The following is a 49,626-nucleotide window of genomic DNA, read 5'->3' on the forward strand; positions in this document are numbered from 1 at the left end:
GATTTGTAAACAATCGATTCAATCATCACAAGCGTTTCAGGTTGTTCTACATTCACAACTCAAATAGACTTGCTATATCTTGACCGATACAATAGTTACCGTCAGCGTGAATTTTCTGCAAAACGGGAGTAATTGAATCTGTTAGCAGGATGCTTTGGGGATGTTCTTGAAAATTTTTCACAAAACTACCGTCGGATTCTGGTAGCTGAGTGTGGTCGGGTCAGCCTGTGGGATTGTTTTCTACATCTAGGGTGAATTTCATAGTTTTATTTAGACTGTAGGAGTTTTTGGTAGGGAGAGCAATGAAGGTTTTAACTGAAATTATAACTATTGATGCCAGATATCAGTTATCACCAATTGTTTGAATTAGGAATTTCTTTAATTCGGTATTTTCTTCCTGTAAAAGCAGTTCCGATCGCCATTCGTTCGGATGGATTTTGCCGTATTTTTCGGGTAAGGTGACGCCGTGATAAGCATAGAGGCTGTATCCGTCAGCAAATTGAATGGCGGGCCCTCCTTCGGCGTGGAGGCGGTGTTCACTGTCGAAGGATAGAATGCGGGGACGATCGCACACAATACAAGTATTTTCAAAAGGATAAATCCACCCACAGTTGGCAACTAGCAACTGAAATGCTCTCCATTTAACTGGATCGCGATCGCCGTTTAATACTGAAATATAGAAATCACTTAACGCGCCGCGAGATATCGATGCGAAAAAAAATTTATTGATGTCATTATGTTGGTGTCTGGCAAACCTATCGAATTTACGCCATCTTTCGTGCCATGTATAAATTTGGGTGATTTGCCAGCGAAAATTGATACAACTTTCTAAACTGCCAAATGCTGACCACAGCAGCAGGTTGAAATAGTCTACCAATTGGTATCTTAGAAATCTAGATGCCTCTGTATTCACCAGAGAAAAAAAAACTCCTCTTTTCTGGTCACTATTTGAGTCAGAATTTTGTAGGTCAGATCATGGCCTAAAACTGCGGTTATTTCTTGTTTGATATTTCTCCCAGATGGAGATTTTTGGCAGGTTTCAAAAATTGGGATAAAGATGCGATCGAAAGCTGCACGGGGGCTATCACATATTATTATCTGCGGCTCTTTATAGCCGAGGGCTGCATAGGCAAATCTTACGGATTTTTTTGCTGCTGCTTCGCGCTCGATCGGCTCAGTAGAGAGTGCAATTTTTCGCCAGTTTTCTCGATAAACTGGAATCAGGGCTTGTTGTTGCGGGGTTAGTTGTTCGATCATCATTTTCCTCTAAGTCTGCAAACAATATTTCTCAAGAAGTAATTCTGTCTGCACCAACGCGCGATCGTACTTTAATACTTTGCATAACTCTGACCTCGTTAAGTTTGTACTGAAATTCAATCTTGTCAGGAATTACTCATCTATGCCAAACAAACCGGGTTTTTTACCGAATTTATGGGCGAGTCCGAAAGATTTTCGTCAAAAAACCCAGTTTGTGACCACCCGTGCGTCATTCTACCTTTATATTTAGGATTGGTGTATCTGATTAATTTCGCACACGCACCCGAGTTAATCCAAAACCAATTAATCGCGCGGGAATATTTCGCAAAATTGGTAACTGCAACAAAAGTGGCGGTGTAAACGGTCGATTTGTATCTAATGCCCCCTTAATAATTCGCTCCTGTACAAAGGATTGAAATGCTTGAATTACCCGCGTGGGCAACTCCCGCTGTCGCTGCACCTCTGCCAAATCCCACAGATGCAAGTGATTATTTTGCAGGGGGGTGCTGAGTACATTAGCCGCAACGACAGCATCTTGAATAGCATAGTTAATTCCCACACCGCCTACGGGCGACATGACGTGAGCGGCATCCCCAATTAAGAGTAAACCGGGATGATACCAGCGGGGAAGGCGACTCGATTCAACCGACAGAAAAGAAATTTGCGACCAATCTTTCAGTTGCTCAACCCTATCTGCAAATTCTGGTGCTAATTCAGCAACAGCTTTTTGCAAAGCTTCTATTCCTGATTCGCGCAATTTCTGATAGCTGCCTTTCAGAATAATGTAACCGAGTTGCCAATAATCCAAGCGGTCAATCATGGCTAATAAATGACCTCCAACAGCTCGACCTCCCACGCCGAAATTTTGGACATCATGGGGACTGCGCGGCAAACGAAACCAAAGAACATCCATCGGTGGGGAAGTTTTAATCGGTTCAAAACCTGCTAATTGGCGAAGGCGGGAAAAGCGACCATCTGCACCGACGGTGAGGGTCGATCGCACTTCATGCCATCCCCCGCGTCCCCGGTATCGAATTCCGCACACAACCCCATTTTCTACGATCATTTCTTGGACATTAGCTCCCATTACTAGCTGGAAACTGGGGTAGCGCTGCGCTTGGGCAGTGATGAATTCGAGAAACTTGACTTGGGGAAGGATAGTGATGTAAGGATACTTGGTTTTGAGACTGGACAAATCTACGATTGTGGCGGTATTTCCAGCAGCTTGGATAGTGAGTTTACGCATTTTTGTATGGGGCAATCCCAGCAATTTTTCTGCTAAACCCAATTGCTCCATAATTTCCATTACTGACGGATGCAGCGTATCGCCACGAAATTCTCGGTCAAAATCTTTGTGTACTTCTAGCAGCATGACGGGAATGTTTTGCCGCGCTAAAAGTAATGCTAAAACAGCACCTGCAGGCCCACCTCCCACAATGCAGCAGCTTGTTTGCTGCACGTCAACTATCGAGTGTTCTTGAGAGGATTCTGAATTTTGAACAGAGTTGACAGCCATATTTTTATGTTCCTGTTTGCTCAACAATCCTGCTAGCTGTTTTTAGTTTAGCAAAACGCATTAGTTAATCTATTATAAATTTTTTTTTGGCTGTCAAAAGATGGACATACACTGCTTTCCCAAGGTGACACTCCTACTCCTAAAGGCGATCGCCAATCCATCAGCGGATCGATCGCACCCCAGGCTCAGCCGCAGGTGAGGCAATCCCTCCGCAGCCCCCGCTTCTCGACGCGGTACAATAAATGCAATCATACTTAACGCTTATATTGAAAAGGCTACACACAACGCCACAGGAGACAACTGACGCATGGGTAAAGTAGTTGGCATTGACCTCGGAACAACAAACTCAGTAGTAGCCGTCATGGAAGGCGGCAAACCGGTTGTGATTGCCAATGCAGAAGGGATGCGGACAACTCCCTCGGTAGTCGCTTTCACAAAGGAAGGAGAACGCCTGGTGGGACAGATGGCCAGACGCCAGACTGTTCTCAACCCGCAAAACACCTTTTACGGTGTCAAGCGGTACATCGGACGCAAATATACCGAACTGACTCCAGAATCAAAGCGCGTCCCTTACACAACTCGCCGCGACGAAAACGGGAACATCAAAATCAAGTGTCCCCGCCTGAAAAAAGATTTTGCCCCAGAGGAAATTTCGGCGATGGTTTTGCGGAAACTAGCCGATGAAGCCAGTCGCTATCTGGGACAAGAGGTGACGGGGGCTGTAATTACTGTTCCCGCTTATTTCAACGACTCGCAGCGACAGGCGACGCGGGATGCTGGACGAATTGCCGGACTTGATGTCAAGCGGATTTTAAATGAGCCGACAGCGGCTTCTTTGGCTTACGGTTTGGAGAGGCGAGAAAGTCAAACTATTTTAGTGTTTGATTTGGGCGGCGGTACTTTTGATGTGTCGATTTTAGACGTGGGAGACGGAGTATTTGAAGTCAAAGCAACTAGCGGCGATACTCAATTGGGTGGCAATGATTTTGACTCTAAAATTGTTGACTGGTTGGCAGAACAATTCTTAGAAAAAGAAGGAATTGATTTGCGACGCAACCGGCAAGCTTTGCAGCGCTTGATCGAAGCGGCAGAAAAAGCCAAGATTGAGCTGTCTGGCGTCGGGGTCACGGAGATTAATTTGCCGTTTATCGATGCGAATGAAGACGGGCCTTTGCATCTGGAAACGCGGCTGACTCGCGGTCAATTTGAGGGACTGTGCACAGATTTGGTGCAGCGGTTGCGGCGGCCAGTAAAACAAGCTTTAGCTGATGCAAGTTTGAGTCCTTCTCGCATTGATGAAGTTGTGCTAGTCGGCGGTTCGACTCGCATTCCTTTGGTGCAGGAAGTTGTTCGCAGTTTGATCGATCGAGAACCGAATCAAAATGTGAATCCCGATGAAGTTGTGGCGGTGGGTGCGGCAATTCAAGCGGGGATTTTGGGTGGGGATGTCCGCGATGTGCTGCTGTTGGACGTGACGCCGCTGTCACTGGGTTTGGAAACGATCGGCGGGGTGATGAAAAAACTGATTCCTCGGAATACTACTATTCCCGTCAGGCGATCGGACATTTTTTCGACTGCTGAAAACAACCAAACTGTGGTAGAAATTCACGTCATCCAAGGCGAACGGGAATTAGGCCGAGATAATAAGTCTTTGGGACGGTTTAAACTAACTGGAATTCCGCCGGCACCGCGAGGGATTCCGCAGGTGCAAGTAGCTTTTGATATTGATGCTAACGGGATGCTGTTGGTGACTGCTTTGGACAAAACTACCGGCAGGGAACAAAGCATTACTGTGCAAGGTGCTTCGACGCTGAGTCAGCAGGAAGTGAATCAAATGATTCGCGATGCGGAACAGTTTGCTCAAGCTGATAAGTTGCAGCGGGAAAAGGTGGAAAAACGCAATCGCGCTGAAGCTTTAGCTTATCAAGCGGAGCGGCAGTTGCGGGAAGTTGCGCTCGATCGCGGAATGCAGTTTGCTCAAAGAAGCCGCCAGCGAATTGAAACTTTAATTCGGGAATTGCGAGACAGTTTGGAACGCAATGATGAACGGGGAGTTGACCAGATTGGTTCGGATTTGCAAGATGCTCTTTACGATTTGAGCCGAGAAGTTTCAGCTTTTGCTGATGATGACGATGATGACGATTTCTTTGAGTCTGTGAAGCGGACTTTTACGGGCGACGGTACGAAGCGGCGCAGCGATGACAGCAGCTATTATACCAATGCTAAGCCTTACAGGCGATCGACTGTCGATCCAATTCCCGATCGCCCATACGATCGACCCTATGATCGCACCGGTGATCGTATGGGCGATCGTATGAACGATCGTTCATACGATCGTAGAAGCAGTGCTAATCGCCCCACTCGCCCTTATCAAAATCAAAGCGACGATTGGGATGATGACGACGATTGGCTGTAATTAGTGGTTAGTCATTAGTCCCTAGTCATTAGTCCCTAGTTTGAAGCAGGGAAGCAGGATGACTAATGACTAATGACTAATAATAATTAATGACTAATGACTAATAACTAATGACTAACTATGCAGAATTTTCGCAATTACTATCTAATTTTGGGAGTGCCCAAAGATGCCACGGCTGATGAGATAAAAAAAGCCTATCGACGGCTAGCAAGACAGTTGCACCCTGACGTAAATCCAGGTGATAAATCTGCTGAAGATAGGTTTAAGGATATTAATGAAGCTTATGATATTCTTTCCGACCTCGACAAGCGCGCTCAATACGATCAGTTTAGTAAATTCTGGAAACAAAAAGGATTTCAAGGAAAGCAAGGGGTGCGACTTCCCAATTTCAAAACTTGGGGAAACAGTAAAACTACCCGCAAAAAACCGGCCGAAGAGGTAGATTTTAGCGATTACTCGGATTTTAATAAATTTCTCGACCAAGTGCTCGGAAGGCGGCGGGAAGTGAGGATGGCGACAGCGAATGATGCAGCGGGAGTAGCCTCCTCTGAACCGTGGAGTACGGCTTCTAAGAAAACGAGTTATGTTGCTAATTCTCGTCCACCTAGAAGGGATTTTGACGATCGCGAAATGCGACGAGAAACAGACGATCGCGAAATGCGACGAGAAACAGACGATCGCGAAATGCGACGGGAAATTAGGGAAACAGTCGATCGCGAACCCAGAAGAGACATTGAGGCCAGGCTAACTCTGCCTTTGGAAAGGGCTTATTCGGGTGGTACTGAGCGAATTCGTCTGGAAGACGGGAGAGCGATCGAGGTAACTCTGCCTCCTGCTATGGTATCAGGTCAGCGGATTCGCTTGCGAAATCAAGGTATGGGCGGCGGAGATTTATATTTGAAAATCACAGTTTCTCCCCATCCCTTTTTTCGCTTGGAAATGTCAGATATTTGCTGCGAATTGCCACTGACTCCCAGCGAAGCGGTGTTAGGCGGAGATATTGAAGTACCGACGCTGGACGGCCTGGTAAAGATGAAATTGCCACCGGGAGTAACCTCTGGAAAGCGGTTGCGGCTGGCTAACAAGGGCTATCCGACAGGAAATGGCGATCGGGGCGATCAATTGGTAGAAATTCAGGTGTTAATTCCCAAAGAAATTAGTGAGGAGGAACGGGAATTATACGAAAAGTTGCGGCAGGTTGAGTCTTTTAAACCGCGTCAGGATTTATCGATTTAATGTAGACTACGCAATGCGCCAGTTTAATTTTGTAGGGGCGCAATAATGCGCGCCTTACTACTAATGGTGTACGAAAAATTAGGAGAGGCTTGGCTAAATTTTACTGACATATCAGATTTAGCCACTTGCCTGTAAATAGATAATAACAAATCCGTTGGTATCGGAATTATTCATCTCTCTCTTCTCTTCCTCCGCACCCTCTGCGGTCTCTGCGGTTTAATAACTCCGAAACAACCGTAAACAATATGATTTGTCGCCAGAATAGCCGTTAGCGGAGCCCTCGAAGAGGATCGCACTTTCAGCAATCCTGGAGCGCATAAGTAAAACTAATGTTGTGATTATTCCTGAACTAGCAGAGAATTAACAATAAGGTAATTTTCCCACAATCAGGAGCAGTCTGCCGCGATGACTCAAATGCCCCCTCAATGCAACAATCTGCAAGAGCAAGTTGACTCCTTACTGCAACTGCTGCGTCAGGAATCGTCTTTGCGACAACAAGATATCACGGCAGTAGAAGCTTCTCTGAAAAAGGCAATTTCTCCTGAGTTTGAAATTGTGTTTGCTGGCGCTTTCAGTGCGGGAAAATCGATGCTGATTAATGCTTTGCTGGAGCGGGAATTGCTCTACAGTGCGGTCGGACACGCGACAGGTACGGAATGTTATATCGCCTTTGCTGAGCCGGAAAAAGAGCGCGTGGTTCTCACTTTTTTGAGCGAGTTTGAGATTAGCCAGCAAGCTTCTGTGCTTTGTCATCAGTTAGGTTTAGCTACTGAAGTTAATATTAATCAAACAGATGTAGTGTCGCTGTTGTCTCAGGGATGTAACATAATTATTGAAAGGGAAGGCGGCGAAAATAAATCGGAATTAGCCAAAAAAGCTAAGGCTTTGATGCTGCTGTTAGAAGGTTTTGAGGCAAATCGCGATCGCATCCAAACTCTCGAAAACGCTACCTACTCGATGGAACAGTTTAACTTTTCCAATCTCAAGGAAGCTGCTAGTTATGCCCGTCGCGGTAGTAACAGTGCTGTACTCAAGCGAGTTGAATATTACTGTTATCATCCGCTGCTACAAGATGGCAATATTATTATCGATACGCCGGGAATTGATGCGCCGGTGCAGCGGGATGCAGAATTGACTTATGATAAGATTGAAAGCCCGGATACTTCGGCGGTTGTCTGCGTTTTAAAAGCGGCTTCGTCTGGGGAAATGACGACAGAAGAAACCGAGTTGATGGAAAAAACACGGGGAAATCCGGGAATTCGCGATCGACTGTTTTACATTTTCAACCGCATCGACGAAACTTGGTACAACACGCAACTGCGACAGCGCTTAGAAAATCTGATTAATTCCGACTTTCGCGATACTGCGAGAGTTTACAAAACTAGCGGGTTGTTGGGATTTTACGGGAGTTTGATTCGAGGGACAACAGGGCGCGATCGCTTTGGTTTAAATACAATCTTTGCCACCAGTCAAGGGCGAGCTTCTGGAGATGATAAATTAGATTCTGAATTGCTCGGTAATAGTGAAGAAACTCCGCAATTTGTTAGTGAATTTAATCGCTACTGTGCGAATTCTGGCAAGTTATCTCCTAGCAAATTTCGGATTTCAGTGAACAGCTACGAAACACCCAATGAAAACTACGTGCGAATTCTTGCAGAGCAAGGACAACCATTAATTTCTCAATTAATTCAAGATAGCGGTATCGAAGATTTTCGCACAGCCATCACCCGCTACCTCACAGAAGAAAAACGCCCGCAACTGTTCAAAAATCTCGCTGACGACTTAGAAGACTTGTGCATTCAACTGCGGAAACATTACCAAACAATTCAGCGGAATTTGGACAGCCAGCCCCGCGAAATTGAAGCGATGAAAGCACAGGAACTTTTGCGACTAAATCAGGAATTGCAGCAAGTCGGACAGGATTTCCGGGAACATATCGCCGAAGAAGTCAATGAAATGATTATGAACAGATGCGATATTTTCGATATAGACTTTCGGCAATTGCAATCTCGGATGATCCGCCGCTTGGATGAATTGTTAGACGGATTTTCTGTTGAGGCGGCTTACGGACGCACTTTGCGGAATCATCCCCGCAATGCCACAGCACCTTTAATTGCTGTTTTAGTTGAAGCGCTTTATTATTTAGCGAATCAGTTGGAAGATATTTTAGTAGAGGCTACTAAGTCACTGGTTGATAATTATTTCCAGTATTTGAAAGATAGCGTTCGCAAGTCGGAATACTATCGATTACTTTATCGGTTGTTGGGGAACGACGGGGGAATTGAACAGCAGTTAGAGGAGTTATCAAAGCGGGTTTCTGATGCTTTGGTAAATGCGGCGGGCGTTGAGTGCGATCGCTACGTGCGAGAAAGTCCGCGTTTTTACGACGAAGGCACATTTTCAATTTATCAATTCCGGGAAACATTGCAGCAAACTTCTCAAGGTTTCGACTGCGAAAACATGGTGGACGCCCAACCGGCAATTCGACAATTATTGCGGCTAGATTTCGAGCCGAAAGTATCTAGAACTATTCGGCAAACTTTCCGCCAAACTGTCAATCAAACTCTGAAAGAGCATTTGTTGCCGCTGGCCCAAAAGCAAGCTGATGATATTTTGCAGAAATACAGTCAAGCCCGCGATTATTTAGAGCAAACTTTGGCACAGGAGGCGGAGGAAAAGATTGCTGGGAATCTGCGGCGGCAAGCTGAGAATGAGCAAAAGATTCAAGAGTACGATCGGGCGGTTTCTGGGATTAATAGTTGTTTGCAGGCGATGAAGCTGCACGAGCATTTGTTGCCTGTAATTGGGCAAAATGATAGTGGTTCTGTGGATGGTGAATGATTGGAATGGGAATGGGCGTAATTGGAAATCCGGCGATTGGAAATCGCGGCTACACAGACAAAACCCGCCTGCGCGGGTTGAAAACATTCTTAGTCCGCGCAGGCGGACATTGTTTGTGTAGACGCGAATTCTATTCGCCCGGTATCTTTATTGTGTTTATTGTGCTATAATAGCCAACAAAGAGCGACTTTAATCCTATGAACATTCGCCAAAAACTTTTAACACTAATCGAACAACTTCCAGAGGATAAGTTAGCAACACTTCTGAACCTAGCCCTCTTCTTGAAAAGTGGAAAAGAACCTATTCAGCCGATGCTTGTATCCCAAGCTTATCAAGATTGGCTGAGTGCGGAAAATGACATTTATGACGAAATATTTGCCGATGAACTTACGACGCGGTGATGTAGTGTTGGCTCAAGTGCCAATGCCATCTACTCAGCTAACACAGTTTAAACTGCGTCCGGCTGTGATAATTTCGGCAGATAATCTCAACCAAATTCTTGACGATGTGATGCTTGTACCTTGTACTTCTAAGACAACTCGCCCTTTGACTACCACTCAATATTTGATAACAGGAGATGAAATTGTATTAGCTGGTATTAGAGTTGAGTCTGTAGTTAGGTGCGAGTCCATTTTTACCCTCAACAAGTCAATGATTGCCCGGAAACTGGGTTCCCTTTCAAATGAGGCTATAAACCACGTTAATCGCGGTTTGATTGTAGCTTTGGAATTAGAAATAGTAGATTAAATAGGACTAACACGAGGCGCGCAAGAATATGGAAGATAAATTTGATTTTCACAACTGCGGTAATGAGGATGCTTTATCTTTCGGTAACGCAATGCTTAAAGTAGAAAAACTCAAGGAAACAGTAAATCGAGCTTGGCCTGAATATGTGTTAGGAGAGAGACTTAGTGAGACGTTAAGGCAACAGAATCTAAATATTGATATAGGTTTAACTACTAACCAACTACGTACTGCTTATGAGAACTGGTTTGGTGAAGGTATAGATTGTGAAATTCTCAGAGTGGGTGCTCAGGGCTGGAAGAAAGGAAAGATTAAAATCAAACTCAATGTCACTATAGAGTTTTGCCCCGACGAACCAGACGTTGAAGAAACACCAGAAAACAACGAATCAGAAACTAGCAAACCAGAATCTCCCCTTGACGATTTGCGTCGCCAACTTCTCAATCAAGAAAACTCACCCAGCTAATCCATCAAACATCCGCGTTAATTCGCGTTCATCTGCGGTTAAAAATCATCATGACTAAAACCCCTAGAATCCCCATTCCCCCAGAAGTCAGAAAATACGTATTTACTCGCAATAAATACCAGTGCCAAAGCTGCGGCCAAACCAAACTAGAAACCCAACTGACGATCGATCATATCATCCCCCTAGCGCGCGGTGGCACCAACGACATCAGCAACTTGCAAACCCTCTGCGGCACCTGCAACCAAAAGAAAACCGACAAACTAGACCCGCGCTTCCGCCGTCACTTTGACCTTTGATATTTAACAGTATAATAAAATCAGCAATTTAAGCTTGAAATTGCTAACCTCTGTTCGATCGCACTTTTAATCCCTAGCTTGGATAACTGCAATGCTGACAAATTGCACCATTGTCAAGAACAGGCAAGATGCCTGTTCCACAAGAAAATGTATCTCTTGTGGAACAGGCCGAAAAGCCTGTTCCTAAGCAAATAATTGAGAATGGTGGAACATCTCAGTTACATCCGTTACATCCGCTACAAAATCCGCTGCCGAACTTCCTACCATCGATAATACCTATAAGGATCGTCTCCCTTCTCAAAATCCGTTCTGTAATCCCAGTGATAAAACTCCCCACTCGAACCGTTAAACACAGAACCATCCGCCTTAAAACTCGCCCCTAAATTAGCCAAAATCTGAGCATTTGCCCTGGTTTGCCGCCAGCGAGTAAAACGCAAATAAGTCTTAGTATCAGCATTCAAACTGTCCGGTTCAATCTGAGAAAAAATCGCCACGCCCTTGCCAACTTTTACCCGACTTAACAAACCCTCAGCACCGATTTCTCCCCCAGACTTAATCAACCAAGTATCATAAAAAGAGCGCGATCGCAAATCCGAAGCGCTAACCCCCTTCACCTCATCCCAACTCGGAACCGCCAGCGAACCCCCGAAATCCTGCGCTTGCTGCAAACCCACGCCCAAACCCGCAACAGGCACTTGACGCGGCAAGAAAAACGCCTTCCCGCCAGCATTCAAATAACCGCGCAAATCAGCCTCTTTCAGATTCGCTTCTCTCCCCACAATGACCAAACCAACATCATTAGAAAGCGAACTAGCGCGCTGATAAATTACCCCCAAACTGTCCAACTTTTGGGCATCTCCATCTCCCCCAATTAAAACCACTTTATCCGGCTTTCCAAGCACCGGAGAATTCATCCCGTAACTCACAATTTGTTGCACTAACTGCGCCGCCCCAGCATCTACAGAATAATGGTCTTCCAAATCTAACTCGTTTAAAATCAGCCGCCCTTTTCCGTAATCCAATTCCATCAGCGGCGAATAAGCTAAATCAAACTCTGATTCCAAAATTGGGCGCCAACCGCTGCGGTGTGGCTTCTCAATAGAAGCGCTACTGACACCGCCACGATTTCCCCAACGCCAGCCGTACCAAGGTTTATTTGCCGGACTCAAATTAGGGCCAGTTTGGATCGTATCTGGATAAGCTTCAAGCAGCGTGCTTTCCCCTGCCCAATCCCGCAAATCTTCACTGTCTAAACCGCTAATTGCGGGATGGTTGCTGTCAACTGGAAAAGCGCGGCGGCTGACGTGGGCAGCAACTCGGAAACCCGTATTTTCCAGCCATTCCCTCCGTTGAGGAAACACAATTGCTTTGCCGCCGCTTTGCACAAAATTTTCTACATTTCCTGGCAATTTTTCCCCGCTAGAAAATGCTTCCCTACCGATAACTAATAGCGATGAAACTTGCGAACCATTCCACGGTACAAGCTGATAACCTAACTGTTTTAACATGGCCGATGTTTTGCCGACTGGATCGAAAATTGTCAGCGTATCCTTACTTTTGGATTGTTTGGGAAAAACTCGGAAAGCAAATGTATCAGAATGCGATCGATCGCCCACCCGTGCAGTCAAGCGAATTTCGCCGTCAGCCTTGCTTGAAATGGTATTTGGCAAATTTACATCAATTGGGAAAAACAGTGTTCCTGCCTGCTCAATCGTCCCTTTTTGCTCGCCCTTTTTTACTTCTTTGCCCCCCACCAAAACTCGCCAATTAAACGAAAATTCTTGCGACGCCCGCGTATCGTTAATTAACACTACTTGCTTTGCCAGTTTTTCGCCCACAAACAAATTGTGATCTTTCGCAGTAAAAACCGGGCTAGCACCAGCAATCCAAGCCAAAGTCGAGCTATTATTCTTCATAATTGCCTCGCCCCCAGGATGAACAGTGTAAGCTTCGGGCTGCAAATAATTCAAAAGATTATTCGACACTTGTTTCAAATAAACTCCCCTGCCACCCGGTTGAAATGCCCGAATATCTACCTTTTTTCGGCCTGCTTCGGACACTTCCCAACCATGTCCGTCATTCCAAGGAATCATCCCCCCAGACATTCCAAAAGTCCGCCAACTCCGCCAAGTATTTGTACTGAATAACTGCTGCAACTTTTGAAAAGCGGGTGCAAAATCCAACTCTTTTTGAAAATGCCAGCTTTGATACTCCTGACCCTTGACAAATTGCTCGCGAATTTTAGATTTATAAGCGGATGTTTCCAACTCGTAAGCCTGCTTACCAAAATAAATTGCCGCAAACTCCGTCATCCAAGGTTCGCTGAGAATTGCCAGACCAAAACCTTTGCGGGCCCGCATCATCGTTGCGTGCAGAGGAGTCCCAAACTCGACTGCCATGTAGGGTATTTCCCCGGTTTTGCTCCACTCAGAAATCCACTCTTCTCGTTCTTGCAAGGGAATCAGATTTAAATAAGAATTCAGCGCATAAACATCACCGAAGTTGGCGCCTTGGTGTACCATCACAGGTCTGGTTTGGTCAGCCGATTTTATCGCAGCTATAGCGTCATTTCCTAGCGGAGTGTTGACCCGCAAACGCTGGTTGTCCGAGGGACTGAGAGTTCCTTCTACTTTGCTTTTGCCGATGCGACGGGGATTTAGGTCGTCAGCGTTGCCGAAAAAATTAGGACTTGTCGCCCACATTAATATTGATGGATGATTGCGGTAGCGGCGCATTTCTGTCACCATTCGGTCTTTCCAGCGGTTTTTCCACAGGGGGTTCTTCCATTTGCCGTTCCAAGCGATAGGACTAATGTCTAAAGCGGGAGCCATAATGGGAAAACCTTTGAGGTCTGCTCTTTCAGAAAATAACTCTCGGAAGTGCCATCTACCCCGTTCGTCGTGATTCCAAGGCCACATTTCTGTTATGTTAAAACCGGCTTTGACGTAGCTGTCAATTAGGCTATCAGCCACTTCTAATGTCCCGCCTTGCCAAGTATCCGAGTGCAAGATTGGTCGCAGCCGCAATTCGGTTCCGTTTAAGAAAAATTTGCGCCCTTCTATCCAAAATTCCCGGAAGCCAAAAGGTTGGTGGTATTGCGTGTCTATGCCGCTGCCTTTTACTTCTAATTGCAGGGTGTAAAGGTTTGGTTGCCCGACATCCCAAAGACGGGGATTTGGCCAATTCCACTGAACTTGGACTGTCTGAATTGGTTTAGCTTGAACCTTGGCAGTTGCGGTGAATTTTTGTTGTACTTTGCCTTTTTCGTCGAGCATTTCCGCGATTAATTTAACTTGACCGCTTTGGGCAACGTCTTTGAGTTCTACATCTAATTTAACTTGCTTTTTTTGGGTGGAAGTTTGGACGAATACGTCGCTAATCAGCGGGCCGGGGGGAAGGCTCAGCAGTCGTACCTCGCCGATAATTCCCCGCGATTGCAACTTGGATTTTTCTGTGTAGATTTCTGTGGGGCCCATGATGACGGCTTTTTCCTTTTCATCGGATACTGCCACTACTAAAATAGATAGGGTGTTTTGACCTGGTTTGGCTGCTTTGGTAATTTCAATAGTGCCGTAGGGCCAGGGGATTTGACCGCAGTTAATGCCGTTGACAAAGATGACTGTATCGGTGCTGACTCTGGCTAAGTCGAGAAAAATTCTGCGGTTTGTCCAGTCACCGGGAATGTCTATATTTCTCTGATACCAAGCTTTTGAAAGTTGTTTGCTGTTGAAGTTTTCCCAATCTTTGCCGCGGCCGCGAGTGATGATTCCGGGTACGGATTCGTTGTTTTCTTTTTGCCAGTCTCCCGGCACCGAGACGGAGCCCCAATTTGGGGAGACGGGGGGGGTTTGGAGGTTGCCAACTGCGGGGACAAATTGCCAAGTTCCGTTAAGATAGATTTGAGAGCGTTGATTGTCGATCGCCCCGGCGGCCAGGGTGGTAAGATTGGGGAAGCCGATCGATATCGCTGAGTTGCTGGCGAAGTTGGGATTTTGCAGCGCGTAACCGACGAATCCAAAGAGGGTGGCGGCTGCGAAAAATAACCCGATAATTTTTGCCAGCTTGTAATTCACTCGCTTATTGCTCCCAGAAATTAGATTATCTAATTTGTCTCTTGATCTATGATAGCAGTTGCTTCAGCAGCAATCCCGCAGCCAATCTGTCTCTGGGAAGATGGCACAGAGCCGACAAATGTGGTTTTGTATAGAAAAAATAAATACTTAGTTTTAACTAAGTTTTAACAAGGTTGTTTCATCGACATCAGCAATAGTGCGATCGCGCCATCGCTACAGGTCAATAAAAATGAGTCGGTTCCAGGTCTTGACCTCACCCATTACATCTTACAAAATTGCTACATTGAGTGCCGGCACCGCTTTACTGCTGACAACTCTGTTACTATTTTCATCCCAGGCAGCTCCTGTAATCTTACTTTTTGCCACTGCAATGGTTAGCGCTTGGTATGCTGGCTTAAAGTCCGTAGAACAAGAACAAGAAATAGAACGTCAGATTATTTCCAAAGTCATTGAGACGACGGCTTGCTTGATTGTAGTTCTCGACAGCCAAGGCCGGATTGTCCGGTTTAACCAAGCTTGCGAAAAAAGTACAGGCTACTCGACAGCAGAAGTTATCAATAAATATGTTTGGGATTTGTTTTTAATCCCCGAAGAAATAGAGTCGGTTAAAACCGTTTTTGCCAACCTCAAAGCCGAACATTTTCACAGCGAATATCAAAACTATTGGCGCAGTAAAAACGGCGAGAAGCGCTTAATCTCTTGGTCGAATACTGTGACGACAGATGGCGAGGGTTTGGTAGAATATGTGATAGGAACGGGGATCGATATTACTGACCGCAAAGAAGCAGAAAGAGCTCTGGCTTTATCCTACACTAAGCTAGAAAGTCGTGTTAAAGAACGCACAGCAGAACTAACAGTAGCTAAAGAAGCGCTGCAAGCTCAAGAAGAACGATTTCGCTGTTTAAGTTCCTGTTCGCCTGTCGGCATTTTTATGGCAGATTTTGAGGGGCGCTACACCTATGCAAACCCTCGCTGTCAGGCTATTTGCGGCTTAAGTTTAACAGAACTTTTAGGAGACGGTTGGGAGAATTGCATTCACCCGGAAGACAGCGATCGCGTATTGGCCCGATGGCTGAATTATACTCGGAAAGGTGGGGATTATGCGATCGAGTATCGCGTGCAAACACCACAGGGGATTGTGCGCTGGATTAACGTTTGTTCCTCGCCGATGTTCTCCGACTCCGGCGAACTCATTGGATACGTGGGTACGGTGAGAGATGTCACCGAAAGACAACAAGCGCAAGCAGCTTTGGCAAGCAGCGAACAGCAACTCAGAACGCTGCTAGAAAATACGCCAGATGTAATTATCCGCACTGACAAAGATTTGCGTTATATTTACGTCAATAACGCAGTTGAAAGAAGCCAAGGAAAACCAATTTCATTCTTTTTGGGTAAAACCAGTCAAGAAATAGGAATGCCGCCGGAACTGTGCCAGATGTGGGATGAAACCCTGCACAAAGTGTTAGAAACAGGTCGAGAAGAAATTGTCGAGTTTCAGGCTTTCTCAATCAATGGTCTCCGAAATTATCAATCCCGCGTAGTTCCCGAATTTGACAAAAATGGCGTAGCAGAATCAGCCTTAATTGTCGCCCGCGATATCACAGAAATAAAACTTGCGGAAACTCAAAGATTGCAGTTAACAATCGAGCAAACAGCAAGGGAAAAAGCGGAAATAGAACAGCAGCGCTTGGCATTTTTAGCAGAAGTCAGCAAAATGCTGGCTGATGCGTTTGACGGGGAAACGGTGCTGCAAAAGGTAGCAGAATTAGCCATAAATTCGATCGCTGATGGGTGCTGCATTCATTTGACCGAAAGCGACTCAAATGTGCGTCTAGTCGCTGTGGCTCACGCAGAACCCTCTATGGTTGAGACTATTAATAACTTCAGCATCCGAAGTTTGAGCGCCGAAAATGCTGTTAGCGGCTATCCGCTGGTAATCAGCAGCGGAAAATCCGAACTAATTGCCGAAGTGGATGAGGAGATTTTAGCAGCAGGAGCCGAAAATGCAGCAGAATTGGAAATATTGCGATCGCTCAATATCGGATCTCACGCTTGCGTACCGCTGAGGGCTCGCGGGCGCGTAATGGGTTCCATCACTTGCTTTACCTCAAAGTTTGGCCGCCGCTACAGTGCAGAAGACATGGCAATGCTAGAAGACCTAGCATACCGCGTGGCGATCGCCATCGACAACGCCAGACTTTACACTGAAGCGCAACAAGCACTATCTCAAACATCCGAATCCTTTGCCTTAATTGACGCGCTGTTAGAAGCATCTCCCCTAGCGATTTGCTTTATGGATCGCGAAATGCGCTTCATCCGTATCAATCAAGTATTAGCAGAACTCAACGGTTTGCCGATAGAACAGCATCTCGGCCAAGACTTCCGCCAATTGTTGCCCGAACATGCAGCCAAATTTGCGCCGATAATTCAGCAAGTTTTAGAAACTGGCCAGCCTGTTTTAAACTTAGAAATGAGCGGCGAACCTGATGGGAAACCAGGATATTTCGGTTACTGGCTAGCTAACTACTACCCAGTGAAAAATGAAAGAGAAGAAATAATCGGAGCCGGCCTAATTATTACAGATATTACCGCAGAAAAACAAACAGAATTAGCTTTGCGGGAAAGCGAAATGCGCTTCCGCAGCGTGGTAGAATCTAACATGATCGGCATCGGTTTCTGGGATGCCAACGGCGAAGTTACTGACGCTAACGACGCCTTGCTGGAAATGATCGGATATACAAGGGAAGACTTAGTTTCAGGACAGATCCGCTGGCTCGAACTTACGGCGCCGGAATATCGAGAACTCGATCGCATCGCCCTCGCGCAAGTCGAAGCATCAGGAAGTTGCGCGCCTTTTGAAAAAGAATATCTCCGCAAAGACGGCACGCGCTTCCCCGTTTTAGTCGGCGGCGGAAACTTCCAAGGATGCCAAGACAAAGGAGCATTTTTCGTACTAGATATCACCGATCGCAAACAAGCCCAAAATCAACTTCGAGAAAACGAAATACGCATTCGCCGCCAACTAGCAGAACTCGACTTAGTTTACAAAACCACACCAGTCGGGCTGTGCTTTGTCGATACCAATTTGCGCTACATCCGGCTGAACGAATGCCTCGCTGCGATCGACGGCAAATCGATGGCAGATTACATCGGGCATACCGTGAGAGAAGTAATTCCCGAAATGGCCGATATGGTAGAGCCGATTTATCGCCAAGTCCTGGCGACGCAAACCCCCGTGCTCGACTTGGAAGTTAAAGCCGAAACCAAGCAACAGCCGGGAGTTTTGCGGGATTGGCAAATCAGCTTTTACCCAGTGAGCGATGAATCAGGAACACTGCTGGGAGTCAGCACTGTGGTAGCCGAAATCACTGATCGCAAACAAGCAAAACGGGTAATGCAGCAAAGCGAAGCCATATTCCGGCGGCTGTTCGAGTCGAATATTTTCGGAGTCGCGATCGGCGATTTTAGCGGCCGCATCGCCTACGCCAACCAATCCCTGCTCAACATGGTCGGCTACACCCGCTCAGAGATGCTCTCCGGTAAAATGCGTTGGGACAGAATGACCCCCCCCGAATACCTGCACCTCGACGCCTTGGCGGCCGGGGAACTGCGGGCTAAGGGAGTCGCAACTCCTTTCAAGAAAGAGTACATCCGCAAAGATGGCAGCCGCGTGCCGATTCTGATGGGCGGGACGACTCTGAACGCGGACGATCGCGAACCAGAGACGATCGTCGCATTCTACATCGACTTGACTGATATCTCGCGGGTGGAAGCAGAACTGAAACACAATCAAGAACGGTTGCAAATCGCTCAGCAAGCAGGCAAAATTGGAACTTTTGAATTAAACATCCAAACCTGCGAGGTCGCCTGTACGCCGGAGTTAGAGGCTTTGTACGGGCTGCCTGCAGGCAGTTTAGACAGCTATCAAAGTTGGGTCCAAATGGTGCATCCAGACGATCGCGCTGTTACCGAAAAGCAGGTAAAAGCTGCGGTGGCTTCCGGGGAGAAATTAAATATAGAGTTCCGCATTTGCCGCCCGGACAAAAGCGTCGGCTGGATTGCTTGCAGGGCTAAGGTGTTTCAGGACGATCGGGGTTTGCCTTGGCGGATGATCGGGGTGAACGTTGATATCAGCGATCGCAAAGAAGCAGAAGCTGCGCGATCGCACATCCATCAAACTTTAGAAGCCTTGATTCAGGCTTGTCCCCTAGCAATTACCGTTTTGGACTGCGACGACGGCACTGTGAAAATGTGGAACCCAGCCGCCGAGAGGATTTTTGGCTGGCATGAATCAGAAGCGGTAGGTCAATTTGTGCCCAGCGTTCCCGTAGACAAGCGGGAGGAATTCACTGCTAATTTGAAAAAAATTCGCCAAGGAAACGCGATCGCCGGGATGGAAACCCATCGCCAAAGGAAAGACGGCAGCTTGATCGACATCAGCTTGTGGGCAACTCCAGTCCGCGACAGCAAGGGCAACATCAACTGTATGTCGATCATCGCCGACATCAGCGATCGCAAGCAAATCGAGGCCCAACGCGCTCAGTTGCTCGATCGCGAACAAGCCGCGCGGGCGGAAGCAGAAGCGATCAGCCGCCGGAAAGACGAGTTTCTAGACTCTCTTTCCCACGAATTGCGAACGCCTATAAATGTGATTCAGGGGTGGGCACAGATCCTGCGCGCCCATCCCTACAACCAAGATAAATTAGCTTCGGGTTTGGAAGCCATTGAGCGTCAGTCGAAGGTGCAGATGCAGCTAGTGGAAGATTTGCTCGATGTTTCCCGAATTATTCAAGGCAAGCTGATCCTGAAACCCGGCTGGTTCTACATGGTAAAGACGATCGAGGCTGCTCATAATTCAGTTCGTTTGGCAGCCGAAGCCAAGTCTGTCACCGTTTCGTTAGAACTTGACCATGCAGTCAGCTTGATGTGGGGCGACGCCCCGAGGTTGCAGCAGGTAGTGTGGAATTTGCTCAGTAACGCCGTGAAGTTTACGCCTTCGGGCGGAAATGTGCAACTGCGCTTGTCTGCGGTGGCTGTTAGCGGTTCCTCATCACCCAATTACGTGCAAATTACTGTCAGCGATACCGGAAAGGGCATTTCTGCTGAGTTTCTGCCCTACGTGTTCGATCGCTTCCGACAAGCAGACGCCTCGAAAACTAAGGCTGAGAGCGGTTTGGGACTAGGATTGGCCATCGTCGAGCACTTGGTGCAACTCCACGGGGGTACTGTGACTGCGGAAAGTCCCGGTAAAGACCAGGGTGCGACATTTACGGTGACACTGCCTCTCAAACAGCGTCGGAGTAAGCAGCCGCAGTTGAGAGGAGAAACTAAATCCAATTCAAGGCCTCCGGGTATTTTGGCTGGTTTAAAGGTGTTGGTAGTTGACGACGAACCCGACAACCGCGAGTTTTTGATGGTTGCCCTCCAACAGTGCGGGGCGACTGCGACTGCGGTGGCAACGGCTGCGGAGGCGATCGACATTTTGCAGGAGTCGCCGCCGGATATTTTAGTCAGCGATATCGGTATGCCCGTTGAGGACGGCTACTCGCTGATCCGCAAAGTGCGATCGTCCGAATCCGACAAAATCAAGTGCTTGCCGGCCGTGGCGCTGACAGCTTATGCTAGCGAAGAAGAGCGCGATCGGGCGATCGCCACTGGTTACAACGAACACTTAACAAAGCCGATCGAACCCGTTCTCTTCGCCACCCTTTTAGCCAAGTTAATAAATGGGCATTAGGGCGATCTGGTTCGCTGAACCCACAAATAATATCATTTCCGTTTGATTCGGATTGGTATGATGTTAAATCTTGTATAGCCTTTCTCAGAAAGATGAGGTACTGATGGGCATAGGGCATAGGGCATAGGGCATACCTCACTTTTTTGAGAACCGCTATAGGGGCGGGTTCACTAATAATAATTGCCCATAATCTACAATATCATAAACCCGCCCCCGCTGGCTTTTCATTAACGACATGATTGCCGATACACCCAAATAAATTAGAAAAGTTATCACTGTTTTTGTAAGTAAAAATGAATTAAATGCCAAACAGCTAGGAACAGAAATGACAGAAGCAAATTTGGACATTCGCGTCCAATCTTCGCTGGTAGTTGCCTATATTTAAACGGGCGGAAAATTTTACATTTTTTAGGGCGCACCAATTGGAGGGAAAGGCACGCTCCAGCAGTTAAAATACGATTATCAGCGCAATTGGTTCACACCCATGCCCATTTATCCGCTCAACCGCCTAACCGCCAAATTTTTCAGCAAGCTTCCGCTACGAACGGTTCTGATTGTTCCGTTAGTTTTGCAAACGGTAAGTGTTGTTGGGCTAGTGGGCTATCTTTCTTTCAAAAGTAGTCAGGAATCAGTTGAGGATGTAGCGCATCAGCTAATCGAACAAGTAGGAGAGCGAATTAGCGATCGCCTCACTGATAATAATGGACTCTCGGCAATCAATACCTTTCTGCCTAGGCTGCAATTCTCGGCTTCAGGACAAACTTTTATTATGGATCGATCGGGCAATCTGATTGCCACATCCACACTAGAAACACCCTTGGTGACGCCAACAACAAAGCAATCGACGCCATTGCTAGCCACCAACAGCAAGGATGCCCGCACGCGAGATATTGCTCGACAACTTGCCAACCGATTTGGCAACTTCCGCGCACTGCAAACAACCCAGCGATTTACCTTGGCGAACAAGGGCGATAGGCAGTTTGTCCGTGTCACTCCCTATCGAGATTTCCGTGGCTTGGATTGGTTGATTGTGGTGGTGGTGCCAGAGTCTGATTTCATGGCTCCAATTCAAGCAAATACGCGCCATACATTGTGGTTATTGATCGGTACACTGCCGCTGGCAATCGCGATCGGATTTTTGACTTCCCGTTGGGTAACAAAGCCAATTATGCGTTTGAATACCGCCGCCAAAAATGTTGCCACAGGAAAATGGGATCAACCTTTAGAAATTAAACGCTGGGATGAAGTCGGAGATCTCGCCAATTCCTTCAATTTTATGGCAGCGCAACTGCAACAGGCTTTTGCAGACCAAAAATCTTTAAATGAAGCTTTAACGCACAGACAGAGCCAACTCCAGCAATTTATCGAAGCCATACCTGGGGGAGTATCTATCCACGATGCCTCCGGTAAAGTCGTGTACTTTAACCAAACTGCCAAGCATTGGCTCGGCGTAGAAACTATCCCCGATTCGACTTTAGAAGAAGCAGTAGAAGTTTATCAAATCTACCGCCAAAACCAGCTTTATCCCACTGAAGAGCTGCCCGCATTCCGAGCACTGCGTGGCGAAACAGTATTCCTTGAAGATGTAGAACTTCATCGAGATGGGAAATTTATTCCTTTTGAGGTGCGCGCCACACCAATTTTTGACGAAGGCGGAAACATTATTTATGCCATCAATGCTTTTTATAACATCGCACAGCGCAAACAAGCTGAAAAAATCTTAACTGACTATAGTCGCACTTTAGAAACCGAAGTGGTCGAACGTACCTGCGCCTTAGCTCGTGCCAACGAACTATTACAATATGAAATTGCCGAGCGCAAATTGCTCGAACAAAAACTTTCCACTTCTACTGAGCAAGTTGTGAAAATATTTGAGTCGATTACAGATATTGTATTGATTTTTGATGTTCAAGAAGAAACTATCCAAATTATACCCACCAAGGGAATTTTTCAATACAACTATCAGACGAATCAGATCGACTCCATCATCGAACAATTTTTTCATGAGCCAAGGGAGGAGATTTATTTTGCTCAAGTTCGACAAGCATTGGAAACCCAACAAACTATTAGTTTTGATTACAGTCTGCCTATTAATAACCAAGAAGTTTGGTTTGCTGCTAAAATTTCGCCGCTGTCGGATAGCTCTGCGGTTTGGGTAGCGCGCGACATTAGCGATCGCCAGTTAGCCGAATCCCGACTGCTGGAAGCCCAAAAAATTGCCCGTATTGGCAGTTGGGAACACGATATCGCCACAGCAACAACCACTTGGAGTCAAGAACTCTATCGCATTTATGAGATCGATCCTACTCAAAAACCGCTGCCAACCGAACAATTAATCGAGCGTTTTCATCCCGAAGATCGATCGCGCTATCTGACAATGGTGCGCGATCAAGCGATGAAGGGACAAAGCTTTGAAATTGATCTGCGGCTGATCCGAAGAGATGGCTCGCTCAGTTATATTGAAGTCCGAGGGAAACCTGTTTATGATGAAAAAGGGCAGTTGATCCGTTTGTTCGGCACTGTCTTAGATATTAGCGATCGCAAACAAGCCGAGTCAGCTTTGCGAGAAAGCGCCCAGGGAGAACAAGCCATCGCCCGCAGCATCGATCGCATCCGTCAATCCTTAGATATTGACACAATATTCAAAACCACAACATCTGAACTGCGACAAACCCTAAAATGCGATCGTGTCGGTATCTATCGCTTTAATCCTGATTGGAGTGGGCAATTTGTTGCCGAATCAATGGCTGCCGGCTGGATATCTCTGATGCAACCTGACGATGGTAATGTGCCAAACACTCTCGTCGAAGACTCTCGCTGTACCGTGAAAACTATGCAAGCCTCCGGTGAACCAGTGCTGGATACCTATCTACAAAGAAATCAAGGTGGTATGTATGCTAGAGGCGTCCCTTACCGCATCATTGAAGACATATACAGCGCTGGGTTGAGTCCTTGTTACCTAGAACTTTTAAAACAATTTCAAGCTAGAGCCTACGTTATTTTCCCCATATTTTGTGGCAGTCAACTTTGGGGTTTGCTCGCCAGCTATCAAAATTCTGTACCCCGCACTTGGCGCGAAGCAGAAATCAATATTGGGCTGCAAATTAGCACTCAATTGGGAGTCGCCTTACAACAAGCTCAATTGCTAGAAGCCACTCAACAGCAAGCAGTACAGCTTCAACAAGCTGCCTGGGCCGCAGAAGCTGCCAACCTTGCCAAAAGCACTTTCCTGGCAAATATGAGCCACGAACTCCGCACCCCGCTAAACGCAATTCTGGGATTCTCCCAATTGATGCAGCGCTCTACCAACCTGACTCGCGAACAACAGGAAAATATCCGCATCATCAACCGCAGCGGAGAGCACTTGCTAGCTCTGATCAATCAAATATTAGATTTAGCAAAAATAGAGGCGGGACGCATTACAATCAACCCAACTGATTTTAAATTAAGCAGCCTGCTGAACGATTTGGAAGAGATGTTTCAACTCCAGGCAAGGGAGCAACAATTGCAGTTAATATTTGACTGCTCTAGCGAAACTCCCGAATACGTGCAAACAGATCAAATGAAGTTACGTCAAGTTTTAATTAATCTGCTTTCTAATGCCCTTAAATTTACAAAATACGGAGTAATTAGGTTAAGAGTAAGTGCATTTATAGACCGTGAAAATCAGCAACTACCAATCAGTAATTACCAATTACATTTTGAAATAGAAGACACGGGTTCCGGCATAGCTGCTGATGAGTTAGATCAGCTTTTTCAAGCCTTTGTGCAAACCAAAACAGGAACCAAATCTCAGCAAGGAACAGGCTTGGGACTCGCTATCAGCCAACAGTTTATCAAGCTGATGGGCGGCCTGATTACTGTACGCAGTGAAGTAGGACGCGGCACCACCTTCGCGTTTGATATTCCCATCAGCGCCGTTGATGCCCCGGCGACTCAACCCGTACAGCCACCGCGTCGGGTGATAGCCCTGGAACGCAACCAGCCACGCTATCGTATTTTGATTGTGGACGATCAATTAGACAACCGCCAATTGCTGATTAAACTCCTCGCTGTCTTTGACTTTGAACTCGAAGAAGCCAGCAACGGCATGGAAGCTATTGAAATGTGGTCGAGTTTTGAGCCACACTTAATTTTTATGGATATGTGGATGCCCGTGATGGATGGACATGAAGCGACCAAACGCATTAAAGCCACCGTTAAAGGTCAAGCTACGGCAATTATTGCCGTGAGTGCCAGTAACGGCGAGGAAGCGCCAACCGTTACTGTATCAGATGATTGCGATGACTTTATCCACAAACCCTTTCGAGATACAGAAATTTTTGCCACCCTGCACAAACATCTGGGAGTGCGTTACATTTACGGTGAACCGGAGAGTGTTCCCGAGTTAACTCAAATTGAGGCTCCGACTCCAGAGAGTCTGGCAGCTTTACCCGCAGATTGGCTGGCAGCTTTAGAGAAAGCCACAATTGAGTGCGATTTAGAGTTAATTCTGATCCACATTGAGCAAATTCGCGATCGTAATGACGCTTTAGCTAGCGCTTTAGCCGCCTTGGCTAACGAGTTTCAGTTCAATCAAATACTAGCTCTCATCCATCCCGAACCAAAATAATCAGGATATGAGATAGGTTTGTAATGAGTACCATCGTCCTCATAAAACGCGATCGGGCGATCGTACTCACTACAAACCTATAAAGGTTATTTTACCAAACTAGATATGAATTACGAACCAACTCCCGTCTTAAAAGGGAATATTTTAATTGTTGATGATATTCCGGCTAATTTGCAACTTTTAGCTCAAATACTCTCGCAGCAAGGGTACAAAACACGCACCGCACCCGACGGCAAACTAGCGCTGCGGTCGATCGAGTTAACTCCTCCTGACTTGATTTTGCTCGACATCATGATGCCCGGTATGGACGGCTACCAAGTCTGCCAAGCATTGAAAAATGCTCCCACAACCAAGGACATTCCGGTTATTTTTATCAGTGCTTTGAATGAAGTATTAGATAAAGTCAAAGCCTTTGAAGTTGGTGGTATAGATTATATCACAAAACCGTTTCACGAACAAGAAGTTCTCGCCCGCGTCTCAAATCAACTCGTGCAGCGCCAGTTATTCCTGCAAACACAATCCTACGCCCAGCAACTCGAACAAAGCGTAACTGAACTAAAGAAAACTCAAGCTCAGTTAATACAGAAGGAAAAAATGGCTTCTTTAGGTCAGCTAGCGGCAGGAATTGCTCACGAAATCAACAATCCCGTCAGCTTTATCTACGGCAATATTGCTCTAGCCGCGGAGTATGCACGAGATTTGCTTCGCCTCGTCGAATTGTACCGACATTACTACCCCCACCCCGTTGCAGAAATTATCGGCGAATTGGACGAGATTCAACCGGAATTCATCGCAGAGGATTATCCAAAACTGCTGAATTCGATGACAGAGGGTGCTTCTCGAATTAGCGAAATTGTGATGTCTTTGAGGAACTTCTCCCGCCTTGGCGAACAAAAGTACAAGCCAGTGGATATTCATGAAGGCATTGACAATACTTTAGTTATTTTGCAACATCGGCTGAAGGGAGCAAACAAAGCTGGTGATATAGAGGTCATTAAACACTACAGCCAACTGCCAAGAGTCACCTGTTATGCGAGTGAGTTAAATCAAGTGTTCATGAACCTGCTAACTAATGCTATTGATGCCCTGGAAAATCAATCGTCTCCCCGAAAAATTACCATCAGCACTTCAATAGGTTTTGACTCAGAAGCTGCGCTGCACAATCAAGATTCAATATTAGCCACTCAAAACTATAAATCCGTTGTTATTCACATTGCCGATAACGGTTGTGGGATGAGCGAGGAAGTACGCCACCAGATATTTGACCCATTTTTTACTACGAAGCCTGTAGGCCGCGGTACTGGATTAGGGTTGGCCATCAGTCACGATATTGTAGTGGAAAAACATCGAGGTCAAATCAGTTGTACTTCTACTCCGGGCCGAGGAACCGAGTTAATTTTGCAGATTCCGATATCTGTTAAATTTTAATAAATTTCAACATTTTAAAATTTAACCGATCCAGAGAATATATCAGATAGATTGTATGCGAGCATCTGTTTAAGGTAAAACCGATAGTCTGTCAGTCCGTCAGGGGTTGAAACCCCTGCCTCAAAGCGAAAGTCCTCTTTTAGAGGACTGAATAATTTATTAGTCCTCTTTTAGAGGACTTTTGCTATAAGCCCCGTGGAATTCATTCCCTGGCGGAGTGCCGGGTGAGCGGGAGGACTGTTTCATTCTCTTGCTACAGGATTTGATAGAAGTCCTCATTACAAACACGGGCTGATTGTGGGGAATTGACCAGAGAGCGTATTTACTTTAAATCCAGCAATCCGCTAGTTTTCAGCTTAGGATTAAACCGGATTTCTTCAGTTACGCCCCGAGCTTTCAGCAGCGCGAAAATTTCATTTTCTACCCGCCGCGCTACATTTTTCAACAATTTATCTTTGGCAATTTCATCGGCGAATATACCTTCATAATTTGCCGTTTCTTGGGCAGTCATTACAGTTTTGGTGTCGATGGGATCGTTCCACTTGGCAGCATCGGCACCGTTACCCTGGGGTTGGGAACCGTTTTCGGCAATCCAACTTTCTCTAATGCTTTCTAGAATTGTACGGCTGGGCTTGTCAATAGTTTGAACTTTCAGCCAGTAGCAATATTGGGTCTGGCGTACCAAATGCTGTTTGAGGCTGAGGTAAATGTCGCGAGAATAGCCGACAAATTGCAGGACTTTATCGCTGTCAAAAATCGCGTAAACGCCGATTTTTCCCTGGACAAAATCGGGCAATTTCCCCTCCGAGTCTATGTATGGAATGAATTCTAAGCTGGCAAGAGATTGAATGTCTTCTGTCATCCGATTTTAGATTTTAGATTTTAGATCTAAGATTAAACCACAGATTAACCAGCCTTTACTTAACTCTTGAAAACTCGATAAATTGCACAGAGGCGGCTGGGTTTAAATATTTTGGCTTGGAACATGAAATTAGGGGGGACGTTGACGATCGCAAAATCGCTCGATTCATGATACTTTTCAAATTCCGCAGGCATTCCCTTCGGCGTCTCGCTGCTGTAAGGGACTGGCTGAAAAAGTAACTCGGCAAACTCAATGCGCGAGCATTGCAATTGTAGCGCTACTTGTTTGACAAAGCTTTCACCGGTTAACAAACCGAACAGTGCAGTTTTAGCCTCTGGTTCGAGGACAAAACTGCTATCGTAGCTTTCAATAATCTTAAGACCCATTTTCTGTATACTCCTGACAGATGGCGGTTAACGGTTATTGGTTAACTGTTTTGAGCGATCGACTTATTTTGAATTTTACCTGACACTGACCGTTTTGAAGGCAGAAGGTCAATCGATTTTAGATTTTAGATTTTAGATTTTAGATTAAAGGATTGAAGCATTGACCCTACGGATAAATTCTGGGGGCAAGTTTCATCGGATACAGGTTTTTTCTTTCTCCACGGATGAATCCGGCTGCTTGTATCCTGGATGCTTTCGGTCAATGAAAATACCACAATCAGGAAATTTTGACAAAGAGGCCTGATTTATTTGCCGATCGCTTTTATCATGTCGGTATCGCCATCTATCCGACTACGACTAAAAGGCTATGCAGAAGATTGAAAAAGCATCATTCCCAGCTTCCAGAAGTGCCCCGAACCAGCCGGACTGGCTAGAATTGGTAGAATACGCCTCTGTTGCTGGTTCCGCTATTGGCACGATTGCTGCAGGATTGTCGGGCCAAATTGTCTACGCTGCCGCCCCTTTAACCGCAGCACTCTCGATAAATCTCGCCAATCGCCAGCGTTTCGAGCAACAAATGCAACAAAAGGCAAATTCTGCGATTACGGACGTACAGGCCGCAGTAGAACGTCGATCGCAGCAAGTTCAGATACTACCTGGAGAACCTGCGGAACTCTACACTGCTGTCTCCGACTTGCGGCAGAAACTCCAGGGCTTGGAATCCGGCGTCATCGCCGAGGTACAAGCTGCCGTAGCCTCCCTCGAACGCCAAGCCCAGGCGCTGCCGGCAGATTCTCAGGATTTCCACACGCAACTGTCCGATTTGCAGCAAAAACTCCGCATTTTGGAAAATAGCGCCCTCAGAGAGCATGATTGGGAAAATGTCAACGTCCGATTTTTATTGATGGGTGAACAGTTAACTGAAGTTAAAACTATTACGGCTCAGTTACAGGAGCGATCGAACGAAGTAGACTTGGATACAATCCAAGGTTCTCTCCAGCAATTGCAGGACTTGCTCGATCGACCCACAATAGACACAGGGATGTTGCAAACCGAGATTCAGCATTTGCAGCAGCAAGTTTCCGAATTGCAGAGACAAAATCAAGAAATTGTCAAGCCTTATTTGCAGCGTCTGACTCGCGCCGTGAAGAAACTGAGTCAGTAGTCATTAGTCAGTAGTCATTAGTCAGTAGTCAGTAGTCAACTGTCAACTGTCAACTGTCAGTAGTCAACTGTCAACTGTCATTGTAGCCTTAACCTTGTTCCCAGGCAGAGCCTGGGAATACATACCCGGAGGCTCTGCCTCAATTACCAATTATCAATTACCCCTTACCAATTACCCATTAGCCGTTACTAAATTTTTCCCAAGCTTGCCAGAAAACATAAATCGATAACACTGCCAAGAGCGATCGAAAAGCTAAACTAACAATACGATCGGGCAATCTCGGCAAAAACCGCGTGCTCACCTGCGCGCCCAACAAACCGCCACCCCCCAGAATTAACCCCACAACCCACAAAACATTCCCGCGCGCCGCGTGTCCCGCCGTCGCCGAAATTGCCGTGATGACGATGACGCCCAAGCTGGTTTGAATTGCGGTTTTAATGCTTTCTCCTAACAGCAAAATTTGCAGGGGAACCATAATTACGCCGCCGCCAACGCCAAACAAACCCGCTAATAAACCCGCCGCACTGCCGGTGGCAATTTTAGCAAAAGTTGGATGGAATAAAATATTTGAATTATGGGGTAATTCGTGATTGGTAATTGGTAATTGAGCATTTTCTCCTTGTCCCGCTTGTCCTCTTAGTTCCCCTTGTTCTAGTTCCGCTTGCTTCTTAGCTGTCAGGTGCTTGCGAACTTCAATCAAATAAATATTCAACCACAGCAACAACCCAAAAGTAAGTAACAGCAAGTAAGGCGGAAATATCCCCGCCAAATAAGCACCGATTTGTGCTGTAATGACGGCGGGAAATCCGATGCCTGCGACTTGACTCAAGTTGAGGTAGCCCATGCGCCAATTCTGGATGCTGCCAGAAATAGCTGTAATCACGATCGACAAACCGCTAGTAGCAACCGCTTCCACGGGAGCGTAATTGAGAGCCACCAACAAAGGCACGAGCACGGTACCGCCGCCGATACCCAAAAATCCAGCTAGAATTCCGGCAAAAATTCCCGCCGCACCCAACATCAATAATTCAGTGATAGTCATTAGTCATTAGTCATTAGTCATTAGCCATTAGTCATTAGTCATTAGTCATTAGTCATTAGTCATTAGTCATTAGTCATTAGTCAACAGTTAACAGTCAAATTTTAAGAATCATTAGTCGTGCCATCGGGCATAATTGCCCGCCTCAAGTCTGCATCGCGGAAGTTAGTTCGATTGAGATTAGCATCAATCAAAACCGCTTCCACCAAAATAGCCCCGCTAAAATTAGACCAGCACAGCTTTGCCCGGTACAAATTAGCACCGCTCAAATTAGCTCTTGCCAGCGTTGACCAACTCACATTAGCAACTCTCAAATTAGCATTGCTCAGATTAGCTTCGGTGAGATTAGCTCCAATCATCGTTACTTGGCGCAAGTCTGCACCAGTCAGGTTGGCCCCGCTCAGCATCGCCCCGCTAAGAATTGCCTGATTCAGGTTAGCTCTTTCTAAAAGCGACTCGCTGAGAATGGCATTTGTCAGGTTTACCGCTTTGAGAGTTGACCAACTCAAATTTGCCTTCATCAAATTAATGCGAATCATGCTAGCGTCGGTTAGGTTTGCCGCAAACAAATTCGCTTCAGTAAAGTTGGCTTCGGTCAAATTAGCTTCGGTCAAATTAGCCTTCGTCATGTTGACTTCTCTGGCCATTGAGCCGCGCAGGTTGGCTCCCATCAGGTTAGCCCCGGTGAGATTGGCACGGCTCAAATCGGTACCGATGAGATTTGCTTCGCTGAGGTTGGCTTCCGTCAAGTCCACCCCTGCCAATTTCACCTCGCGCAAGTTCGCTCCCGTTAGGTTAGCGCCTTTGAGGTTTGCGTCTTGGAAATTCGCTCTGGTAAAGTTAGCCTCGCTGAGGTTTACCCCTTTTAAGTCGGCCCCGGCGAGGTTAATTTCTCGAAAATTTCTTTCTCCGGCCGCATATTGCCTCAGAATTCGATCGGCCTCCATGTCATTCGCCTCGCAATTTTTTTTAAACGTTAGAGTGATGGGTGTTACCACATCATCCCAGATAACTACGGTATTCACTCTGCACGCTGTAGTATCTGTAGAATCTTTGCATTGCTTTCCCGGCACTGCTGTGCCACTGCCTCCTAAAAGGTCTGACAAATATCAAAGCTTCTGAGAAAATCAACAATAGGGTAAAACTCTCGGCGCTCGGCACTGAGTCAGTCGATTTGAGATTTTAGATTTTAGATTTGCTCCACAGATTCATCTGGGAGCCGGAACTTTGGTCTAAAATTATGGGCTCACCACGACGATTATCGGAAACTTGTATTCGTTTTTGGGCGAGCTGGCAGTTGACAACTGTCAACTGTCAACTGCCAGTTGTCAACTGTCAACTCTCAACTGTCAACTATCAACAGAGAAAGGAAATCTTAAAATGCCTGAAAATTTGAGAAGCCAAGCTGTGACTGGGGGCGTGCAGCGCGCGCCCAACCGAGCAATGCTGCGGGCAGTCGGTTTTGGCGACGGCGATTTCACTAAGCCGATTGTGGGGATTGCCAACGGGTATAGCACGATTACGCCCTGCAATATGGGATTGAACGAGCTCGCTTTGCGGGCTATTGCGGGTGCAAAAGAAGCCGGCGCCATGCCACAGATGTTCGGTACGATTACTATCAGCGACGGGATCTCGATGGGAACAGAAGGGATGAAATATTCTCTGGTGTCGAGAGATGTGATTGCTGATTCCATCGAAACTGTTTGCAACGGCCAAAGTATGGACGGTGTGCTGGCTGTCGGTGGCTGCGATAAAAATATGCCGGGGGCGATGATTGCGATCGCCCGCATGAACATTCCTGCTATTTTTGTCTACGGTGGCACGATCAAACCGGGACACCACAACGGAAAGGATTTAACCGTTGTCAGCGCTTTTGAAGCAGTAGGTCAATTCAGCGCGGGCAAAATTGACGAAACAGAACTCAACGCAGTGGAACAGAATGCTTGTCCGGGGGCGGGTTCCTGCGGCGGAATGTTCACAGCAAATACCATGTCGAGCGCTTTTGAAGTGATGGGCATGAGTTTGCCTTATTCTTCGACAATGGCTGCTGAGGATGCCGAAAAAGCTGACAGCGCTGCCAAATCTGCAAAAGTGTTGGTGGAAGCTGTCCGCAAACAGTTGTTACCGAGCCAAATTTTGACTCGCAAGGCCTTTGAAAATGCGATCGCGGTAATCATGGCAGTCGGCGGTTCAACCAACGCTGTGCTGCATTTATTGGCCATTTCCAATGCCATCGGAGTGGAGTTGTCCCTCGATGATTTTGAAACTATTAGAGCGAAAGTACCAGTGCTGTGCGACCTCAAACCCAGCGGCAAATATGTAGCAACCGATTTGCACAAAGCTGGCGGCATTCCTCAAGTAATGAAAATGCTGCTAGAAAAGGGTTTACTGCACGGAGACGCCCTGACAATTACCGGTCAAACTATTGCTGAAGTGTTAGCGGATATTCCAGCCGAACCCCGCACCGACCAAGATGTCATCCGCCCTTGGAACAACCCGATGTACGCCCAAGGGCATTTAGCAATTCTCAGGGGAAATCTGGCAACCGAAGGAGCCGTTGCTAAAATTACTGGCGTTAAGAAACCGCAAATTACCGGCCCGGCGCGGGTATTTGAATCTGAAGAAAATTGTTTGGATGCAATTTTAGCCGGCAAAATTCAAGCCGGAGATGTGATTATCATCCGCTACGAAGGGCCCAAAGGCGGGCCGGGAATGCGCGAAATGTTAGCACCAACTTCGGCAATTATTGGCGCCGGTTTGGGCGATTCTGTAGGGTTAATTACTGACGGCCGCTTCTCTGGCGGAACTTACGGCATGGTGGTCGGTCACGTTGCACCAGAAGCGCAAGTTGGCGGGACAATTGCTCTAGTAAAAGAGGGTGATTCGATTACAATTGATGCTAACAATCGCTTGTTGCAGCTCAATGTTTCTGATGCAGAATTGGAGCAGCGGCGCGCTCTTTGGCAGCCTCCTAAACCTCGCTATACTAAGGGCGTTTTAGCTAAATACGCTAAGTTGGTTTCTTCTAGCAGTGTTGGTGCTGTGACTGATTTGGGTTTGGGTTAAAGTAGGAATTTTTTTAACCGCCGATGAAGCCAGATAAACGCAGATGAACGCAGATAGGATTTTATCTGCGTTCATCTGTGTCCATCCGCTGATATCTGCGGTTAAAACATTCCAAATTAAGGGCGCTGATTCAAAAAGCGGCCTGCCATCGACATGGCGTCAGTAATATCTACGTCGCCGTCTCCATCTGCATCTAAAAACGTATTTAAAACGGGATTTCCGCCCTGGGCTGGATTTTGGGCGTTGCCGCCGGTTTGTAGCAAATTCAGTATGAGCGGCACCAAAACAGGTATCATCGCCTGCACTGTGGCGTTATTCAAACCGGTTCTTTGGGCGATATCGGTCACTATTTGCGTGAGTTGGCCGGCTCCGAACAAACTCTGTACCGCTTGGGGGTTGGGATTTGTGCCGCTAAATTGGTTGACAAGTTGTTGAGCTTGTGCGTCTCCTGACTGCGATCGCACGTCTTGTAATGCCGATCGCACGTATCCGCCCAAAACCGACATCGCCAACTGAGTCGTACCCGCATTGACGCCCTGGTTGCCGCTCAACTGCTCTACCGCACCGAGAATGTTGCCCAACTGATTGGGGCTTGCTTGTTGGTTGGGATTGTCGATCGCGCTCAAAATTTGGTCAAATAGTCCCATAATTTTCCCTCCGTACAGTTGTTTCTCAACTTTAAATTATAGCAACTCCTGTTTTTCATGATTACTAAAAATAGTTGTGATTTGGGTATTGTCACTCATTTAATGGGGTAGCGACAGCCAGTTAGTAAGCAATCTCATACCATTTTAGATTTTAGATTTTAGATTTTAGATGGGGAATGAATTCTGACATCAGATTGCGGAGCGTGCTTGCAGTTGCATTCTTTTTTGAAACATGGATTAAAACGAATAATTTTTAAGTTTTTACAGCTCCTCTTTTTTTGGGCTTGGTTGGCACGTTCTCGTTGCCGAGGGAATTATATTCACGAGCAACTGGAGGTTGTAAGAGCGTATTTTGCCTTAAATCCTCATGCTTAATCGGCAGGGCTATCGAAAATTCCGTCCCCGTTCCCACCTCAGACCAAAAGTTAATTGTCCCCCCGTGTTTTTTAACGATAATTTCGCGACCAATTGCCAATCCCAAACCCGTACCTACACCTCTCGGTTTAGTAGTAAAGAATGTTTCAAACATTTTTTCTTGGCTCTCTGGTGCTATTCCCGTACCGTTATCAGAAATTCGCACTAGCACTGAGTCGTCGTCCAAGTATTCTGTAGTAATCACAATCCTCGGCGAAAAACTCGGTGCTTCCTGTTTGCTTGACTCCGAAGCCGATTGTTTTTTCGCCTCGGCTGAGCTGGACTTCTCACTTTTTGCTTTCTCTTCCACAGCATCTAGTGCATTGTTGATAAGGTTCACAAATACCTGGTAAAGCAAACCCATATAGCCTTCCACAGTCGGAATATTCCCGTAATTTCGCACCACTTCAATGCCCTGTTTGATGCGGCTGTTGAGAATCAGCAAACTGCTGTCTATGCAGGCGTGCAAATCGACGGGATGAGGGGCTGCCTCATCGAGGCGAGAAAAATCTTTCAAACTTAAGATAATAGCTTTGGCTCTTTCAGCGCCTACTTGCATTGAGTCAAATATTTTTATCAAATCTTCTTTGAGAAAATCGATGTCTATTTCTTCGCCTTTCGCCAGCACTGCTGCAGGGGGGTTGGCAATTTCTGTTTCGTAAGTTTTGAGCAAGTCTAAAATATCTTCAACATAATTTCTTGCAGGAGCGATATTGGCATAGATAAAATTGATTGGGTTGTTAACTTCGTGAGCAACACCGGCTAACATCCGCCCCAAAGTTGCCATTTTCTCATTTTGAAGTATCTGGCTTTCTTGTTCAGATTTCAATTCTTTGAGCAACTGATTTACTTTCTGAATCAGTTGATTCAGCGAAGTTGCTAATACTCCTACTTCATCGGTGCTGGTAACTGGTACTTGCAACTGAAAATTAGATTCTTCAGTCACTCGCTGAGCGATTTTAGTTACAGCAGCGAGGGGTTTGGCGATCGCCCGACTGGTGAAGCCCGCCAGCACTGCTGCAACGATGATTGACAGTGCCATGCTACCCAAAATTATTTGCACCCGCAGCGTCTGGGCTCGCAGCAGATCCTCCCGCCCTGCATCTTCTTGCTCTTGGGCGCGATCGATAATTTCTGCTATATCATTGACCGCCCTATCTAGTTCCAACCCTATTTTATCTCGATCTAAATTCGACAGCAACTTACGTTTTACAAGTTGTTTAGCGGGGTTATTTGGCAATACAATGATTTTTTTATTAACTCTTTCTATTCGAGCAAGATAATTAGACAATAGCGAATCGCAAGTTTTTTTAAATTTTTCTATACCTTCTATGTCTTCCATGTATTTAGAGTTCTTGACTTCAGATAATAACACCTTCAAGTTGTAAATATTGTTTTGTAGTTGTTCGTATTTGTTGTCAAAAATTTTGGGCTGTTCTAGCCCGTAAATAAGCCATTCTTGGCTATTTTTAGTTCGCAGTAAAGCCACCTGTAACTTATTTAAAAGCTGAGTTTCTCGATCGATGTGTACTTGATTGTTAGTTCTGCGATAGTAATGAGTTCCCACCAACATCCCGATAGTCGTTCCTCCAATCGCAACACAAAGAGCCAGTGCGTACCCAATGCTGATTTTGTCGCGAATACTGAGGTTGCCCAAGGAATGGGCTATGTGAGCGAAATAATTGGGCTTGACTGGCTGGCTCTCTTTGATGTGATGCTCGCAAGAGGTAGAGAGTTCTTGTGAAGGCTGATTTAGATGTTTGAGCTGCATAGATGCTAACCTGTGAATAATTCACGCACTGACAATTCAGTCTAACTTAACTCGCGGCTAATTTGAGAGTACCGCATTGATGTTTTATGTGATAATTTTTGTAAATTAAGATGCTCTTACGTTGCCTAAGAAACCCGGTTTTTCGTTTCCGCTTTTGGAGCTTCCAGGAGGCACTTACCTTAAGAAATAGGGTTTCTGGATACTTCATGCGATATTTTATTCTTAATAAAAAAGTATGGCTCGACTCGCGATCGAATAAATCACCGAATAAATAAGTAGGTAAATGCAAATAAACCAGCCTGCAGTTGCGGCGGGCGATAAACTGTAGGTGAGTTATCGTGCAAGCTACAATTGCAGCAAGAGCGCGATCGCACTTGTCCGTCCCGCTGGCGCTCAAACTCCGCAAACCGCGCCTGCTGGACAAGCAGAATCGCGATTGGCGGGCTCGCACAGTACGATACCCTTCGTTGGCGTAGCCCCCGTAGGGACGGGCTTTCCTTCGGATCGCTTCGCTAACGCTAACGGGCGCTTCGCCATTTTAGATTTTAGATTTTAGATTTGCAATGACTGATGACGATCGGCGTAATGTAAAAATCAAAGCATAACCCTTTTATTTGCCACTCCCCTCATGCCTTTGCCGCGCCTGTTAACCTTAATTGCTGCTTTCTGCCTCGCCCTGGGGCTGATTATTGGGCTGGTGAGTTCCTTAACAGGGCTTTACAGTCAAGTTGCGTGGTCTGCCTCTCCGCTGCTGGCTAATTTGCTGATTTTCCTGATAATTGTACTTTTGGGAACGCTAATTTTTGCGCTGCTTTACTATTTTAGGTTGCTGCAACGCCCTCAGAAAGTTAAGGGAAAACGGCCGATTACTCCGAAGATTCCTGTTGTGAAAAGTGAAGCAGCTTCGGAAAATCTCAAAGCAATTCGGCAACAAGTCGATCGTATTCAAGATGAAGTAGCGCGGCAAGCTTTGCTGTTGAGAGCCCGCGAAATTGAAGCTAGCATGGCTAGGGGCAGCGTTCGAGTAGTTGTTTTCGGCACCGGTTCTGCGGGCAAAACTTCCGCTGTCAATGCGTTGGTGGGGCGGATGGCTGGACAGGTGGGCGCGCCGATGGGAACTACCGAAGTTGGAGAAACTTACACTCTAAAATTGAAAGGAATCGATCGAGAATTAGCAATTACTGATACCCCAGGTATCTTGGAAGCGGGAGTTGCGGGGACTTACAGAGAGGAATTGGCGAGGCAGTTGGCGGCGAGGGCAGATTTGATCTTATTTGTTTTGGACGGCGATTTGCGAAAATCCGAGTACGAACCGCTGCGGACTTTGGCGGAAATTGGCAAAAGGTCGATCGTGGTTTTTAATAAAGTTGACCTTTATCCCGACACCGACAGAGATGAAATTCTCGATCGACTGCGGCAGCGAGTCAAAGGTTTTGTATCAGCAATGGATGTAGTCGCGATTAGCGCCAATCCGCAAAAAGTTGTACTAGAAGACGGCACAATTTTTCAGCCAGACCCGGATATTATGCCATTAATTCGGCGCGTCGCTGCGATTTTGCGAGCTGAAGGCGAAGACTTAATTGCGGACAATATTTTGCTGCAATCTCAGCACTTGGGAGACCAAGCGCGCAAGTTAATTGATGCTCAAAGAAGGCGGCAAGCTGATAAAGCAGTAGAGCGATTTCAGTGGATCGGAGCCGGAGTAATTGCTGTCACGCCTTTGCCAGTTGTGGATTTGTTAGCGACAGCAGCAGTTAACGCTCAAATGGTAGTAGAAATTGCTAAGATTTACGGCTGCGAATTAAATATCGATCGCGCGAAAGAACTGGCATTGTCTCTAGCAAAAACCCTAGCAAGTTTGGGAATAGTTGAAGGCGTAATTCAAGTAGTGTCTAGGGCGCTGCAGTTAAGCGTAGCCGGGTTTGTACTTGGCAAAGCAATTCAAGCAGTCAGTGCGGCTTATTTAACCAGAATTGCCGGGAAAAGTTTTATTGAATATTTCCGCCATGACCAAGATTGGGGCGATGGTGGCATTACCGAAGTTGTGCAAAGGCAGTTTCAGTTAAATCGGAAAGACGAGTTTGTCAAAGCATTTGTCAAAGATGCGCTCGCCCGCGTTGTCGAACCTCTGAACATCTATCAGCAAGAATCGGAACCAGACTTAGAAATGTCAGCGGAATTGGAACCAGAAGTCGAACAAGAATCCTTGTATCAGCCGCCGCAACAAGACGATTGGGAAACTTACAGCAACAAACGAAACGATGAGTGGTAATTGGGAATGGGGAATTGGGAATGGGGAATTGGGAATTGTCAACTGCCAACTGTCAACTGACTAATAACTAATTTCTTCCCACCAACAAATAAACGATCATTTCTCCTTTACCTTTAATCTCAACAGCACCGCGCTTTTTAAACAAAAATTTATCTTTTAAACGATCGTAAACCGCAGCACTCACCTGAATTTCCCCCGGAATACCGCTTGATTCCATCCGCTGAGCAACATTTACTGTATCCCCCCACAAATCGTAACTAAATTTAGTTAAACCAATGACTCCCGCCACCACCCCACCAATATTTATGCCAATGCGGAGACTAAAGTTGTGATTGTTTTGGACATTGAAGCTAGCGACAGCAGATTGCATATCCAGCGCCATTTGGGCAATAGCAAAAGCATGATTTTCCTGCGGTTCTGGCAAACCGCCGACTACCATGTAAGCGTCACCCATAGTTTTGATTTTCTCCAAACCGTGCCGTAACGATAACTCGTCAAATAGACTAAAAATTTGATTGAGAACTTTCACCGTTTCTGTCGCACTTTTTTGAGAGGCAAAATTCGTAAATCCCACCAAATCGGCGAATAAAACGCTGACCTCCGAAAAGCTGTCAGCAATTATGCTTTGTCCCTCCTGCAAGCGATCTGCAATCGGTTTCGGCAAAATATTTAATAGCAATTCTTCAATTTTTTCTTTCTGAGACTTGGTTTTTTCCAACAGCAAGCGCGTTTCCATTTCTGCCTGTTCCCGATAGGCGATTTCCTGCTGCAACATCAGATTTTTATCCCTCAGTTGCAACTCTAGTTCCCGCAGCCGCAATTGATTTTCTACCCTAGCTACCACCTCTACGGTTTGAAAAGGTTTAGTAATGTAGTCCGCCCCGCCAGCATTAAAGGCTTTCACCTTCTCAGAAGCTTGTACCACAGCACTCAGAAAAATAATGGGAATGCCACGAGTGCTAGCGTTCGCTTTCAAGCGACTGCAAACTTCATAGCCATCCATATCGGGCATCATAATATCGAGCAAAATCAAGTCAGGCTGAGCCAAATCCACAGCATCGAGTGCCTCTTGACCGCTAGATGCAGCTTCTACTTTATAGCCTTTCCTGGATAATATCAGCTCCATTAACAATAAATTGTTAAGACTGTCGTCCACAATTAAAATACTGCCCCTTAATTTTTCTGAAGATAATTGATTCATCGGCTTGCTACGGGCTTAGTTAAACTTAAAATTTGTTTAAATTTATAAATTACGCACAGGTGCGTCCAAACCTATTTTTTTTCACGGAAAGACGCATGGCCGAAGGCAAGCAAGAGGAAAAAAAACAGGTTTGTGAGGGCATGATTGCCTCCTCAAGTCAAATTTATTATACTAATTTGTCAAAACAACGAAAGCTGGGGCTAAAATTTCATATTGCGGATAAATTCGATCGACCTGGGCGTCGATTGATTGACTGGCGAATTGATTCACTGCTTGCTGCGGGTTTGGAAACCAAAAATATCTCACAAGCCCCACCGCTGCAATTTGCACTACAAAAGACCAAGGAGACTACCCGGACACTTTGCAGGGGTAATTTTCCCTAAATTCTGACGCGGAGCTGGATTCAAAAGTACGATCGACATCGTGGGCGGTAAGAAATGGGCGTGATCTTTTTATCTGATGCTCCCTGAGTCTGCGGTGTCGCATTATATTAAGAAATATAACAATAATTTTACACATGGGGGAGAATCCGGGGGCGGGATCAAGTCAAACCATCCGAGCGATCGGATCGAACACAACTTTGATAAGATTTAAGATTGACAACAAAATTTGCTATTGTGCGTCCGGGTAAAAACAATGAGCGATCGACCAATTATTCTCGGTATTGTCGGAGACAGCGCAGCGGGCAAAACCACCCTGACGCGGGGAATTGCCCAAGTATTGGGACCAGAAAATGTCACTGTGATTTGCACTGACGACTATCATCGCTACGACAGAAAGCAGCGGGCAGAAATCGGAATCACAGCATTGCATCCCGACTGCAATTATCTCGATATCATGCAGCAGCACCTCAGCCTGCTGCGTACCGGACAAGCAATTCTCAAACCCATCTACAACCACACCACAGGTACATTCGACCCACCGGAATACATCAAGCCCAGCAAATTTGTAATAGTTGAAGGTTTGCTGGGTTACGCAACCCGAACCATCCGCGATTCTTACGACGTAAAAGTGTATCTTGCTCCTCCCGAAGAGTTGCGAACTCAGTGGAAAGTTAAGCGCGATATCATGAAGCGCGGTTATACTGAAGAACAGGTGCTTGCAGAAATAAAAAAACGGGAACCCGACTCGGAAGACTTCATTCGTCCTCAGCGCAAATCGGCCGACGTTGTAGTTAGTTTTTACCCGCCAGAAGCGGATAATGAATCGAATTTAAGCGTCCGTTTAGTGCTCAGACCGACAATTCCTCACCCTGATTTTACTGAAATTTTAGGTCGAGGCAGCGAGAGTTTTAAACCTGCAATTCGCTTGGGACTCGATCGGGATATGGGCAAACCAGTTGACGTTTTGGAAGTAGACTCCCACGCTACCAGCGAGCAAGTAAACGAACTGGAAATGATGTTGTGTAGCGAGTTGCCGCACCTGCGGGGATTTTGCTCGGCCCAAGGCAACCCGGAAATTGGCAAACTTATCGGCACAACTGGCGAAGTTTTGCAAAGTTACCCGCTAGCTTTGACGCAGTTGCTAGTTGCATATCACATGATGAAAGCAATTCATGTGTATTAGTTAGTTGGCAGTTGGCAGTTGGCAGTTGTTGGTTGTTAGTTGTTGGTTGTTATTGCAAGGATTAATAACCAATAACCAATAACCAATAACTAATGTACTCGCAAAGTCGGGTTAGCAGTGCCTAATTGCTGAAGTGGCATGGAGACTGGCAACTGACTTTGAGGTGCAGGCAGCATTTCGCCTCGGAAGTCGAGGATGGTGACAAGCAGCAGATAGGCAACTGCTAAAATTATAGAAATCACTCCAGTGATAATAGCAACAAGTTTTGAACGATCCATATTCAGCAAATTTTAACTACAGCTAATATTAGTTTAACATTAAAAATATCAACATTATTACTTAACTTATGCAATAGAATATAATCAGGTGCTAGTTATTTCTCTGACAAAAATGGAACCTCTTGTAGATGCGCCAAATCCCACCGAGATACCCAGAGCTACCCCAGTTGTGGAAACATTTAATCTGGGGAAGTTCTACCGTACCGGCTTTTGGATGAATGAAAAAATTGAATCGCTCAAAAATTGCACTCTGACTGTCTCTGAGGGGGAAACTTTTGGGTTGTTAGGGCAAAATGGAGCGGGGAAAACTACGCTGCTGAAAACTTTGCTGGGTATAGTGCGCCCCACTTCTGGGCGGGCGCTGCTGTTGGGGAGGCCTTTGGGCGATCGCACTGTGAAGCAGCGAGTCGGCTATTTGCCAGAAAATCCCTATTTTTACGATTATCTCACGGGCTGGGAATTCTTGCAATTTGCGGCGGGGTTATTTCAAATTCCCCCCTCGATTCAGCGACAGCGAATTCCGAATTTGCTAGACTTAGTTGGACTATCTCAATCGGCGGCAATTAAAAAACAGTTGCGCCAGTATTCTAAGGGAATGCTGCAACGGATCGGCATGGCTCAAGCTTTGATTAACAATCCAGATGTGGTATTTTTAGATGAGCCGATGTCTGGTTTAGATCCGATGGGACGCTATCAGATGCGGGAGATAATTTTATCGCTGAAAAATCAAGGAAAAACAATTTTTTTTAATTCGCATATATTGTCTGATGTGGAGAAGATTTGCGATCGGGTAGCAATTTTGGCGAAAGGTGAGTTAATCTGCATTGGTGCGATCGACGAAATCCTAGGTAATACTGAAACTTACCGGGTTGAAGGTAGGGGCGGTCACTTGAATATCCTGAAAAAATGGATACCGGATATGGAAGTTGATAATGATTTGTGGTACGGTCATTTGCAGGGCGATCCGAAGGAGTTTCTTTCTAGTCTGAGCGGTACGGGAGGGCAGCTAATTGGGATGAATTTGGCTAAGCCTAGTTTGGAAGAGTTTTTTATGCAGCAACTGCAAGAAAGAGGAATTTATTCTAGTAGTTGAACTTTATACATCAAGTTGATTGTGAGGTGGGCATTTTTCCCGCCCTGACTATAGAAACGGGCAAGATGCCCGTTCCACAGCACATCAAGTTTCTTGTGGGGTGGGCATCTTGCCCGCCTCTGAAAAGCTAATGTTTTTTACTTCCGTTAACAATGGCAACTGTAGATTTGCACATACTAACTCTGCACAATTCCACTGCCGCAGATACTCACAAACTTCAGAAATAATCGCATTTGCTGCATCTAAATCTCCTGCTTGAGAAGCATGATAGTGCGCTCTGATTAACGGCTTAATATCCTCGATATCTTGCCATTCCGATTTAGGTTTGAGCGGAATGCTGATATAATAACTATAGGCTTGGCTGTGGGCGGTACGGAGATTTTCAGGATTTTGATTTAGCAGGTACTCGCCCTTTTCTCGGACTAGGGGATGCAAGTGATAGGATTTGAGATGGCGATCGTAATATAGCAATTGTCGGCGTTTGAGTGCTTGAATAATATTTTCTTTAAGCTCATACTTGCTAACTTCTGGCATTTGAGCGCTAATTCCGGCAAAAGATAGCGGATATTCTGAGGTTTGGTAGACAGAAATTCGGCTGAGACAAGTTTGCTCGCCGTCGCTAAGACGCGCTATGATTTCATCGATAGCTCTTTCAATATCTCGAATCAGCAACCAGTCTCTCTGGTGCAGAAAAATCCCGACATTTCCCTGAAACTCGGTATCATCTCGAATCAAGGCTGCGACGAGTTGTAAGGCTTTGGGATGTCCTGAATAGCGATCGCATATTTCCGCTAATTCCTCTGCATTTGCAGTCAGATTAAAAGATTGCAATAGGGCAACTGCCGCCTCTTGATTCAATCCGTTTAGCTGGATTTCGCGGGTGACTGTTGACGGCAATTCGGCTAAGCTTTCGCGACTGGTGAAAATAATTTTACTTTGATGTTCTGTTTCTAACAGTTGTTTGAATAACCAAGCATATTCTGCACAATCCTCTGCGAAATAACCAGCCGCTTTTGCCTCTCCAGCTTTCAAAAGTGTGTCGGCGCGATCGAAAACGAGCAAGCAAGGTTTATCTCTGAGGATTTTGAGCAGATTTTCGGTTTTTTTGCCGCAGTCATTTTGAGCATTGACGGCTGCGGTAATCTCGCCGTTAGATAGGGTGAATAGCAGGGAGTCAATTATGCGATCGAAGGGGGGTGCTTTGCCTGTTGCGGATTGCAAGGATTGCCAAGCGGCGCAGGTGAAGGGGGTTTTTTCTGTGTGGATTTGGCGAATTAGTTGGCTGGCGAGGGTGGTTTTTCCGATGCCCGGTAATCCGACAATTGAGATGGCGATGGGAACCCCCCCCAGCCCCCCCTTGGTAAGGGGGGGAGCAAGAGTGGGCGATTCATTGGTAAGGGGGGGAGCTGTGATTAGGGTTTTTAAGGTGTCGATTTCTTTGGTGCGCTGTACCCAATTTCTGATGGGGGGTAAGTTTTCTGGGAGGGGGAAAGTGCGATCGGTTTGGTTGTCTAGGGGGATATCTGCGATCGGGGCTGATAGTAATTCTGGTTCTTGAATTTCCCGCGCAACAATGTCTTGCCAGTTTTTCACACCTACAGCTTTGCAAATGTGTATAAAAGTCTCTCGTCTAATTGGTTGCTGCGTCCAAAATCGCTTTAAAGTTGCTTTTGAAGTGAGAGCAGCCTGACACCAGAGCTCATCTGCTTTATTCCATCCGAGATTGCGTCTTACCATGTCAATGATTTTTAGCCCTTCTTCGGATGCTCTGAGCAAACCTGCCATTGCTACTCCTCTACGGAAATTATGCCTTAGTAAAGAATGTTACATGATTTGGTGAGCCAAATGAGCCAAATGAGCCAAGTGAGCCTTTGATGTTGAGCCAAATGGTGAGCCGTTAAGCCTATACATATTCAGGATTGTGGAGTATTGTGAAATGATGTGTTTGGTTGTCAGGTACGTTTGACGGTGCATCTGGCGGGCGATCGGGGATACAGCTTATCTGCTGTTGGAGCAATGTAAAGTTTTATTACAAAAACAGGGCGAACTGCATAAAAAGCAGATGAAGGCCCTGATAGATATCTAGGAAGGCTTGCAAGGCGGGCTTTGCTGGTTTTGACGCAACTATATTTGTGAGGAGATGGGATTATGAAGTTACTGACAGATGATGTGTTGTTGGGTAGTGCAGTGGATGTGAGTGGGGTATCAGATGAGGGAGTTGTTCGGATAGCGAAGGCAACCACTGGTTTGGTAACAGGTGGCTTTGAAGGAAGTCAACAAACTCTCAAGTTAGATTCAAACGGAGGGGGAACAGCCGAATATTCTTACGATATGCTACCAATTCCTGACAATCTCATACTTCGTTATGAGGGGAAAGAAATTTTAAATACAGGGTTTGTATCCGGTGCAGGAAGTGGTACGGTTACAATCCCCTCTGGAAATTCTGATAAGTTGCAAGTGATATTAGCAACTAATGACAAGGATACATTTTGGGAGTATACCATATCCACAACTCTACCAGATTCGACCACAACTCCACCAGATTCGACTACTACTCCTACCACAACCCCACCGAACTCGACTAATAACCCTAACACTTCTCCTACTTCATCAAACATTAGCAAGGATGCAAAATACGAATTTCTTGCCAAAGATGTTGCTTACAAAAATGGCAAAACTATTTTAGATAGTAATGGTAAGAATATAGTAGAGCAAACGTGGCAGCAATTATTAGGGCAGGATCTCAGTAATATTTACGATGGGAAGCGGTTTCAAGATATCGTTAACGGCTACAAAGTAGACCGAGTTTTTGACGATACAAACACAACAAAGACAGGTTTTTTTGCCCTGGGGTTGACATCAACTCGCGGGGATGCTCCAGTTCTAGCAATTCGGGGTACGGAACCGACAGCTAACTTATTTGCAGATATTTTCTCAGATATCGACCCCAGAGGAGTTGGTTTCAATCAATATGAAGCTAGCCGAGATGTCAATCCTGCTGATGATAATGTAAGGTTTACACCCCTTGAATGGTTATCCCAAGTAAGTCGCGATCCATCTAAAAATCCCAATCTTTTAGCGCCCGATATTACTGGTCACAGTTTGGGAGGTGCATTAACCCAATTGTTTGCGGCTGACTTCACCAATCGCGGTGGCAAGTTAGGAGAGATAGTAACCTTCAATTCACCTGGTATTGGCAGAAGTTTTGTAGGCAATTTTAACCCACAAAATGTCTCTAATGTCAATCATTATATTGTTTCTGGCGATTTTGTCAGCCTTGCTGGTGAAGCATATTTACCAGGTAAGTTCCAACTGAGGGATTTCTTTAACTTTAATCCTCTTAACAATCATTTACTACCCGTTTTGACTCAGGAGGTAAACTACGATCAACCAACCTATGACCAACCATCAGCAGATGGCAAAAACAAAAATTCAGTTAAACCAGGGGATGTAAGAACAGTAGTTAATAACGGTTCTACAAACTGGTTGAGTGACCCCTTCTTTGCTTACGTCGATCCAGAATATACATCCCTTATAGGTTTGGCTACAGGGGCACTTGCTGGTGTTGCGCCAGGAAATGTTAAGTCATTAGCATTTGTACCACCATTACTACTGTTTCGAGGAACTACTGAAGCAGCTAGAAAGACAGTTGGGATTGTGGCTGATATTACTGGAGGAGCGATCAACAACATCGGTACTGGATTGACAGAAATTGTAAAGACTCTCAACGAATCTAACCCTGGTTCTGAATCTGTCCAAAGGGATAGCAGCATTCCCTTACCCAAGCTAGACTTGAATCTACTCGATCTGATTGATGTCAAGCCGATCGACTTGGCCATGAAATATGTACAGCCTAATGATACATTAAAGCTTCAAGGTACAGTCAGTCTGCCAAAGCTATTTAACGTGAGTGCTAACTTTACAAATGACAACTTTATCCAGATTAGTAAGAGCGGTATTGATGTCAAAGGTGAGCTTTATATACCAGAACTACCAATCATACCTAATCTCCTTAAGCTTAAAGAAACTAAGCTATCTATTGATACAATAGAGAAAAAAGTTGAAGGGGAAGGGGTAATATTTTTTCCTGTTATCGAGAAAGGAATTGTTGCAGGGGTTGGTTTTAAAGACAAAAAACTTGACTCTGCTACTTTAGGTGTAGATGGTCTTAATCTCCCCCTTGGACAAACAGGCTTTTCTTTGCAGAAATTACAGGGTACTCTAGGTAATATTGCTGCTGTTGAAAAATTAGATATTGGCGAACTTCAAAAGCTTGATTTTGGTTTGAAAGCCAATATAACTGATAGTTTGCCTGAGTTAAAACTAAAGTTACCTGACTGGGCAGGCGGTGAATTCTCTGGTCAGCTTGTTGACATTGATGCAGGCTTCAAGATTAGTAAAGAGAGTTTTACACTAGACGGAGGAATCAAACTCATTAGTGATAAAAATAAAAATGCAGGAGTAGTTGAAGGAAATGGACAGTTAGAATTAAACTGGAATAAAAAAACTCTTAGCAGTGGTGAAAAAGGTCTCAATGTTTCTGTATTAGGAGATTTCATTAAAGGCAAATTAAACTTGCAAACTGATTCTGATTTGAACTTTAATGCACAGGGAACGGGTAATGTAAAATTTCCCGAAATTAATATTGATGCACCTATCTTGGGTAAAGTTAACTTTGGAGGTGTGCCTTTAGCAGACGGTGAATTTAGAATAGATTACACTAATAACAATGATTTTTCTGATGACCTTATTCAAGCCTATGGCAAGTTACCATCAGTAGTAATCCCTATTCCTTTTCGAGATCCGATAGTAATAACACCTGACGCTACAGTTAAAGTTTTTCTTGCACCTCCCAAAAATGGTACTCCACAAGTTCAAGGTTTTTTTGGTAATGCCTTACCTAAAACAAGTAGCTTCACAATTACTCCAAACACTCAGTGGCTGATTATGAATGCCAACTGGGATACTGCCACCAACAACGTACCAGTTCAAGTTAAAACGCCTAACGGAACAATCATCAATGAGTCAGAATTTGCTGCTAATAGCATTGCCATTGTTCCTGCTCTCAGCACTTCCACCACTAAAGCCGTTATTGTACCGAATCCTACATCAGGAATTTGGGATATTAAGGTAGCAAACCCCGCTGGTTTAGGTAACGTACAATATAGTGCTTTCCGAGATTCCAAAGCTCCTACTGTTCAAGTCATTAATGTGGCTACAGATGTTATAGAGCGAAATATCAGTAGTTTGCTTACAGATGCGAGCGGGCAAAATGTTACCATTAACTACAACGCTTTTGACCCTGATTCTAATGCTAAAGTCAGCTTTTTCTACGACACTGATAACCAGGGGTTTAATGGCATTTTAATCAAAGATGGTCTTGATGAAACGGACGGTACTGGTAATTTCACTTGGAACACAGAAGGTGTACCAGCGGGAGATTACTACATCTATGCAATGGTAGTAGATGACAATAACCCACCAGTTTTCAGCTACTCTCCGAATCCTGTACGGGTGAGTGAAGCAGCAGATTTATCTGTTACCAAAACAGCCAATGCAGATACCACGACAGTTGGGAATAACTTAACCTATACTGTCACCGTCACCAATAAAGGAACGAGTAACGCCAAAGAAGTAAGTCTTGCAGACACATTGCCAGAGGGCGTAGAATTCATTTCTGCTAGTATCAATCCCACTCAAAGGTCAGGAAATAAACTCACCTTTGACCTCGGCAACTTAAACAACGGTGAAGCTAAAACTATCAACGTCACTGTTACTCCGCCAATAACAGGAAATATCACTGGCAGTGCTCAGGTGACGAGTAAAACTTTCGATCCTGATGCTACCAACGATATCGCTGTTCTAACTACATCAGTCAAACCAATTTCTACTGACCTTAGCATCACCGCAACGGGAACTCCTACCACCGTAAATCTAGGAGATAAACTTACCTACAGCCTAACTGTCACCAACAATAGTCCCACTAAAGCTACAGGTGTTACCTTCACTAACGAGTTGCCATCTGGATTGAAAGATGTTTCTGCTACCTCTAGTAAGGGTGGAACCCCCGAAAATAACAATGGAACCATTACTGCTGAATTGGGTGATTTAAACACGGGTGAATCTGCAATAGTCACTATTAATGCCACTTCCATCGCTGCGGGAAATTTCAGTAATAATGCCAGCGTTACGAGCAAAGAAGTTGATTCAGAATCGGTTAATAATACTCTCATTCAGCGGACAAAAGTTAATGCCAAAGATCCAGATTCGGCCGATCTAGACTTGACTCAGACAGTTGATAACCCTACTCCCAAGGTGGGAGATCAAGTTAACATAACTCTGGCTTTGACCAACAAGGGAATCGGTATTGCCAGTAGCATCAATGTTACTAACCTATTACCTCCCGGACTGAGTTTTGTATCTGACACACCCGAACAAGGTAGTTATGACAATACTACAGGTGTCTGGAATGTAGGGAACATGAAAGATAATCTAACCCGGACTTTAAAACTTACAGCAATTGTTACTGCGCCTAACTCAATTACTAATCTAGCGGCAGTCACGGCTGTTAATGAACCAGATCCTAACCCTATCAACAGCCAAGCTTCACTGATAATTAATCCAATAGGGAGCAGTGGATCTACTCCTGCTCAAAAAGTTCCAATTTTGGGAACTTCAGGAAACGATAACTTGGTTGGTACTTTTGAGCCTGATGTCATCTATGGCTTGACTGGAAATGATACCGTAGGTGGCATTGGCGAAAGCGACACCCTCTATGGAAATGAAGATGATGATGTTATCAACGGCAATCAGACTAACGATCTGATAATTGGCGGAAAAGGCAACGATTTACTTTTTGGAAGAAAAGGTGACGATCAAATATATGGCGATATAGGCAATGACACTCTCATTGGCGGTTTAGGTCAAGATATCTTATTTGGCGGGCCAGATGTTGATACTTTTGTTCTGCCCACCAAGGCTGCGGTAGCTACTGATTCTCTAGCCGATACTATCAGGGATTTCCAAGTAGGAATTGATAGAATTGCCTTAACAGATGGATTAACAGTCTCTAACTTAATCCTGATTCCTGTTAATAACAACACAGTTATCCAGATAGCAGGAAATAATCAAATATTAGGTGTGGTTGCTGGCATATCACCTAGTCAGCTAAGGAATGAAAAATAAATAAGTTGATTAGTTATCGGTTATAATGAAAAAAGTGTGAGATTACAATTTTTACCAAA

Annotated in this window: 31 protein-coding genes and 1 pseudogene; 17 read left to right on the forward strand and 15 right to left on the reverse strand. The window is 45.6% G+C overall.

Features of this window, described 5'->3' with window-relative positions; translation table 11 throughout:
• Positions 1 to 76 precede the first annotated feature (76 nt).
• The 5 genes and pseudogenes from Q5691_RS17085 to Q5691_RS17105 all read right to left on the reverse strand — a co-directional run.
• Positions 77 to 220: pseudogene (locus Q5691_RS17085) on the reverse strand (Uma2 family endonuclease); the annotation flags it as partial.
• Positions 221 to 343: 123 nt separating this feature from the next.
• Complete coding sequence (locus Q5691_RS17090) at positions 344 to 877, reverse strand: DUF6745 domain-containing protein (RefSeq protein WP_333345811.1); 534 nt, start codon at positions 875 to 877, stop codon at positions 344 to 346.
• 32 nt (positions 878 to 909) lie between these two features.
• Complete coding sequence (locus Q5691_RS17095) at positions 910 to 1,260, reverse strand: hypothetical protein (protein WP_333345814.1); 351 nt, start codon at positions 1,258 to 1,260, stop codon at positions 910 to 912.
• Between the two features lie 262 nt (positions 1,261 to 1,522).
• Positions 1,523 to 2,773: an FAD-dependent oxidoreductase gene (locus Q5691_RS17100; protein WP_333345817.1), complete on the reverse strand. Its 1,251-nt coding sequence runs from the start codon at positions 2,771 to 2,773 to the stop codon at positions 1,523 to 1,525.
• 93 nt (positions 2,774 to 2,866) lie between these two features.
• Positions 2,867 to 3,025 (reverse strand): hypothetical protein, encoded by a 159-nt coding sequence (locus tag Q5691_RS17105; protein ID WP_333216376.1) that lies wholly within the window; start codon positions 3,023 to 3,025, stop codon positions 2,867 to 2,869.
• 55 nt (positions 3,026 to 3,080) lie between these two features.
• On the opposite strand from Q5691_RS17105, the gene dnaK reads away from it, so the two are divergent.
• From dnaK to Q5691_RS17140, 7 genes are all read left to right on the forward strand, one after another.
• Entirely contained in the window at positions 3,081 to 5,189 is a 2,109-nt protein-coding gene (gene dnaK / locus Q5691_RS17110; protein ID WP_333312313.1) for a molecular chaperone DnaK, read from the forward strand.
• 120 nt (positions 5,190 to 5,309) lie between these two features.
• Positions 5,310 to 6,425, forward strand: a complete 1,116-nt coding sequence (locus tag Q5691_RS17115; RefSeq protein ID WP_333345820.1) for a J domain-containing protein — start codon at positions 5,310 to 5,312, stop codon at positions 6,423 to 6,425.
• A 405-nt stretch (positions 6,426 to 6,830) separates the two neighbouring features.
• Entirely contained in the window at positions 6,831 to 9,266 is a 2,436-nt protein-coding gene (locus tag Q5691_RS17120) for a dynamin-like GTPase family protein (protein ID WP_333312311.1), read from the forward strand.
• 197 nt (positions 9,267 to 9,463) lie between these two features.
• On the forward strand, positions 9,464 to 9,667 hold the full coding sequence (locus tag Q5691_RS17125; protein WP_333228264.1) for a hypothetical protein: 204 nt from the start codon (positions 9,464 to 9,466) through the stop codon (positions 9,665 to 9,667).
• Positions 9,648 to 10,013, forward strand: coding sequence for a type II toxin-antitoxin system PemK/MazF family toxin (locus Q5691_RS17130; protein WP_333228262.1), 366 nt, complete (start codon positions 9,648 to 9,650; stop codon positions 10,011 to 10,013). The genes Q5691_RS17125 and Q5691_RS17130 overlap by 20 nt, the downstream gene beginning before the upstream one ends.
• A 28-nt stretch (positions 10,014 to 10,041) precedes the next feature.
• On the forward strand, positions 10,042 to 10,476 hold the full coding sequence (locus Q5691_RS17135) for a KGK domain-containing protein (protein ID WP_333312080.1): 435 nt from the start codon (positions 10,042 to 10,044) through the stop codon (positions 10,474 to 10,476).
• A gap of 50 nt (positions 10,477 to 10,526) precedes the next feature.
• The gene (locus tag Q5691_RS17140) at positions 10,527 to 10,772 is read left to right on the forward strand and encodes an HNH endonuclease (protein WP_333312079.1); all 246 of its coding nucleotides are present in this window, start codon (positions 10,527 to 10,529) and stop codon (positions 10,770 to 10,772) included.
• A 260-nt stretch (positions 10,773 to 11,032) separates the two neighbouring features.
• On the opposite strand, the gene Q5691_RS17145 is transcribed toward Q5691_RS17140, so the two are convergent.
• Positions 11,033 to 14,845: a sugar-binding domain-containing protein gene (locus tag Q5691_RS17145; protein ID WP_333345823.1), complete on the reverse strand. Its 3,813-nt coding sequence runs from the start codon at positions 14,843 to 14,845 to the stop codon at positions 11,033 to 11,035.
• 229 nt (positions 14,846 to 15,074) lie between these two features.
• On the opposite strand from Q5691_RS17145, the gene Q5691_RS17150 reads away from it, so the two are divergent.
• From Q5691_RS17150 to Q5691_RS17160, 3 genes are all read left to right on the forward strand, one after another.
• Positions 15,075 to 20,582: a PAS domain S-box protein gene (locus Q5691_RS17150; RefSeq protein ID WP_333345826.1), complete on the forward strand. Its 5,508-nt coding sequence runs from the start codon at positions 15,075 to 15,077 to the stop codon at positions 20,580 to 20,582.
• A gap of 484 nt (positions 20,583 to 21,066) precedes the next feature.
• The gene (locus tag Q5691_RS17155; protein WP_333345829.1) at positions 21,067 to 25,194 is read left to right on the forward strand and encodes an ATP-binding protein; all 4,128 of its coding nucleotides are present in this window, start codon (positions 21,067 to 21,069) and stop codon (positions 25,192 to 25,194) included.
• Positions 25,195 to 25,299: 105 nt separating this feature from the next.
• Positions 25,300 to 26,622 (forward strand): response regulator, encoded by a 1,323-nt coding sequence (locus Q5691_RS17160; RefSeq protein WP_333312075.1) that lies wholly within the window; start codon positions 25,300 to 25,302, stop codon positions 26,620 to 26,622.
• A 322-nt stretch (positions 26,623 to 26,944) separates the two neighbouring features.
• Here the strand turns inward: Q5691_RS17160 and Q5691_RS17165 are convergent, their stop codons facing one another.
• Positions 26,945 to 27,484: a GIY-YIG nuclease family protein gene (locus Q5691_RS17165; protein WP_333305819.1), complete on the reverse strand. Its 540-nt coding sequence runs from the start codon at positions 27,482 to 27,484 to the stop codon at positions 26,945 to 26,947.
• A 59-nt stretch (positions 27,485 to 27,543) separates the two neighbouring features.
• Positions 27,544 to 27,870 carry a hypothetical protein gene (locus Q5691_RS17170; RefSeq protein ID WP_333312074.1) on the reverse strand — a complete coding sequence of 109 codons (327 nt, stop codon included), beginning with the start codon at positions 27,868 to 27,870 and terminating at the stop codon, positions 27,544 to 27,546.
• Between the two features lie 367 nt (positions 27,871 to 28,237).
• Between Q5691_RS17170 and Q5691_RS17175 the strand changes: the two genes are divergently transcribed.
• On the forward strand, positions 28,238 to 29,035 hold the full coding sequence (locus Q5691_RS17175) for a hypothetical protein (RefSeq protein WP_333214449.1): 798 nt from the start codon (positions 28,238 to 28,240) through the stop codon (positions 29,033 to 29,035).
• 178 nt (positions 29,036 to 29,213) lie between these two features.
• On the opposite strand, the gene Q5691_RS17180 is transcribed toward Q5691_RS17175, so the two are convergent.
• Together Q5691_RS17180 and Q5691_RS17185 are read right to left on the reverse strand one after the other, a co-directional pair.
• Positions 29,214 to 30,077, reverse strand: a complete 864-nt coding sequence (locus Q5691_RS17180; RefSeq protein WP_333345832.1) for a sulfite exporter TauE/SafE family protein — start codon at positions 30,075 to 30,077, stop codon at positions 29,214 to 29,216.
• 101 nt (positions 30,078 to 30,178) lie between these two features.
• Positions 30,179 to 31,021, reverse strand: a complete 843-nt coding sequence (locus Q5691_RS17185) for a pentapeptide repeat-containing protein (RefSeq protein WP_333214465.1) — start codon at positions 31,019 to 31,021, stop codon at positions 30,179 to 30,181.
• Between the two features lie 433 nt (positions 31,022 to 31,454).
• On the opposite strand from Q5691_RS17185, the gene ilvD reads away from it, so the two are divergent.
• Positions 31,455 to 33,140 (forward strand): dihydroxy-acid dehydratase, encoded by a 1,686-nt coding sequence (gene ilvD / locus Q5691_RS17190; RefSeq protein WP_333312072.1) that lies wholly within the window; start codon positions 31,455 to 31,457, stop codon positions 33,138 to 33,140.
• A 116-nt stretch (positions 33,141 to 33,256) separates the two neighbouring features.
• On the opposite strand, the gene Q5691_RS17195 is transcribed toward ilvD, so the two are convergent.
• Both Q5691_RS17195 and Q5691_RS17200 read right to left on the reverse strand, forming a co-directional pair.
• Positions 33,257 to 33,787 (reverse strand): hypothetical protein, encoded by a 531-nt coding sequence (locus Q5691_RS17195; protein ID WP_333214443.1) that lies wholly within the window; start codon positions 33,785 to 33,787, stop codon positions 33,257 to 33,259.
• Between the two features lie 253 nt (positions 33,788 to 34,040).
• The gene (locus Q5691_RS17200) at positions 34,041 to 35,972 is read right to left on the reverse strand and encodes an ATP-binding protein (protein WP_333345835.1); all 1,932 of its coding nucleotides are present in this window, start codon (positions 35,970 to 35,972) and stop codon (positions 34,041 to 34,043) included.
• Positions 35,973 to 36,300: 328 nt separating this feature from the next.
• Between Q5691_RS17200 and Q5691_RS17205 the strand changes: the two genes are divergently transcribed.
• Entirely contained in the window at positions 36,301 to 36,528 is a 228-nt protein-coding gene (locus Q5691_RS17205; protein ID WP_333214439.1) for a hypothetical protein, read from the forward strand.
• Between the two features lie 72 nt (positions 36,529 to 36,600).
• A complete protein-coding gene (locus Q5691_RS17210) occupies positions 36,601 to 38,244 on the forward strand; it encodes a GTP-binding protein (RefSeq protein ID WP_333345838.1) in 1,644 nt (547 codons plus the stop codon).
• A 67-nt stretch (positions 38,245 to 38,311) separates the two neighbouring features.
• Here the strand turns inward: Q5691_RS17210 and Q5691_RS17215 are convergent, their stop codons facing one another.
• Entirely contained in the window at positions 38,312 to 39,445 is a 1,134-nt protein-coding gene (locus Q5691_RS17215; RefSeq protein ID WP_333214435.1) for an adenylate/guanylate cyclase domain-containing protein, read from the reverse strand.
• Positions 39,446 to 40,081: 636 nt separating this feature from the next.
• Here Q5691_RS17215 and Q5691_RS17220 point away from each other — a divergent pair.
• Positions 40,082 to 41,011 carry a phosphoribulokinase gene (locus tag Q5691_RS17220; protein WP_333083222.1) on the forward strand — a complete coding sequence of 310 codons (930 nt, stop codon included), beginning with the start codon at positions 40,082 to 40,084 and terminating at the stop codon, positions 41,009 to 41,011.
• Between the two features lie 89 nt (positions 41,012 to 41,100).
• Here Q5691_RS17220 and Q5691_RS17225 read toward each other — a convergent pair whose 3' ends face one another.
• The gene (locus tag Q5691_RS17225) at positions 41,101 to 41,289 is read right to left on the reverse strand and encodes a hypothetical protein (protein WP_333214433.1); all 189 of its coding nucleotides are present in this window, start codon (positions 41,287 to 41,289) and stop codon (positions 41,101 to 41,103) included.
• Positions 41,290 to 41,401: 112 nt separating this feature from the next.
• Between Q5691_RS17225 and Q5691_RS17230 the strand changes: the two genes are divergently transcribed.
• Complete coding sequence (locus Q5691_RS17230) at positions 41,402 to 42,382, forward strand: ABC transporter ATP-binding protein (protein ID WP_333345850.1); 981 nt, start codon at positions 41,402 to 41,404, stop codon at positions 42,380 to 42,382.
• A gap of 84 nt (positions 42,383 to 42,466) precedes the next feature.
• Here Q5691_RS17230 and Q5691_RS17235 read toward each other — a convergent pair whose 3' ends face one another.
• On the reverse strand, positions 42,467 to 44,167 hold the full coding sequence (locus Q5691_RS17235; protein ID WP_333345841.1) for an NB-ARC domain-containing protein: 1,701 nt from the start codon (positions 44,165 to 44,167) through the stop codon (positions 42,467 to 42,469).
• 363 nt (positions 44,168 to 44,530) lie between these two features.
• On the opposite strand from Q5691_RS17235, the gene Q5691_RS17240 reads away from it, so the two are divergent.
• A complete protein-coding gene (locus tag Q5691_RS17240; RefSeq protein ID WP_333345847.1) occupies positions 44,531 to 49,567 on the forward strand; it encodes a lipase family protein in 5,037 nt (1,678 codons plus the stop codon).
• Positions 49,568 to 49,626: the final 59 nt, after the last annotated feature.

Source organism: Microcoleus sp. w1-18aA5 (genome assembly GCF_036701705.1).
Classification (GTDB): domain Bacteria; phylum Cyanobacteriota; class Cyanobacteriia; order Cyanobacteriales; family Microcoleaceae; genus Microcoleus.

Bases quoted from the DNA above. Each gene is read 5' to 3' on its own strand.
- Q5691_RS17095 (WP_333345814.1), bottom strand. From the start codon at position 1,260: ATGATGATCGAACAACTAACCCCGCAACAACAAGCCCTGATTCCAGTT.
- Q5691_RS17100 (WP_333345817.1), bottom strand. From the start codon at position 2,773: ATGGCTGTCAACTCTGTTCAAAATTCAGAATCCTCTCAAGAACACTCG.
- Q5691_RS17105 (WP_333216376.1), bottom strand. From the start codon at position 3,025: ATGATTGCATTTATTGTACCGCGTCGAGAAGCGGGGGCTGCGGAGGGA.
- dnaK (WP_333312313.1), top strand. From the start codon at position 3,081: ATGGGTAAAGTAGTTGGCATTGACCTCGGAACAACAAACTCAGTAGTA.
- Q5691_RS17115 (WP_333345820.1), top strand. From the start codon at position 5,310: ATGCAGAATTTTCGCAATTACTATCTAATTTTGGGAGTGCCCAAAGAT.
- Q5691_RS17120 (WP_333312311.1), top strand. From the start codon at position 6,831: ATGACTCAAATGCCCCCTCAATGCAACAATCTGCAAGAGCAAGTTGAC.
- Q5691_RS17125 (WP_333228264.1), top strand. From the start codon at position 9,464: ATGAACATTCGCCAAAAACTTTTAACACTAATCGAACAACTTCCAGAG.
- Q5691_RS17130 (WP_333228262.1), top strand. From the start codon at position 9,648: ATGAACTTACGACGCGGTGATGTAGTGTTGGCTCAAGTGCCAATGCCA.
- Q5691_RS17135 (WP_333312080.1), top strand. From the start codon at position 10,042: ATGGAAGATAAATTTGATTTTCACAACTGCGGTAATGAGGATGCTTTA.
- Q5691_RS17140 (WP_333312079.1), top strand. From the start codon at position 10,527: ATGACTAAAACCCCTAGAATCCCCATTCCCCCAGAAGTCAGAAAATAC.
- Q5691_RS17150 (WP_333345826.1), top strand. From the start codon at position 15,075: ATGAGTCGGTTCCAGGTCTTGACCTCACCCATTACATCTTACAAAATT.
- Q5691_RS17155 (WP_333345829.1), top strand. From the start codon at position 21,067: ATGCCCATTTATCCGCTCAACCGCCTAACCGCCAAATTTTTCAGCAAG.
- Q5691_RS17160 (WP_333312075.1), top strand. From the start codon at position 25,300: ATGAATTACGAACCAACTCCCGTCTTAAAAGGGAATATTTTAATTGTT.
- Q5691_RS17165 (WP_333305819.1), bottom strand. From the start codon at position 27,484: ATGACAGAAGACATTCAATCTCTTGCCAGCTTAGAATTCATTCCATAC.
- Q5691_RS17170 (WP_333312074.1), bottom strand. From the start codon at position 27,870: ATGGGTCTTAAGATTATTGAAAGCTACGATAGCAGTTTTGTCCTCGAA.
- Q5691_RS17175 (WP_333214449.1), top strand. From the start codon at position 28,238: ATGCAGAAGATTGAAAAAGCATCATTCCCAGCTTCCAGAAGTGCCCCG.
- Q5691_RS17180 (WP_333345832.1), bottom strand. From the start codon at position 30,077: ATGACTATCACTGAATTATTGATGTTGGGTGCGGCGGGAATTTTTGCC.
- Q5691_RS17185 (WP_333214465.1), bottom strand. From the start codon at position 31,021: ATGGAGGCCGATCGAATTCTGAGGCAATATGCGGCCGGAGAAAGAAAT.
- ilvD (WP_333312072.1), top strand. From the start codon at position 31,455: ATGCCTGAAAATTTGAGAAGCCAAGCTGTGACTGGGGGCGTGCAGCGC.
- Q5691_RS17195 (WP_333214443.1), bottom strand. From the start codon at position 33,787: ATGGGACTATTTGACCAAATTTTGAGCGCGATCGACAATCCCAACCAA.
- Q5691_RS17200 (WP_333345835.1), bottom strand. From the start codon at position 35,972: ATGCAGCTCAAACATCTAAATCAGCCTTCACAAGAACTCTCTACCTCT.
- Q5691_RS17210 (WP_333345838.1), top strand. From the start codon at position 36,601: ATGCCTTTGCCGCGCCTGTTAACCTTAATTGCTGCTTTCTGCCTCGCC.
- Q5691_RS17215 (WP_333214435.1), bottom strand. From the start codon at position 39,445: ATGAATCAATTATCTTCAGAAAAATTAAGGGGCAGTATTTTAATTGTG.
- Q5691_RS17220 (WP_333083222.1), top strand. From the start codon at position 40,082: ATGAGCGATCGACCAATTATTCTCGGTATTGTCGGAGACAGCGCAGCG.
- Q5691_RS17225 (WP_333214433.1), bottom strand. From the start codon at position 41,289: ATGGATCGTTCAAAACTTGTTGCTATTATCACTGGAGTGATTTCTATA.
- Q5691_RS17230 (WP_333345850.1), top strand. From the start codon at position 41,402: ATGGAACCTCTTGTAGATGCGCCAAATCCCACCGAGATACCCAGAGCT.
- Q5691_RS17235 (WP_333345841.1), bottom strand. From the start codon at position 44,167: ATGGCAGGTTTGCTCAGAGCATCCGAAGAAGGGCTAAAAATCATTGAC.
- Q5691_RS17240 (WP_333345847.1), top strand. From the start codon at position 44,531: ATGAAGTTACTGACAGATGATGTGTTGTTGGGTAGTGCAGTGGATGTG.